This window comes from Streptomyces sp. NPDC087310 (genome assembly GCF_044744405.1).
Lineage (GTDB): Bacteria > Actinomycetota > Actinomycetes > Streptomycetales > Streptomycetaceae > Streptomyces.
This window is the reverse complement of record NZ_JBIUYF010000002.1, coordinates 1,015,599-1,073,269: the sequence shown is the minus strand read 5'-3', so window position 1 is coordinate 1,073,269 and position 57,671 is coordinate 1,015,599. Positions and strand designations below refer to the sequence as shown.

The window sequence follows — 57,671 nt, the reverse complement described above, 5'->3', positions numbered from 1 at the left end:
GACCGGTGGCCGGGCGCTCAAGTTCTACGCGTCGGTCCGGCTCGACATCCGCCGTATCGAGACACTGAAGGACGGCACCGAGGCCGTCGGCAACCGCACCCGGGTCAAGGTCGTCAAGAACAAGGTCGCGCCGCCCTTCAAGCAGGCCGAGTTCGACATCCTCTACGGCCAGGGCATCAGCCGCGAGGGCGGTCTGATCGACATGGGCGTGGAGCACGGCTTCGTCCGCAAGGCCGGCGCCTGGTACACGTACGAGGGCGACCAGCTCGGCCAGGGCAAGGAGAATTCCCGCAACTTCCTCAAGGACAACCCCGATCTCGCCAATGAGATCGAGAAGAAGATCCTGGAGAAGCTGGGGGTCGGGGTCCAGCCGCAGGCGCCGGCGGCCGAGCCGGGCGCGGACGCCGCGGGCGCCCCCGCCTCCGGGGACGAACCGGTGAAGCCGGTGGCCGCTGCCTCCAAGGCCAGGTCGGCCAAGTCGGCAGCGGCCAAGAGTTAGTTCGTCACCGTGCCTTATGCGAAGAGGCGACGGACCGAAAGGCCGGGCGGCAGCTCCGACTCGTCGAGGGCCGAGCAGGAGCTGCCGCCCCAGGACCCGGCCGAGCGGGCGCGGGCGATCTGTCTGCGCCTGCTCACCGGCACCCCGCGCACCCGTAAACAGCTCGCGGACGCACTGGAGAAGCGGGAGATCCCGCAGGACATCGCGGAGGAGGTGCTCTCCCGCTTCGAGGACGTGGGGCTGATCAACGACGCGGCGTTCGCGGATGCCTGGGTGGAGTCACGGCACCACGGCCGCGGCCTGGCCCGTCGGGCGCTCGCGCGGGAGCTGCGGACGAAGGGCGTGGAGCCGGCCCTGATCGACGAGGCGGTCGGGCAGCTCGACTCCGAGCGGGAGGAGGAGACCGCCCGCGAGCTGGTCGCCCGCAAACTCCGGGCCACCCGCGGCCTGGAGCGGGACAGACGGGTGCGCCGGCTCGCGGGGATGCTGGCGCGCAAGGGGTACCCGGAGGGCATGGCGCTCCGGGTGGTCAAGCGGGCGCTGGAGGAGGAGGGCGAGGACACCGAGGGGCTGGACGAGGGCGCGTACTAGGCCCGAGTGCCCTCCCGGCAAGCTCCGCCCCGTCGGGGCAGGCATGGCCGGTCGTGGCACGTCGAGGCACGGGAACGTGGTCCTCGCCCGGGAACCGGCCCTTGCCCGGGCCTGGACCCGGGCTTGCGGTCCGGTCCCGTGTACGGGGGCCGTGTACGGGGCCTGTGCACGGGCGTGGTGGCGCGCGGACGCGCTCATCGTGTGACGGGCAGCCCTTCGGCCTTCCACGCCTGGAACCCTCCGACGAGGTCGGTCGCGCGGTGCACTCCCAACTGCCGCAGGGAGGCCGCCGCGAGGCTCGACGCGTACCCCTCGTTGCAGACGACCACGACCCGCAGCTCATGGCTCGTGGCCTCCGGGGCGCGGTGGCTGCCTTGCGGGTCGAGCCGCCACTCCAGCTCGTTGCGCTCCACGACCAGCGCCCCCGGGATCAGACCGTCGCGCTCGCGCAGCGCCGCGTACCGGATGTCCACCAGCAGCGCGCCGTCCACCGCGGCCTCGAACGCCTCGCGGGGCTCCAGCCGGTCCAGGTCCGCGCGGACCCGTTCCAGCAGCTCGTCTATACCGGCCGGCCCGTTGCTCGTACGCCGCTCGCTCACTGCCACTCCTCGGGGCGCTCGACCTGCTCAAGACGGAGCACCTGGCCCGTGCGGCTGTAGCGCCGCATCAGCGGCAGCGGCGGGTAGTACGCGTGGACGGACACGGCGTGGGCGCCCCCGGACTCGTTGCGCACCTCGTGCACATGGCGCCTGCCGAACGCCCGCCCCTCGCCCGCGGTCAACTGCCGTTCCCGGTCGACGCCCTCGGCCAGTTCCAGGGTCTTCCACCCCTCGGTGGGCAGCCGGGCGGCCAGCGAGTCCTCCTTGAGCGTGCCCGAAGCCGTGGCGAACGCGCCGTGCGAGCCACCGTGGTCGTGCCAGCCGGTGCCCGTGCCGGGCGGCCAGCCGATCAGCCACGCCTCGCTGCCCCCGGGGCCGTCCAGCCGGATCCACGTCCGGCCCTCGGGGTCGAGCGGGAGGGAGGCGATCAGCGCGGTGTCGGCGGCGGTGCCGCGGACGAAGTCCAGCAGTTCGGCCGGGGTGGGACCGCCGACCGGGGAGACCGGGGAGACCCGGGAGACCGGAGCGGCCGGTGAGGCCGCGGCGGCCGGGACCGACGGGCCGGCCCCGGCGGCGGGCGCGGAGGTGCGTACGGGAAGAAGAGACATGGTGACCGTCCTGAGAGGTTCGCGAAGGTGCCCTGCCGCGGCGCGGAGCGGCGGGCGCGGATGGAGAAGCGGCGAATCAACAGGACGGGCGACACACGCAGCCCGCATAGCGGACCAGGTCCATATGGACCCTCCGCCACAGGCGCACATCGGTGTCAGTCACGATTCGGAGTACACCATGTGAGCCCGTGGCGGTCAATTGATGTTCGCGGTGCGGTCAGGGGTTACCGGAGCGTTCGGCTTCGGGACGGAGTGCGCCGTCGGCGTATCGGCGGCGCCCGAAGCCCCGGCGGCACCCGAGGGCGCCCGCGGAGCCCCGCCGCGTGCCGCGTCCGCCGCCGCGTAGAGCTCCCGGGGCCGTACCCCGCCGAAGGCGGCCACGAGGTGCCCGTCCGGCCGCACCAGCAGCACACTGTGCGCGGAAGCCCCCGGGTAAGCCTCCGTCACCAGCAGCTCCGCCCGTACGGGCAGCGCGGACACCGCGTCGGCCAGCCGCGGCATCACCCCCGCCGTCAGCCAGTGCCGCCGGTCCCAGACCCCGGTGCCCGGTGCGACCAGCACCACCAGCAGCCGCCCCCGGCCCAGCCGCTCGCCGAGGCGCGTGGTCGTGCCGTCCGGCGCCGTCACCCGTACGTCGTCGACCTGTCCGCCGGGGGGCGTGCCCACCGCCGTGTGCGCCTCGGCGTGCGGAGGCGCGAGGGGGGAGTGCGGGTAGGAGGGTGGTGCGCCCAGCGGACCGTGCCCGAGGTGCCCGTCGGCGAGCAGCGTGTCGTGTCCGCGGGTCGCGCCCGGCATGTACGTACGCAGCCCGCCGCCGCCCCGCAGTATCGGCAGCGACTGGTCGGCCGCGCGCAGCCGCGCGGCCACGGCGGTACGGCGCTCGGCCTGGTAGCTGTCCAGCAGGGTCTCCGAGGCCCCGTGGTGCCAGTCCTCGGCGAGCTTCCAGGCGAGGTTGCCGATGTCGCGCAGCCCCTCGTCGAGCCCCTGGGTGCCGACGGCGCCCAGCAGATGCGCGGCGTCCCCGGCGAGAAAGGCGCGGCCCGCGCGCCAGCGCCGGGCGAGCCGGTGGTGCAGCGTGTAGACGCCCGTGTCGAGCAGTTCGTACGGCGGCGTCTCGCCGCACCAGCCGGCCAGGGTGTCCCGTAAACGCGCCACCAGCGCGTCGGGCGTCACCAGGTCGCCGCGGGAGGGCAGCAGCCAGTCGAGCCGCCACACGCCGTCCGCGAGCGGCCTCGCGGACACCTCCTCGCCCCCGCCCGGCCAGGGCGGCCGACGGTGCAGCAGCGCCTCGTCCGGCCACGGCAGCTCCGCGCGGAGCGCGGCGACCGCGTGCCGCTCCACCGCCGTACGCCCGGGGAAGCGGATGCCGAGCAGCTTGCGGACCGTGGAGCGGGCGCCGTCGCACCCCACGAGATGGCTGCCGCGCCACCAGGTCGCCCCGGGGCCGCGGGTGTGCGCGGTGATCCCGTGACCGTCCTGCTCCAGGGCGTCGAGCCGGCTGCCGGGGACCACCCGGATCAGGCCCTCTTCGGCGATGGAGGCGCGGAGCCCGCGCGCCAGGGCGTGCTGCGGGATGTGCAGAGGGGGCGGCGAGCCGTCATCGGCCCCGCTGAGCGGCAGCTCCCGCATGAGCTGCTTGCGCCGCATCAGACGCCAGCCGACCCAGTGGGTGCCTTCGTCACCGAGGGTGGTGCAGCCGAGCCGGGCCAGCAGCGCGGCGGTGTCCGGCCGCAGTACGGCGGTCCGCGCGGGGCGTGGGTCGTCCGTGCCGGTGCCCTCGTCCAGAACGACGGACGGGACACCCTGCACGGCGAGGGCCAGCGAGAGCGCGAGCCCGACCGGGCCCGCGCCGACGACGATCACCGGGTCCACGGCGCGACCCTTCGGGCCCGTGCGGTCATACGGTCAAGGGCGGCGGTAGGAGCCCGGTGTGTGATCACAGAACGTATGCAACCTACTGGGGGTGCCCGCGTCAAGCGACGGGCTCAGCGACGCGCACACCCCCCGTCCCGCCCGCCTCAGGAGACGCCGCCGCCCGGTGTCTTGGCCAGATCCATGTCCTCGGCCCCGAGGACCGCTCCGGTGCTCTTCTTGCCGCGCCGCAGCCGCTGCTCCAGCCACCCGGCGAAGCTCGTGAGCGCGAAGTTCAGCGCGATGTAGATCAGCGCGATGACGACGAGCGTGGCGATGGTGTTCGCGCCGTAGTTCGCGGTGATCGTACGGTTCTGCGAGAGCAGCTCGGAGAAGCCGAGGATCGCGCCGCCGATCGCCGTGTCCTTGACGATCACCACGAGCTGGCTGACCAGGGCCGGCAGCATCGCGGTCACGGCCTGCGGCAGCAGGACGTACGACATGGTCTGGCTCTTGCGCATCCCGATCGCCTTCGCGGCGTCGGTCTGGCCGTTCGGCAGCGTGAGGATGCCGGCCCGGACGATCTCGGCGATGACCGAGGAGTTGTAGAGCACCAGACCCGTCACCACGGCGTACAGGGGCCGCAGGTCCGAGGAGACATCGCTGAACTCCACGTACAGCGCGCTGGCGAACACCATCATGATCAGGACCGGCAGGGAGCGGAAGAACTCCACGACCACGCCGACCGGGATACGGACCCACGCGTGGTCGGAGAGCCGGCCGATGCCGAGCAGCGCGCCGACCGGCAGGGCGATCACGATGGCGAGGGCCGCGGCCTTGAGGGTTTCGCCGAGTCCGGGCAGCAGATACGTCGTCCAGACCGCGGAGTCCGTGACGAACGGGCTCCACTTCTCGGACGCGAGCTGTTCCTTCTCGGCCATCGTGGCCAGCACCCACCACGCGGCGAGCGCGAAGAGCACCAGGAACACGATCGTGTAGAGGACGTTGCGCCGCTTGGCGCGTGCGCCCGGGGCGTCGTACAGAACGGACGTGCCACTCATCGCTTCACCGCCACGCGCTTGCTGACCCAGCCCAGGAGCAGGCCGGTCGGGAGGGTGAGAACGACGAAGCCGAAGGCGAACACCGCGAAGACGGCGAAGAGCGCGCTGCTCTCGTTCTCGATCATTGTCTTCATCAGTGCCGCGGCTTCCACGACCCCGATGGCCGCGGCGATCGTCGTGTTCTTCGTCAGCGCGATCAGCACGTTGGCCAGTGGTGCCACCACCGAGCGGAACGCCTGGGGCAGCACGATCAGCGTGAGTACCTGGACGAAGTTCAGTCCCAGCGCGCGGGCGGCCTCGGCCTGCCCGACGGGCACGGTGTTGATACCGGAGCGCAGGGACTCGCAGACGAAGGTCCCTGTGTAGGCGACCAGGCCCAGCACGGCGAGCCGGAAGCCGCTGGACTCGAAGTTGTCGCCGCCGAGATTGATCTGGAGCGTCTGGCCCAGCCCCAGCGAACAGCCGACGAGTACCACGGTCAGCGGGGTGTTACGGACGACATTGACGTAGGTGGTGCCGAAGGTACGCATGAGTGGTACGGGACTGACACGCATCCCGGCCAGCAGCGTTCCCCATATCAGGGAACCCGCCGCGGAATAGAGGGTGAGCTGCACCGTCACCCAGAAGGCGCCGAGCAGGTCGTACTGCCCGGAATCAAGAAATTCGAACACGATGCCCCGCGCTCTCCCCTGGTTTGCTGGTCGGTACGCGCCGCCGGACCGGCCGGCGGCGCGTCACTGCTTCTCTCAGCTCGTCGCGTCGATCTTCGGGGCGGGCTCGTTCTTGTATTTGGCCGGACCGAAGTTGGCGGTCACGGCCTTCTCCCAGGAACCGTCCGACTCCATCATGGTGAGCGCGTCGTTGATCTTCTTCTGGAGATCGGTGTCGCCCTTCTTGAGGCCGATGCCGTAGGGCTCGTCGCTGAGCTTGAGGCCCGCGAGCTTGAACTTGCCCTGGTGCTCCTGCTGCGCGGCGTACCCGGCGAGAATGGAGTCGTCCGTGGTCAGGGCGTCAACAGCCTTGTTCTCCAGACCGGTCAGGCACTCGGAGTAGCCGCCGACCGCCATGAGGTCGGCCTTGGGGGCGAGCTTGTCCTTGACGTTCTGCGCCGAGGTGGAGCCCGTGACGGAACAGAGCTTCTTGGAGTTCAGGTCCTCGGCCTTGGTGATGGAACTGTCGTCCGCGCGGACCAGCAGGTCCTGGTGGGCCAGGAAGTAGGGACCCGCGAAGTCGACCCGCTTCTTGCGCTCGTCGTTGATCGTGTAGGTCGCGGCGACGAACTTCACGTCACCGTTGGCGATCAGGTTCTCGCGCTCGGCGCTGGGCGCCTCTTTCCAGACGATGTTCTTGGCGTCGTAGCCGAGTTCCTTGGCGACATACGTGGCGACGTCGACGTCGAAGCCCGCGTAGGTGCCGTCAGGCTTCTTCAGACCGAGGCCGGGCTGGTCGAACTTGATGCCGATGGTGATCTTGTCGCCACCGGAACCTCCCGCGCCGTTCTCCTCGCTCTTGCCGCCGCAGGCGGTGGCGGTCAGGGAGAGGACCAGTGCGGCGGCCGCGGCCGCGCTTGCCTTGTGGAGCTTCATGCGTGAACTTCCCTCGGGTGAGACGTGAACGAATCAGGTTCTGCCGACATCGGTAGAGCCGTAGAAGAGCCGTAAGCCGCTAAGAAGAGCCGTGAGCCGTAGAAGGAGCCGGTGGCGCCGATCAGTGGCGCGGATCAGTGGTGCAGGATCTTCGAGAGGAAGTCCTTGGCACGGTCGCTGCGCGGATTGCTGAAGAACTCGTCGGGCGTGGCCTGTTCGACGATCCGGCCGTCGGCCATGAAGACGACCCGGTTCGCGGCGGAGCGGGCGAAGCCCATTTCGTGCGTGACGACGACCATCGTCATTCCGTCGCGGGCCAGTTGCTGCATGACTTCGAGCACTTCGTTGATCATCTCGGGGTCGAGCGCCGAGGTCGGCTCGTCGAAGAGCATGACCTTCGGGTTCATCGCCAGGGCCCGCGCGATGGCGACACGCTGCTGCTGTCCGCCCGAGAGCTGGGCGGGGTACTTGTCGGCCTGCGAGCCGACCCCCACGCGGTCGAGCAGGGTGCGCGCGGTCGCCTCGGCCTCCTTCTTGTCCGTCCCGCGGACCTTGATCTGGCCCAGCGTGACGTTCTCCAGCACCGTCTTGTGTGCGAAGAGGTTGAACGACTGGAAGACCATGCCGACATCGGCACGTAGCCTCGCCAGTTCCTTGCCCTCGTCGGGCAGGGGTTTGGCGTCGATCGATATGGAACCCGAATCGATCGTTTCCAGGCGGTTGATGGTGCGACACAGTGTGGACTTGCCGGACCCGGAAGGTCCGATGACGACCACGACCTCGCCACGGGCGATGGTCAGGTCGATGTCCTGGAGCACATGCAGCGCGCCGAAGTGCTTGTTCACGTTGCTCAGTACGACCAGGTCGTCCGTCGCCGGCCCGGCGCCCCCGGTGTCCTTGGTCGCTGACACTCCGCTCATCGGCTTTTTGCTCCGTCCTCACTCGGTTGGGGAGGACCCTAGTCACGCACTGCGATCAGCGTCATTACATCTGAGCTGAAATTGAGCATAACGATCCGGCCGCAACCGGACACTCCGTGTCAAGAGGGCGGTGCGGGGAGTACCGGGTAGGTAACGGAAACCTCGGTGTAACGGGAAGGCTCTTGACTGGCGCGGCGCCATGGGCGTGGATGCGAGATACGTAGACACCTACATCGGACATGACTCAAGATCCCGACATTCGGGATCACGACCGAAAAGGGGGCCCGTGAGGCTGCTGCTCGTGGAGGACGACGACCATGTCGCCGCCGCCTTGTCCGCCGTGCTCGCGAAGCACGGATTCCAGGTCGTCCATGCGCGCAACGGCGAGGAGGCGCTCCAGGCCGTGCTGCCCGCCGCCGGCAGACCGCCGTTCGCGGTGGTGCTGCTCGACCTCGGACTGCCCGACCAGGACGGCTACCAGGTCTGCGGCAAGATCCGGAAGATCACCTCGACTCCGGTGATCATGGTGACGGCACGGGCCGACGTACGCTCGCGGATCCACGGCCTCAACCTCGGGGCCGACGACTACGTGGTCAAGCCGTACGACACCGGTGAACTCCTCGCCCGTATCCACGCCGTCAGCCGGCGCACCGTGAGCGGGGACGAGCCCGGACACCCGGAGGAGACGGCCCAGCGGCTCGGGCGCCTCACGCTCGAACTGCCCACCCGCCGGGTCACCGTCGACGGAATGCCCGTACAGCTCACCCGCAAGGAGTTCGACCTGCTGGCCCTGCTCGCGCAGCGCCCCGGAGTCGTCTTCGGCCGGGAGCAGATCATCAGCGAGGTGTGGCGCACGAGCTGGGAGGGTACGGGGCGCACGCTGGAGGTCCATGTGGCGTCGCTGCGCTCCAAACTCGGCATGCCCGCGCTGATCGAGACCGTGCGAGGAGTCGGCTACCGGCTGGTCGTCCCGGCCCCGCACCCGGGGTCGTAGCGGCCCGGTGAGTACCCGACTTCTGCCGCTGCTGATCATTCTGATGGCGGCCGTGCTCCTCGCCCTGGGGTTCCCGCTCGCCGTCAGCCGCGCCGCCGCGGAACAGCAGGACGTCGTCATCGACCGGATCGACGACACGACGCGCGTCGCGGCCCTCGCGCAGTTCGTCTCCGAGGGCCGCACCGGTACGGAGGGACGCGCGGGCAGCCAGGAGCGGCGCGACCTCCTGGAGGAGGAACTGACCCGCTACCACGAGGTGTACGGGATCAGGGTCGGCGTCTTCTACCGCGACGGCGCGGCCATGGCCAGCGCCCCGAAGGGCTGGCGGGTGCCCGCGGCGGGCACGGGGCGCCAGTCCTTCCAGGAGGCCCTGCTGGGCCGCCGCAGCGGCGACCCCGAGCAGGTCTGGCCCTGGCAGAACGGCCGGCTCATCGTGGACTCGCCGGTCGTACGGGACGGGGACGTCGTCGCCGTCGTGGTGACCGACTCGCCGACCGGCCAGATGCGTTCGCGCACCCTGCGGAGCTGGCTGGTCATCGCGGTGGGCGAGGCGGTGGCCATGCTCGTCGCCGTCGGGGCCGCCATCCGGCTGACCGGGTGGGTGCTGCGCCCCGTACGGGTCCTGGACGCCGTCACCCACGACATCGCCACCGGCCGGATGAAGTCGCGCGTCGCCGCGGCGGGCGGACCGCCGGAACTGCGGCGGCTGGCCGGCTCGTTCAACGAGATGGCCGACAACGTCGAGGACGTACTGGAGCAGCAGCGCGCCTTTGTCGCCGACGCCTCCCACCAGTTGCGCAACCCGCTCTCCGCGCTGCTGCTGCGGATCGAGCTGCTCGCCCTCGAACTGCCCGAGGGGAACGAGGAGATCGCCTCCGTACGCACCGAGGGCAAGCGGCTGGCCCAGGTCCTCGACGATCTGCTGGACCTGGCGCTCGCCGAGCACACCGCCGCCGATCTGCGGGTCACCGACATCGGCGAGGTGGCCGCCGAGCGGGTCGCTGCCTGGCGGGCGCTGGCCGAGGAGAAGGGCGTACGGCTCACCGAGCACCGCGCGGCGGTGACCGGCTGGGCCGACCCCATCGCGCTGTCCAGCGCTCTGGACGCGGTGATCGACAACGCCCTCAAGTTCACCCCGGCGGGCGAGGAGGTCACGGTCACGGTCGCCCGCAACGGCACGACCTCCACGGTCGTCGTCAACGACGGCGGCCCCGGGCTCACCGACGAGGAACTGTCACGGATCGGTGACCGCTTCTGGCGCAGCAACCGTCATCAGAACATCAAGGGTTCGGGGCTCGGCCTCTCCATCACCCGGGCACTGCTCGCGGCGGGCGACGGCACCATCACCTACGCGCACGGCGAGCCGCGCGGTCTGCGGGTCACCGTCAGCGTCCCGAGAACTGCGCCCTGACCGTCGGCGCGACCTGCGACAGAGCGGGCGACGGCGACGGCTACGACTACGGCTTGACCGACTGGTAGTAGCGCCTCGCGCCCTCGTGCAGCTTGAGCGGGTCCGTATAGATGGCGGTCCGCAGATCCACCAACTGGGCGGGGTGCACCTTGTGGCCGATGCGGTCCCGGCTCTTGATCACCGTACGGGTGAAGCCCTCCACCAGATCCGAGTCGATCCGGTCGCTGGTGACGAGCAGATTCGCCACCGCGACCGTGGGGACGGGGGTCGTGTTCCGTATGTCGCCGTACGCGTCGGCGGGTATCTCGGCCGAGCGGTAGTAGCGCGAGGAGGCCCCGCCCGAGGTGTGCAACTTCTCGACCAGCGCGGCGTCCAGCGGGACCAGCCGTATGTCGTAGCGCGCGGACAGCTCCTGCACGGCGGTGGTGGGCAGCCCGCCCGACCAGAAGAAGGCGTCCAGCTTCCCCGCTTCGAGCAGACCCGGCATGGTGTCTATCCCGGCCAGGACCGGATCGACGTCCTTCTCGGGATCGAGCCCGCCGGCTGCCAGGATCCGCTCCGCGAGCAGCCGGACCCCTGATCCCTCCTGGCCCACGCCCACCTTCTTCCCCCGCAGGTCAGCGACGGAGCCGATGCCGGCGCTCTTGGCGGCGATGAGCTGCACGTAGTCGTCGTAGAGCCGGGCGCAGCCGCGCAGCGCGTCCGCGCCGGGGCTGCCGTCCTTCCGGTACTTGGCGACGGCGTCGGCGGTGGCGATCGTGAAGTCGGCCTCGCCCGTCGCCACCCGGGCCAGATTCTGCTGGGAACCCTCGCTGTCCCGCAGATCGACCGACACACGGGGCAGGTCGCGCGCCAGATCCTCCTTGAGCAGCGTCCCGTACCGCTGGTACACCCCTGTGGTCACCCCCGTGCTGAAGGTGACCGAACCGCTCGGCGACGCCGTACCGATCGGCGCCAGCCACCACACGAGGAGGCCGAGCACCACCAGCCCGGCGGCGGAGCCCAGCAGGGCACGGCCACGGCTGACACGGAACGGAAGGGTGAGCATGGGCCGATCCTGTCAGGTCACTCCCCGTGATGGCCAGACCTTGTCCAGGACTCGCCACCCCCTCCGCGCGGGCCCGCCCGGGCGGCCGGAGCACGGCGGCAGGAGGCCGCACGGGAGCACCTACCCTTGAGGGATGACCAGCAGCGGCGACCGGAGTCAGGCAGTGGGCGGTACGAGAAGTTACGAGGTACGCACCTACGGGTGCCAGATGAATGTCCACGACTCCGAACGGCTGTCCGGCCTCCTGGAGGGCGCGGGGTACGTCCGGGCGCCCGAGGGCTCCGACGGTGACGCCGACGTCGTCGTCTTCAACACCTGCGCCGTCCGCGAGAACGCCGACAACAAGCTGTACGGCAACCTCGGCCGGCTCGCGCCGATGAAGACCAGGCGCCCGGGCATGCAGATCGCCGTCGGCGGCTGTCTGGCACAGAAGGACCGCGACACCATCGTGCGGCGCGCCCCCTGGGTCGACGTGGTCTTCGGCACCCACAACATCGGCAAGCTGCCGGTCCTCCTGGAGCGCGCCCGCGTCCAGGAGGAGGCACAGGTCGAGATCGCCGAGTCGCTGGAGGCGTTCCCCTCCACGCTGCCGACGCGGCGCGAGTCCGCGTACGCGGCGTGGGTCTCCATCTCGGTCGGCTGCAACAACACCTGCACCTTCTGCATCGTCCCCGCGCTGCGCGGCAAGGAGAAGGACCGCCGCCCCGGCGACATCCTCGCCGAGATCGAGGCACTGGTCGCCGAGGGCGTCTCCGAGATCACGCTGCTGGGCCAGAACGTCAACGCGTACGGCTCCGACATCGGTGACCGGGAGGCGTTCTCCAAGCTGCTGCGCGCCTGCGGCGCGATCGAGGGCCTGGAGCGCGTCCGCTTCACCTCGCCCCACCCGCGCGACTTCACGGACGACGTGATCGCGGCGATGGCCGAGACGCCGAACGTGATGCCGCAGCTCCACATGCCGCTCCAGTCCGGCTCGGACACGATCCTGAAGGCGATGCGCCGCTCGTACCGGCAGGACCGCTACCTCGGCATCATCGACAAGGTGCGCGCCGCCATCCCGCACGCCGCGATCTCCACCGACATCATCGTGGGCTTCCCCGGGGAGACCGAGGAGGACTTCGAGCAGACCATGCGCGTGGTGCGCGAGGCGCGCTTCGCGCAGGCGTTCACCTTCCAGTACTCCAAGCGCCCCGGCACCCCGGCCGCCGAGATGGACGGTCAGATCCCCAAGGAGGTCGTCCAGGAGCGCTACATGCGGCTGTCCGCCCTCCAGGAGGAGATCTCCTGGGCGGAGAACAAGAAGCAGGTCGGCCGGACGCTGGAGATCATGGTCGCGGAGGGCGAGGGGCGCAAGGACGGCGCCACGCACCGGCTCTCGGGGCGGGCTGCCGACAACCGGCTCGTCCACTTCACCAAGCCGGACGAAGCGGTACGCCCCGGTGACGTGGTGACCGTCGCGATCACCTACGCCGCCCCGCACCACCTGCTCGCCGAAGGGCCGACGACGCGGGTACGGCGCACCCGTGCCGGCGACGCGTGGGAGAAGCGGAACACCGCGGAGGCGGCGAAGCCCGCCGGAGTCCTGCTGGGCCTGCCCACGGTCGGTGTCCCGGCCCCGCTCCCCGCCGTCACGGGTGGCTGCGCACCCGCCTGAGCGGAGCGCGACGTACGACCTGGTCGTTACTGGTTAGGCTGCTGATCATGCTCGTCTCCGCTGCCGTATGCCCGAGTCCGCCGCTGCTGGTGCCCGCTGTGGCGGCCGGCGCGGCGCCCGAACTCGACGGGGCGCGCGCCGCCTGCGCCGATGCCCTGGGCGTGCTCGCCGCCGCCCGGCCCGACCGGCTGGTGGTCGTCGGACCGGCGGAAGCGGGGGCCGGGGGAGCGGGGGCCGGGGGAGCGGGAGTCCACGCGCAGGGCTCCGTGGGGTCGTTCCGCGGCTTCGGCGTGGAGGTGGACGTCGTCCTCGGCGCGGCCGGGCCGCACGGCCGGGGGACGGCCGACTCCGCGCCGGCCGACTCCGCGCCGGAAGGCGTCGGCCACCGCTCCGGGCCCGCGCTGCCCGCCTCCCTCGCCGTCGCGGCGTGGCTGCTGGATCATGTGCGCTGGTCCGCCGCCCCCGTGTCGGGGCTGGCCGTGGACAGCACACTCGCCACCGACCGGTGCGTCCTGGCCGGACGGGAGATCGCGGCGGGGGCCGACCGGGTGGCGCTCCTGGTGATGGGCGACGCCAGCGCGTGCCGCACGCTCAAGGCGCCCGGCTATCTGGACGACCGGGCGGACGGCTTCGACGCCGGGGTGGCCGCCGCGCTGGCCGCGGCGGACGGGGCGGCGCTGACGGCGCTCGACGCGGGGCTGGCGTCCGAACTCAAGGCGGCGGGGCGGGCGCCCTGGCAGGTGCTCGCGGGCGCGGCCGAGGGCGCGGGCCTGGGGGGCGCGCTGCTGTACGAGGCCGCGCCGTACGGCGTCGGGTACCTCGTGGCGGCCTGGTCGTAGGGTCAGCGGCGCCGTAGTCGCAGGGTTCCGCGGCGCAGTAGATGGAGACGCGCCGAGAAGAACGCGAGAACGCGGTACGGGGCGGTACGGGGCGCCAAGGCCCCGTACCGCCCCGTACTCGTGCGGCTGTCGATCAGGAAGCGGGCGGCGGCGGGGGAGTGCCGTCGTCCTTGTGGGCGAGCTTGCCAAGGGCGTCCTTGGCCTTGCCCGTACCCGTGTCGATCTTGTCGCTGTACTTGCCCTTGGTCTTCTCGTCGACCGTGCGGGCGGCCTTGTCCAGCCCGTGCTCGATCTTGTCCCCGTGCTGCTGCGCGAGGTCGGCGACCTTTTCCTTGGCCGGACCGATCTTGGCCTTCAATGAATCCAGGAAGCCCATGGGCCACCTTCCCTCGGAGGAGACAACAGCCTACTGGCGGGTGCTCTTTCCTGCCTCGTTGTCCGCCGCCGCCTCCGCCGACTGCTGCTTCGGGATCTCCACTCCCTCGGCGGCGACGGCCTCCGTCCGGCCGCTCCCGGTCGGCCCGGCCTCGGCAGTGCCGGTCTCCTTCGCCCCGGACAAGGTCCGGGACCTCTTGCTGAACCATGAAAAAACACCCATATCTGCTCCATATCGTACGCGCGGGAACGAAGATCCGCGCCGTCCTGATCCACCCGTCACACGGCTCAGGGGCGCCGGTCCCGGAAACCCGTGGCCGGAACCTCGCAACAGGCCCGGAACCTCGCAACAGGCAACGACCCCGGCGGTGCCCCGTCACGTAACTCGTTCGGGCAGGGGCCCCTTGTTTGCGAGACTGGGGCAGTGAGAAGCGCACCTACCGCACCGCGGGTCATCGCCGTCGTCGGTCCTACCGCGGCCGGCAAGTCCGATCTGGGCGTTCACCTCGCCCGGCAACTGGGCGGTGAGGTCGTCAACGCCGACTCCATGCAGCTCTACCGGGGGATGGACATCGGCACCGCCAAGCTGACGACCGAGGAGCGCGCCGGAGTGCCGCACCACCTCCTGGACATCTGGGAGGTCACCCAGGCGGCGAGCGTCGCCGAGTACCAGCGGTTCGCGAGAGCGGCGATCGACCGGCTGCTCGCCGAGGGCCGTACGCCCGTCCTGGTGGGCGGCTCCGGGCTGTACGTACGCGCGGCCATCGACGCCCTCGACTTCCCCGGCACCGACCCCGAGGTGCGCGCCCGGCTGGAGGCGGAGCTGACGCTCCGTGGTTCCGGCGCGCTGCACGCCCGGCTGTCCGCCGCCGACCCCCCGGCGGGCCGCGCGATCCTGCCCAGCAACGGCCGCCGCATCGTCCGCGCGCTGGAAGTGATCGAGATCACCGGCAAGCCCTTCACGGCCAATCTGCCGGGCCACGACTCCGTGTACGACACCCTCCAGATCGGCGTCGACGTCGCCCGCCCCGAGCTGGACGCGCGGATCGCGCGCCGGGTCGACCGGATGTGGGACGAGGGTCTGGTGGACGAGGTGCGCGCCCTGGAGGCGCGCGGACTGCGCGAGGGGCGTACGGCCTCCCGCGCCCTCGGCTACCAGCAGGTGCTCGCCGCGCTCGCCGCCGAGTGCACCGAGACGGAGGCGCGCGCGGAGACCGTACGCGCCACCAAACGCTTCGCGCGCCGCCAGGACTCGTGGTTCCGCCGCGACTCACGGGTGCACTGGCTGGGCGGCGGAACGGAGCACCGGGAAGAACTCCCGCACCGGGCGCTCGCGTTGGTCGAACGGGCGGTCACAGCCTGATCACGTGATGGCATCGGGACGCTCCGCGCGTCCGTGCGGTCCTTCCGGGCGTGCCATCATCGAGCATCGGTCGACCATCGGGCATCGATCGACCAGTGGAGTCCGACTTGGGAGGGCGCGTGGCGATGGAGGCCGGCCCTCGCGACAGAGAACCCACGTCCTCGGAGACGTCGGAGGACGGCCCGAGGCTGAGTCCTGACGGTCCGGAAGAAGAGACCGTGACCGACGAGGTCCAGGTCGAACTCCGGCCCCAGCGCAGGCTGCGGATCTGGCAGCTCGCCCCCATCGTGATGCTCGCCGCCGTCGGATCGCTCATGTTCGCCTTCCCCCTCGCCTTCGGCACCGGGGACGGCGGGGCGGTCGTCGCCATGCTCGGACTGCTGATCAGTTGCTGCGCCGCGGGCGCCGGCATGATGGCCGCGCGCCGCGTCGGCCACACCTGGCCGGGGCTGCCGAGCCGGTCGTCGGGCGAGCGCCCCGACTGGCGCGTCCTCGCCCTGTACGTGACCGTGGGTGCCGCCCTGGTCGCCCTCGCCGTCTGGCGGGTCGCCCGGCTGCGCTGACCCGGGCCCCGGACCCCGCGCCGGGCTTCCGGCCCCCCGCGTCGGCCGACCCGGACGGCGATGTCCGACCCGGCTCGTACGATGGTTTCCGTGAGCACTTCGCAGACCGCCGCCTCGCAGGCCGCCCCCATCGCCTTCCTCAAGGGACACGGGACGGAGAACGACTTCGTGATCGTTCCCGACCCGGAGAACGCCCTGGAGCTGCCGCCCCGCGCGGTGGCCGCCCTCTGCGACCGCCGGGCCGGCATCGGCGGGGACGGACTGCTCCATGTCGTACGGTCCGCGGCGCACCCCGAGGCGCGCGCCATGGCCGCCGAGGCCGAGTGGTTCATGGACTACCGCAACGCGGACGGCTCGATCGCCGAGATGTGCGGCAACGGCGTGCGCGTCTTCGCCCGCTATCTCCAGCGCGCCGGACACGTCGAGGCGGGCGATCTGGCCGTCGCCACCCGCGGCGGCGTCAAGAAGGTGCACCTCGCCAAGGGCCTCGCCGAGGCCGGCGCGGAGGACGGCTCGGACGGCGGGGCCGGTGACATCACGGTCCACATGGGGCGCGCCGTGCTCCCCGCCGCGCAGGCGGCGGTCACGGTCGGCGGCCGGGAATGGCCCGCCCTCAACGTCAACATGGGCAACCCCCACGCGGTCGCGTTCGTCGAGGACCTGGCCCACGCTGGGGACCTGTTCACCGCGCCGCCGGTCAGCCCCGCGTCCGTCTACCCGGACGGGGTGAACGTCGAATTCGTCGTCGACCGCGGCCCCCGCCATGTCGCGTTCCGTGTCCATGAGCGCGGCTCCGGCGAGACCCGCTCCTGCGGTACGGGCGCCTGCGCCGTGGCCGTCGCCGCCGCTCGCAGGGACGGCGCGGACCCGGCGGTGACCGGCGAGCCCGTCACGTACACCGTGGATCTCCCCGGCGGGCGGCTGCTCGTCACGGAGCGCCCGGACGGCGGGATCGAGATGACGGGGCCTGCCGTCATCGTCGCGGAGGGTCACATCGACCCGGTCTGGCTCGAATCCGCCTTCGGTTAAATCTTCGCTCGGATGGGTGATCCGTTTCACGTCGGGCGGGACCGGGACTGCCGCACGCGACCGGGTCGATAGCATCAAGCACCGGCCCGGAGGGCGTCCCCGCCCTCTCCCCGCCGGTCGAAGCTGCCCGGAGGTGCCCCATGAGCGCAGAGGCAACCAGCCCTGGTGCCCACAGCCGCAGACGCGGTCTTCCCCGGATCGACCTCCGCAGGCTCGGCCGGGCCGCCTTACTCGGCCCCGCCACCAGGGACCGGCTGCCGGCCGCCATCGGCCATGTCGCGGAGGCGCACCGCGCGCACCACCCCGACGCGGACCTCGCCGTACTGCACAAGGCGTACGTCCTGGCCGAGACCTCGCACCGCGGGCAGTACCGCAAGAGCGGCGAGCCGTACATCACGCATCCGCTCGCCGTGACCCTGATCCTGGCCGAACTGGGCGCCGAGACCACGACCTTGACCGCCTCCCTCCTCCACGACACCGTGGAGGACACCGACGTGACGCTCGATCAGGTCCGCAGGGAGTTCGGCGACGAGGTCTGCTACCTGGTCGACGGCGTGACCAAGCTGGAGAAGGTCGACTACGGGGCGGCGGCCGAGCCCGAGACCTTCCGCAAGATGCTCGTCGCCACCGGCAACGACGTCCGGGTGATGTCGATCAAGCTGGCAGACCGGCTGCACAACATGCGCACCCTCGGGGTGATGCGCCCCGAGAAACAGGCCCGGATCGCCAAGGTCACCCGCGACGTGCTCATCCCCCTCGCGGAACGCCTCGGTGTCCAGGCGCTCAAGACCGAGCTGGAGGACCTGGTCTTCGCCATCCTCCACCCCGAGGAGTACGCGCACACCCGCGCCCTGATCGCGGACAACGCCACCGCGGGGGACGCTCTCGCGGCCATCTCCGAGGACGTCAGGCGTGTGCTGCGCGAGGCGGGCATCACCGCGGAAGTCCTGGTGCGGCCCCGGCACTTCGTCTCCGTGCACCGGTCCGGGCTGAAACGCGGCGAGCTGCGCGGCACGGACTTCGGCAGGCTGCTGGTGCTGGTCACCGAGGACGCCGACTGCTACGCGGTCCTCGGCGAGCTGCACACCTGCTTCACCCCGGTGATCTCCGAGTTCAAGGACTTCATCGCGGCGCCCAAGTTCAACCTGTACCAGTCGCTGCACACGGCGGTCGCGGGCCCGGACGGCGCCGTCGCCGAAGTCCTCATCCGTACGCACCGGATGCACAAGGTCGCCGAGGCCGGGGTCGTCGCCCTCGGCAACCCGTACGCGTCCGTCGACGCGGTGGGCGCCCAGGACGGTACGGAGCGCGCCCCGGCCGCGGACCCGCAGGACGGCGAGCGCGCCGACCCGACCAGGCCCGGCTGGCTCTCCCGCCTCCTGAAGTGGCAGGAGGCCACCACCGACTCGGACGCCTTCTGGACGACGCTCCGCGCGGACCTGGCCCAGGACGCCGAGATCACCGTCTTCCGCGCCGAGGGCGGCATGCTCGGCCTGCCGGCCGGGGCGACCTGCGTGGACGCCGCGTACGCGCAGCACGGCGAGGCGGCGCACGGCTGCCTCGGGGCGCGCGTCAACGGCCGTCTGGCGCCGCTCTCCACGGTCCTGCGGGACGGCGACACGGTCCAGTTGCTGCTGGCCCAGGACGCCGCCTCGGGGCCCTCGCCGCAGTGGCTCGACCACGCCCGTACCCCCGCCGCCCGGATCGCGATCACCGGCTGGCTGGCGGCCCACCCCGAGGCGGTGGGGACGCCCGACGCCGCGCCCCGCGCGGCGCTCGCCGTCACCGCCGACCGGCGGGGCGGCACCAACGCGGTGGTGGACCTGCCGGGCGCCACCGTACGGCTGGCCGGCTGCTGTACGCCCGTACCGCCCGACGCGGTGACCGCCTTCTCCGTACGCGGCGGCGTGGTCACCGTCCACCGGCAGGAGTGCCGCGCAGTGGACCGGATGCGGGCGCTGGACCGGCGCCCGATCCCGGTGAGCTGGGGCGACGCGCCGGAGTGCCGGGTGACGCTGTACGCCGAATCGTTCGGGCGGCCCCGGTTGCTCGCCGAGCTCACCGACGCCATCGCCACGGCGGGCGCGGCGATCGTGTCGGCCACCGTGGAGCCGCCCAGCGAGCAGCGCGTACGGCACACGTACACGCTGGAGCTGCCGGATGCGGCGGGCCTGCCCGGTCTGATGCGCGCCATGCGCGACGTACCGGGCGTGTACGACGTCAGCCGCGCCCAGCACCCGGCGACCGCCTGAACGCGTGCGGCACCGGCACCGGAACAGGGCCGTCGGGGCGCCCGTCGCGAACGTACGTCTTAAGGCGAGCGTTCACGACGGGCCCCTCCGACGGCTCTGCGGGCTCCTTCAGGGACTCACCCACCGTCAACTTCGCGCGACGGGGCATCCGGCGGCGGCGTCCGCCCGCGAGCTGCCCCTTTCGAGTGGGAGCGGCGCGCGCCGTCGCCGCGCGCCGGGCGGCCGCTGATAGCCGTGGTCCATGCTGTCCACGCTGTTCACCTCCAGCCGACTGCGCGCCGCTTTGCTGGCCGCCGCCTCGGCCACCCTCGTCGCCGCGACCCTGCCCCCGCCCGAGCCGCTCGGCATCGGGGATCCGCTCTTCCCGTACCTGGGCAACCCCGGGTACGACGTCCTCACCTACGATCTCGCCTTCACCTACAGCGGTGACAACGGCAAGCCCTTGGACGCGATCACCAAGATCGACGCGACGGCGACCCGGCGCCTGGACCGGATCAACCTCGACTTCACCCACGGGGAGGTCCGCTCCGTCGAGGTCGACGGCGCGGCGGCGGAGTTCGCGACGGCCGGGGAGGACCTGGTGATCACGCCGGCCGAGGAGGTCGACGAGGGCGAACGGATGAGGATCACCGTCCACCACACCAGTGACCCGTCCGGAGAGGGCGGCGGCTGGCTGCGGACCACCGACGGGCTGGCGATGGCCAACCAGGCGGACGCCGGCCACCGCGTCTTCCCCGGCAACGACCATCCCGCCGACAAGGCGTACTTCACCTTCCGGATCACGGTGCCCAAGCGGCTGACCGCGGTCGCCAACGGTCTTCGCGTGGCGAAGGCCGTGGCCGGCCGGCACGCCACCTTCGTCTACCGCACCAAGCACCCCATGGCGACGGAGCTGGCACAGGTCTCCATCGGCGACTCCGCCGTTGTGCACCGCGAGGGACCCGGCAGTCTCCCCGTACGCGACGTGGTGCCCGCCGCCGACCGCGACCTGCTGGAACCCTGGCTCAAGAAGACCCCCGACCAGATCCGGTGGATGGAGCGGCAGGTCGGGACGTACCCCTTCGAGACGTACGGTCTGCTGATCGCCGGCGCCGACACCGGCTTCGAACTGGAGACGCAGACCCTCTCGCTCTTCGAACGCTCCCTGTTCACCAGCTCCGCCTTCTCCGAGTGGTACGTCGACTCGGTCATGGTCCACGAACTGGCCCACCAGTGGTTCGGGGACAGCGTCAGCCCGCGCACCTGGTCGGACCTCTGGCTCAACGAGGGACACGCCACCTGGTACGAGGCCCGGTACGCGCAGGAGCACGCCGGCAAGACGCTGGAGACCCGGATGCGGGACGCCTACCGGCGGTCCGACGGCTGGCGGGTGGACGGCGGCCCCCCGGCGGCCCCGAAGCCGCCGAAGCCGGGCGACCAGATCAGCCTCTTCCGGCCGATCGTCTACGACGGCAGCGCCCTCGTCCTGTACGCGCTGCGCCAGGAGATCGGGGCGGACGCCTTCGGGCGGCTGGAGCGCGACTGGGTACGGAACCACCGGGACGGGACGGCGACCACGGCGGACTTCACCGCGCTGGCGTCCGAGGTCGCGGGGCGTGACCTGTCCGCGTTCTTCACGGCGTGGCTGTACGGGCGGACGACCCCGCCGATGCCCGGCCACCCCGACTGGCGCAGCGACCCGCCCAAGGCCGCGAAGAGCCGGGAAACCGGAGTGACGGCCGGGCCGAACCGTGCCACCATCGACGAGTCGGCGACGCGGCCGGGAATCAATCCGGGTCGTCACGCGTTGTGACTGACGTAACGGACATCTCTTTCGACGTAAGGATCCAATGACCTCCTCTTCCTCCCCTTCCCAGGACACGCAGAACTTCGCGGACTCCCGCACGGAAAGCCTTCGGGCCGATGCCCTGATGGAAGAGGACGTCGCCTGGAGCCACGAGATCGACGGAGAGCGGGACGGCGATCAGTTCGACCGCTCGGAGCGGGCCGCGCTGCGACGCGTGGCGGGCCTCTCCACGGAGCTCGAAGACGTCACCGAGGTCGAGTACCGGCAGTTGCGCCTGGAGCGCGTCGTACTGGTCGGTGTCTGGACCTCGGGGACGATGCAGGACGCGGAGAACTCCCTCGCGGAGCTGGCCGCCCTCGCCGAGACGGCGGGCGCGCTCGTGCTCGACGGGGTGTTCCAGCGCCGCGACAAGCCCGACTCCGCGACGTACATCGGCTCCGGCAAGGCCCAGGAGCTGCGGGAGATCGTGGAGGAGAGCGGCGCCGACACCGTCGTCTGCGACGGTGAGCTGAGCCCCGGCCAGCTCATCCACCTCGAAGACGTCGTCAAGGTCAAGGTCGTCGACCGTACGGCGCTGATCCTGGACATCTTCGCCCAGCACGCCAAGTCCCGTGAGGGCAAGGCACAGGTCGCGCTCGCGCAGATGCAGTACATGCTGCCGAGACTGCGCGGCTGGGGCCAGTCGCTGTCCCGGCAGATGGGTGGCGGCGGCGGTGGCGGCATGGCCACCCGTGGTCCCGGTGAGACCAAGATCGAGACGGACCGGCGGCGGATCCGCGAGAAGATGGCGAAGATGCGCCGGGAGATCGCGGAGATGAAGACCGGCCGCGAGATCAAGCGGCAGGAGCGCCGCCGCAACAAGGTGCCCTCGGTGGCCATCGCCGGATACACCAACGCGGGCAAGTCCTCCCTGCTCAACCGGCTCACCGGCGCGGGTGTCCTGGTGGAGAACGCGCTGTTCGCCACCCTCGACCCGACCGTCCGGCGGGCCGAGACCCCGGGCGGTCGGCTCTACACGCTGGCCGACACGGTCGGCTTCGTCCGCCATCTGCCGCACCACCTGGTCGAGGCGTTCCGTTCCACGATGGAGGAGGTCGGTGACTCCGATCTGATCCTGCACGTGGTGGACGGCTCGCACCCGGTGCCGGAGGAGCAGCTCGCCGCCGTGCGCGAGGTGATCCGCGAGGTCGGCGCGGTGGACGTACGCGAGATCGTCGTGATCAACAAGGCCGACGCGGCCGATCCGCTGGTCCTCCAGCGGCTGCTGCGCACCGAGCGTGACGCGATCGCCGTCTCCGCGCGTACGGGCGAGGGCATCGCGGAGCTGCTCGCGCTGATCGACGCGGAGCTGCCCCGGCCCCAGGTCGAGGCCGAGGTGCTGCTGCCGTACACGCAGGGCGCCCTGGTCTCGCGGGTGCACGCCGAGGGCGAGGTGCTCTCCGAGGAGCACACGCCGGAGGGCACGCTGCTCAAGGCGCGGGTCCACGAGGAGCTGGCCGCCGCGCTCGCTCCGTACGTCCCGGTGGCCCACTGACGCGTACGGCGTACGTGCGCGGACGGCGTCCGCGCACGGCCCTGCCGGCCGGCCCATGGCGGAGGCCCGCCCCCTCATCGTGCGAGGGGGCGGGCCTCCGTCGTGCGCGGGTGCGGCGTCCGGTCCGTCAGCGTCCGCCGAACCTGTCGCTCATCGCGGTGTAGATCTGCTCGGCGCCCGCGGCCAGCCGGGGCCCCGCCAGCCACCCCGAGGTGACCGGGCCGATCGAGGTGTTGGAGACCAGGACGAGCTTCCCGCCGGGCTGTGTGGCGAACCAGCCGCCGCCCGAGGAGCCTCCGGTCATGGTGCAGCCGATCCGCCACATCGTCGGCGTACCGGGGCTGACGGAGAGCCGGCCCGGCTTGTCGACGCACTTGTGCATCAGCAGCCCGTCGTACGGTGCCGCGGCCGGGTAGCCCCACGCGCCCATGCCGGCGATGTTCGCCGCCTCGGGGAGGTCGAAGTCCACGTCCAGGGCGGTGCCCACGGTCTCCTCCAGGGACTTGCCGCCCTTCTCCGGCTCGACGTGCATCACGGCGTAGTCGTACGCGGCGCCCGCGCCGCCGGTCGGACCGCCGCCCTCGATCCACTCGCCCGAGGTGGAGACCCAGTCCGCCCAGTAGACGCCGTACGGGGCGATCTCCTGGGACGAGGCCCGGTCGAGCGCCGCCGCGGACTTGCCGAGGTCGTTGTAGGCGGGCACGAAGGCGATGTTGCGGTACCAGCCGCCGGTCCCGCCCGCGTGCACGCAGTGGCCCGCGGTCCACACCAGGTTGGACCTGCCGGGGTTCGCGGGGTCCTTGACCACGGTCGCGGAGCAGACCATCGAGCCCTCGGGAGCGTCGAAGAAGACCTTCCCGACCGGCGCCGCGTTCTTGTGGTACGGCGTCTTCTCCGCCACCGCGCGCACCGGGCTCGGCTCCGGATCGGTGACGTCCCGGTCGCCGGAGATGTCCTGGGTGGCGAGGGTCTTCGTCGGTGACGTGGCCTTCTGCATCCGCTCGGGCTTCCACAGCCCGTCGATCACCGGGTTGACGAAGTCCTTGGCCTCACTGAGCCACTTCTTCCTGTCCCAGTCCTTCCACCCGCCGTCCTTCCACTTCTCCGGATCGACGCCGTGCTTCTTGAGCGCGTCGGCCAGATCCGCGGGGATCGCCGGGTCGTCCCCGGCCCCGCTTCCATCGCCGCCGGAGGCGGGATCGGACGCGGCGGAGGCGGACGAGGCGCCGGCCCCGGCGCTCTTGTCGTCGCCTGTGCTGTCGCCGCCACCGCAGCCGGTGGCGGTCAGGGCGAGCGCCGCGGCCGCACAGGTGGCCGTCAGCAGTGGTCGTACGGATCGCATGGAGCAGTTCCCCCTGGGTACGGATGGTCTGACATGGGCTTGTCATGTCTGGAGTCGGTGTTCACCGCGGGACCCGGACCGGCCCACGGCCCTGTCCGGGTACGGCTGCGGGCGCGCCCCACCAGGAGGCGCGCCCGCGCCGGTTCACCGACCCGCGAACTTCTTGCTGACGCCGTCGAAGACGCCCTTGGCCACGTCGCCGAGGCGCGGCCCCGCCAGCCACCCCGCGGTGACCGGGCCGATGGAGGTGTTGGAGACCAGGGCGGGCTTGCCGTCCTGGCCGGCCGCGACCCAGCCGCCGCCCGACGAACCACCGGTCATGGTGCAGCCCACGCGGTACATCGTCGGATCGTCCGCCGCCAGCGACAGCCGGCCCGGCGCGTCCTCGCACTGGAAGAGCTTCTGGCCGTCGTACGGCGGCGCCGCCGGATAGCCGGTCGCCGTCATGGCGGCGATGTCCGGGGTCGCCGGGGCGTTGAACTCCACCGGCAGCGCCGAACCGACCGTCTCCTGCAAGGACGTGCCGGAACCGCCCTTCTCCGGCGTGACATGGATCACCGCGAAGTCGTACGGCGCGCCCTGCCCGCCGGTCGGCCCGCCCTCGGCGATCCACTGCGCGGAGGTCTGCGCCCAGTCGGCCCACCACACCCCGTGCGGAGCGATCCGCTCCTTGGACGCGGTCTCCAACTCGGCCGTCGACAGCGCGCTGTTGTTGTACGAGGGCACGAACGCGATGTTCCGGTACCAGCCGCCGCTCTTGCCGGAGTGCACGCAGTGACCGGCCGTCCAGACCATGTTGGACTTGCCGGGGTTCGCCGGGTCCTCGACCACGGTCGCCGAGCAGACCATCGAGCCCTCGGGCCCGTCGAAGAACAACTTGCCCGCCTGCGCCGCGTTCTCGCCGTACGGCGCGCTCACCGCCCGCGCGGTCACCGGCGCCGGCTCCGGGTCGGTGACGCCCGTGTCCCCGGAGATGTCCTGGTCGTCCACGGACTTCTCCGGCGGCTTGTCCGCGTCGCGCATCCGGTCCGGGTCCCAGAGACCCTCGATGATCGGGTTGACGAAGTCCTTGGCCTCACGCAGCCATGTCTCGCGGTCCCAGTTCTTCCACTCACCGTCCCGCCACTTGTCCATGTCGATCCCGTGCTCCTTGAGCCGGTCCTTGAGATCGTCAGGAATCGTGATCTTGCCGTCGGAGGCGGCCGTGGCCGACTCGCTCGCCTGTGCCGCGGCCTGGTCCTCCTCGGGGCCGCAGGCCGTGGCCGTCAGCGCGAGGGCCACGGCGATCGACGCGGCGGCGAGAACGGGGGAGGTTCTGCGCCGCGAGCTCCTTCCGCGGCGAGCGGTGAGCGTCGGACGTATGGATCGCATGGAGATATCCCCCCGGGACTTCTGGACAGTTCTGAACAAAGGAGCACATGTGGCGCACCCGGCGACGGTGACCGGAGCCGGGACGCGCCCCCACTATGCCGGTGCCGTTGGGGACGGCGTCGGGCAGGGCCGTGGTTCCCCGGCCCACGGATCTTCCCGCTGCCCGTGATCCCGGGCGCGGCGCGTCGTTGGTACGTACGACGGGCCCGGCCGGCGGTGCGCCGTCGAACATTCGGTGAGCGGGCGCCGTACTGACGGAGGACCGAACGATGCCTACGGGAGGACCGATCGCTGTGGCCGTGACCGAACCAGCTCCGGCGGCGCCGACCGTCGCCCACGCGGGCCTCCTGCGGCGCCAGACCCCGCGCGAGACGTCGGCCCGTACCTACGCGCGCTCCCTGCCCGTCGTCCCCGTGCGCGCCCGGGGGCTGACGATCGAGGGAGCTGACGGCAGACGGTATCTGGACTGCCTGTCCGGGGCGGGCACCCTCGCCCTCGGACACAACCACCCGGTCGTCCTGGAGGCCATCAGGAAGGTCCTGGACTCCGGCGCCCCGCTGCACGTCCCCGATCTGGCCACCCCCGTCAAGGACGCCTTCACCGCCGAGCTCCTCGCCACGCTCCCGGCCGGGTTCGCCGCCGGCGCCCGGGTCCGGTTCTGCGGTCCCACGGCCGCCGACGCCGTCGGGAGCGCGCTCGCCCTGGCCCGTACCGCCACCGGCCGCGACGGAGCGCTCACCTTCACCGGGACCGACCACGACGCGTGGACGGCGGAGCTGTCCGACGCCCGGGGCGGACCGGCCGCCCCCGCCGCGATGATCCTCGAACCGGTCCAGGACGAGGGCGGGGTCGTCCCGGCGCCCGACGCGTGGCTGCGCGGGATGCGCCGGATCACGGCGGACCGCTCCATTCCGCTCATCGTCGACGAGACGCGGACGGGGGTGGGGCGGACCGGCGCGTTCTGGGCCGTGGAACACAGCGGGATCACCCCCGACGCCATGGTGATGTCCCAGGCGATCGGCGGCTCCCTCCCGCTGGCCGTGATCGTCCACCACGCGGACCTGGACGCCCCGTTGCCCGACGGCCGGACGGACGCCTTCCGCGGCAACCAGCTCGCGATGGCGGCGGGCGCGGCCACACTCGCGTACGTACGGCAGCACCGGCTCGCCGAGCGCGCCGCGCACCTCGGGGCGCACCTGCTGGGACAGCTCGCGGAGTTGACCGCCCACCACCCCCGCGTCGGCGCCGTACGCGGACGTGGTCTCATGATCGGTGTGGAACTCGTCGCCCCGGCAGCCGGCGATCCTGCCCCGCCGGCCCCCGCACTCGCGGCCGCCGTCCAGCAGGAGTGTCTCCGTCGCGGCCTCATCGTCGGACTCGGCGGGCGCGAGGCGTCCGTGGTAAGGCTGCTCCCACCGCTCACCCTCACCGACGAACAGGCCGACGCGGTCCTCGACCGCTTCGCCGACGCACTCGACGCCGCGCTCGCCACGGCCGAACGCCCCGCGCCCCGCAAAGCAGCCGTGCGCCGCGAAGAAGCAGCCGCACCCCGCCAAGAAGCAGCCGCGCGCCGCGGCGCGGTCGCCGGGCCCCGCCGAAAAGAGACCGGTCCGCCCCGCTGACCCCGACCCCTCCTCACAAGGAAGCCCTCCGTGAACACCACTCCCTCACCCGACGCGCCCGAGGCCGACGGCCCTCCCACCACCGCGGAGTCGGGCACGGTGCCACGGCAGGCCGCGGGGGGACCCGACGGGCGACCCACCGGCCCCGCCGCCCCGTCGGGCCCTGCCGAGGCCGTCGCGTACACCGACCACCTCGACCACTCCGACCCGCAGAAGGCCGCCGACGCGGCGGCCACCGAGAACCTGCTGCGCTGCTGGGTCCGGGAGACCGGACTGACCCGCCCCGACGGTACGGTGCTGCGCGTCCCGCTCGACGCCAGCGGCACCGCCCTCCTCGTTCCCGTACACCACTGGTCCGCGACGGGCTGGCACCGCTTCGGGATGCCCTTCCTGGAAGGCGGCCCGCAGGACGCCCCCGCCGCCGAGGCCGTCACCGTGGCCGCGCTCCTCGGCCGCGAGTCGGGCCGCTACCAGGGCGCCGACCTGGTGGGCCGGGTCGCCAACTCGCTCGGCCACACCGCCGAGTTCCTCGCCGACCGGCGCGCACGCCCCGAGGCCGCCGAGGGCGCCGACCCGTTCCTCACCGCCGAGCAGTCCCTGCTCCTCGGACACCCCCTGCACCCCACGCCCAAGAGCAGGGAGGGGCTCTCCGAGGCCGAAGCCCGCCGCTACTCCCCGGAGATGCGCGGCTCCTTCCCCCTCCACTGGATGGCCGTCGACCGCTCCGTCCTCGCCACCGACTCGGCCTGGACCGAACAGGGCCGGGTCCTGCCCGCCGACGTGCTCACGGCCCGCCTCCTCGGGGACCACCCCCTCCCCGAGAACACCGTCGCCCTGCCCCTGCACCCCTGGCAGGCGCGGGACCTGATCCACCGTCCGGCCGTACGGAAGCTCCTCGACGCCGGCCTCCTGCACGACCTCGGACCCCAGGGCGACCCCTGGCACCCCACCTCCTCCATCCGTACGGTGCACCGCCCGGGCGCCCCCGCCATGCTCAAGCTCTCCCTCGGCGTACGCATCACCAACTCCCGCCGGGAGAACCTCCGCAAGGAACTCCACCGCGGCGTCGAGGTCCACCGGCTGCTGCGCAGCGGCCTCGGCAAGGAGTGGGGGGCCGCGCACCCCGGCTTCGACATCGTCCGTGACCCCGCCTGGCTCGCCGTGGACACCACGGAGGGCGAACCCGTCACCGGACTCGACGTCATGCTGCGCCACAACCCGTTCGGACCGGCGGACGACGCCGTGTGCATCGCGGGACTGACCGCGCCGCGCCCGTACCCCGGGCGCACCGGGGTGTACTCGCGGCTGGCCGAGATCGTCTCCGGGCTCGCGGCCCGCACCGGCCGCCCGGAGGGCGCCGTCGCCGCCGAGTGGTTCCTGCGCTACCTGGACCAGGTCGTACGCCCCGTGCTCTGGCTGGACGGTACGGCCGGGATCGCCCTGGAGGCGCACCAGCAGAACACGCTGGTCATCCTCGACCCGGCGGGCTGGCCCGTCGGCGGACGCTACCGCGACAACCAGGGCTACTACTTCCGCGAGTCCCACCGCGCCGCGCTGGAGCGCAGGCTCCCCGGCATCGGAACGGTCAGCGACACCTTCGTCTCCGACGCCGTCACCGACGAACGCTTCGCCTACTACCTCGGCATCAACAACGTCCTCGGGCTGATCGGCGCGTTCGGCGCCCAGGGCCTCGCCGACGAGCGCGTGCTCATCGCGGCCTTCCGGCGCTTCCTGGCCGGCGCGGCGGACCTCGGCTCGTCCCTGCCCGCCCTGCTCCTGGAGAGCGACACGCTGCGCTGCAAGGCCAATCTGCTCACCAGGCTGCACGGTCTGGACGAACTCGTCGGCCCGGTGGACACCCAGTCCGTCTACGTCACCCTCACCAACCCTCTGCGTGAGTGAAGGAACATGAAGAACCGTCAGAACTGCTGAGAGGAGAGCGCCACTGTGCCTTCCACCGAAGCGAGCACCGACACCGGAACCGGCCCCGTGTCACCCCCGCGCGGGGCCGTGCCCCCGCCGTCCGGGGACACCCCCACCGGTGATCTGCTCGACGCCCCGGCGGAGTGGGGCCCCACCGCCACCGCCGCCGGGGTCTTCCAGCTCGTCCCGGTCTCCGTGGAGCGCGACCTCGCCCTGGTCAGCGAGTGGATGAACGATCCGGCAGTCGCCGCGTTCTGGCACCTCGCGGGCCCGGACGCCGTCACCGAAGCCCATGTGCGGCCCCAGGTCGACGGCGACGGACGCACGATCCCCTTCCTCGGCGTGCTCGACGGGGTTCCCATGAGCTACTGGGAGCTGTACCGCGCCGACCTCGACCCCCTCGCGCGCCACTACCCCGCGCGCCCCCACGACACCGGGATCCATCTGCTGCTCGGCGGGGGCACGAACCGTGGCCGCGGGGTCGGCACCACTCTGCTGCGGGCCGTCGCGGACCTGGTCCTCGACCACCGGCCCCGGTGCGCGCGGGTCGTCGCCGAACCCGATCTGCGCAACACCCCTTCCGTCTCCGCGTTTCTCAGCGCCGGCTTCCGCTTCGCCGCGGAGATCGACCTGCCCGACAAACGGGCCGCGCTCATGGTCCGTGACCGGGCACTGCGCGACCTCCTGTGATCGATCCGCCGCCCCCTCGGCTCCGCTCTTCCCGTGCATCCCGTAGGCCCCGTACGGCCCGCTCACGCGGGCCACCCCGCTCGCCCTGTACGTCCCCGCTCCACACCCATCGGTTCCCTCCCGAGGAGTTCTCGTGCCGACCTCCCCTGCTTCGCCCGCATCGCCCGCCTCCTCCACCACTCCTGCCGCTCCCGCCACTCCCGCCACTCCCGACTCCACCGACCCGACCGGCTCCATAGCCACCCCTGGTAAGGCGGCCGGCGCGGGTTCGCCCGACCCCGCCCCGCTCTTCGCCCCGCCCGAGCTGAACCCGGCCGCGTGGGAGCGCGCGGCCTGCCGTCTGCTCGCCAAGACGCTCGGGGAGTTCGCGTACGAGGAGATCATCGACCCCCGGTCGGTACCCGAGTCCATACCGGCCTCGGAACCCGCCGCGGAACCGGCTTCCGTACCGGCCTCCGCACCGGCGTCCGCATCCGCGGCCGGCCCCGGGCACTACGCGATCACGCTCGACGCCGGCGAGACGCTCACCTTCCGCGCCGAGCGCGGCGCGTACGGCCACTGGCGCGTCGACCCCGGCTCCGTACGCTGCGACGACCTGCCCTTCACCGACCCCCTGCGCTTCCTGCTGATGGCGCGGCGGCTGCTCGGCCTGGACGGCACCACCCTCGGCCATCTCGTCCGCGAACTCACCACCACGCTCGCCGCCGACGCCAAGCTCGACCACACCGCCCTGAGCGCCGCCGAACTCGCCGACCTCGGTTACGCGGAGCTGGAAGGCCATCAGACCGGCCACCCCTGGATCGTCCTCAACAAGGGCCGCGTCGGCTTCTCCGGCTCCGACGCCGACCGCTGGGCTCCCGAGGGCCGCACCCCGGCCACCCTCCCCTGGATCGCGGTCTCCACCACCCTCGCCACCTACCGGGGCGTCGCCGCGCTCGCCACCCCGGAACAGCTCTACGCGCTCGAACTCGACGACGCCGTACGCGAACGCTTCGACACCGTGCTCCGGGAGCGCGGCCTCGACCCCGCCGCCTACCTCTACCTGCCCGTACACCCCTGGCAGTGGGACGAAGTGCTGCTCCAGCTCTACGCGCCCGCCATAGCCGGGGGAGCGATCGTCCCGCTCCCCACCGACGGTGACCTCCGGCTGCCGCAGCAGTCGATCCGTACCTTCCTCAACGTCCGGCGGCCCGACCGGCACACCGTCAAGCTGCCGCTGTCCATCCTCAACACCCTCGTCTGGCGCGGACTGCCCACCGAACGCACCCTCGCAGCCCCCGCCGTCACCGCGTGGATGCACGGCGTGCGCGACGCGGACCCGTTCCTCCGCGACGAGTGCCGCGTGATCCTCCTCGGCGAGGTCGCCTCCGTGACCGTCGAGCACCCGCTCTACGACCACCTCCCCGAAGTCCCGTACCAGTACAAGGAACTGCTCGGTACGATCTGGCGCGAGCCCCTCCAGACCCGGCTGGCCCCCGGCGAACGCGCCCGTACGCTCGCCTCGCTCATCCATACGGATCCGGCGGGCCGCGCGTTCACCGCAGAACTGGTCGCGCGCTCCGGGCTCCCTCCCGAGGAGTGGCTGCGCCGCCTCTTCGGGGCGCTGCTCCCCGCCCTGCTGCACTTCCTGTACCGCTACGGGACGGTCTTCTCCCCGCACGGCGAGAACGCCATCGTCGTCTTCGACGACCAGGACGTGCCCGTACGGCTCGCGATGAAGGACTTCGTCGACGACGTGAACCTCAGCGCCCGGCCGCTGCCCGAGCACGACGCGATGCCCGACGACGTGAAGGACACGCTTCTCACGGAGGAGCCCGCCTTTCTCCCGCAGTTCATCCATTCAGGGCTCTTCATCGGCGTCTTCCGCTATCTGGCACCGCTGTGCGCCGACCAACTGGACGTGCCGGAGGACGTGTTCTGGTCCCTCGTACGGGCGGAGATTCTGCGCCACCAGGCCAGGTTCCCTGAGTTGAAGGAGCGCTTCGAGACGTTCGACCTGCTCACGCCGCGTATCGAGCGCCTCTGCCTCAACCGTAACCGGCTGCATCTCGACGGTTACCGGGACCGCTCCGACCGGCCGCACGCCGCCGTGCACGGTACGGTGCCCAACCCGCTCGCCGTCGTACAGCCGAGCGATTGAGCATCGTTGTCAGTGGTGCCCCGTAGGGTGGTCGGGCTATGACGAAGCCATCACTCCCCGAGCTCCTCCACGCCGCCGTCAGCTCCGTCGGCGGCGTGGAACGGCCAGGCCAGGTCACCATGGCCGAGGCCGTCGCCCAAGCCATCGACGACCCCTCCCACCTGCTGGTCCAGGCCGGTACCGGCACCGGAAAGTCCCTGGGCTATCTGGTGCCGGCCCTGGCCCACGGAGAGCGGGTCGTGGTGGCCACGGCGACGCTGGCCCTCCAGCGTCAGCTCGTGGAGCGTGATCTGCCGCGGACGGTCGACGCACTGCATCCGCTGCTGCGCCGCCGCCCCCAGTACGCCATGCTCAAGGGACGGTCCAACTACCTCTGTCTGCACCGGCTGCACGAGGGCGTGCCGCAGGACGAGGAGGACGGCCTCTTCGACCAGTTCGAGGCCGCGGCGCCGACCAGCAAGCTGGGCCAGGACCTGCTGCGGATGCGGGACTGGTCGGACGAGACGGAGACGGGCGACCGGGACGACCTGACGCCGGGCGTCTCCGACCGCGCCTGGTCGCAGGTCTCCGTCTCGTCCCGGGAGTGCCTCGGCGCGTCGAAGTGCGCGTACGGCGCGGAGTGCTTCGCCGAGCTGGCGCGGGAGCGCGCCAAGCTCGCCGATGTCGTGGTGACCAACCACGCGCTGCTGGCGATCGACGCGATCGAGGGTGCCCCGGTGCTTCCGCAGCACGAGGTGCTGATCGTGGACGAGGCCCATGAGCTGGTCTCACGGGTCACCGGGGTGGCCACCGGGGAGCTGACCCCGGGGCAGGTGCACCGCGCCGTACGCCGCTCGGCGAAGCTGGTGAACGAGAAGGCGGCGGACGCGCTCCAGACCGCGGCCGAGACCTTCGAGCGGCTGATGGAGCTGGCCCTCCCCGGCCGGCTGGAGGAGATCCCCGAGGACCTCGGCTTCGCCCTGATGGCGCTGCGCGACGCGGCGCGTACGGTCATCTCGGCGATCGGTTCGACACGCGACAAGTCCGTGCAGGACGAGGACGTCGTACGGAAGCAGGCGCTGGCGTCCGTGGAGTCCGTCCACGGTGTGGCGGAGCGGATCGCCAACGGCTCGGAGTGGGACGTCGTCTGGTACGAGCGGCACGACCGGTTCGGCGCGTCCCTGCGGGTCGCTCCGCTCTCCGTGTCGGGGCTGCTGCGGGAGAAGCTGTTCACCGACCGCTCGGTGGTGCTCACCTCGGCCACCCTCAAGCTCGGCGGCGACTTCAACGGGGTGGGCGCTTCCCTCGGCCTGGCGCCGGAGGGCACGGAGGGCGACGACGTCCCGCAGTGGAAGGGCATCGACGTCGGCTCGCCCTTCGACTACCGCAAGCAGGGCATTCTCTACGTCGCGCGCCATCTCTCCCCACCGGGGAGGGAGGGCACCCGCGGCGACATGATGGATGAGCTGGCGGAGCTGGTGGAGGCCGCCGGCGGGCGGACGCTGGGGCTCTTCTCGTCCATGCGGGGAGCTCAGGCGGCGGCCGAGGAGCTGCGGAGCCGGCTGGACTCGCCGATCCTGCTCCAGGGCGAGGAGACACTGGGCGAGCTGATCAAGGCGTTCGCCGCCGATCCGAAGACGTGCCTGTTCGGCACGCTGTCGCTCTGGCAGGGCGTCGATGTGCCGGGGCCCAGCTCCCAGCTCGTGGTGATGGACCGGATCCCGTTCCCGCGTCCGGACGACCCGCTGATGAGCGCGCGGCAGAAGGCCGTGGAGGAAGGTGGCGGCAATGGCTTCATGGCCGTGGCCGCCACGCATGCCGCGCTGCTGATGGCCCAGGGCGCCGGCCGTCTCGTCCGGGCGACCGGGGACCGCGGTGTGGTCGCCGTCCTTGACCCGAGGCTGGCCAATGCCCGGTACGGCAGCTTCCTGCGGGCCTCGCTGCCCGATTTCTGGTACACCACGGACCGTCATCAGGTACGGCGGTCGCTGGCGACGATCGACGAGGCGGCCCGGGCGGACGGGCGGTAGCCCGCTCCAGGAGGTTGCGCTCCATGACGTTGCGGTACACGAGAGGTCGGCGTGTACCGCAACAGGATCCTTCGGCGCATTCCCCGTACGTGCCGTGCCCCCTGCGGGGCGCGGCGCACTCGATCGCCCTTTCAGACCCGGCGCAGGACCGCGACCACCTTGCCGAGGATGGTCGCCTCGTCACCGGGGATCGGCTGGTACGCCGCGTTGTGCGGGAGCAGCCAGACATGGCCGTCCTCGCGGCGGAAGCGCTTGACCGTCGCCTCGCCGTCCAGCATCGCCGCCACGATGTCACCGTTCTCCGCGACCGGCTGGCGGCGGACCGTCACCCAGTCGCCGTCGCAGATCGCTGCCTCGATCATCGAGTCACCGACGACCTTCAGCACGAACAGCTCGCCGTCGCCCACCAGTTGGCGGGGGAGCGGGAAGACGTCCTCGACGGACTCCTCCGCCAGGATCGGTCCACCGGCGGCGATCCGGCCGACCAGCGGGACGTACGAGGCAGCGGGCTTGCCCGTCGTGTCCGTCTGCTGCGTGCTCGGCTGGTCCGACCCGCGGACCTCGTACGCCCTCGGCCGGTGCGGGTCGCGGCGCAGGAAGCCCTTGCGCTCCAGGGCCATCAGTTGGTGCGCCACCGACGAGGTGCTGGAGAGCCCCACGGCCTGGCCGATCTCCCGCATCGAGGGCGGGTATCCGCGGCGCTGCACGGAGTCCCGGATGACTTCGATCACCCTGCGCTGCCGGTCCGTGAGACCCGAGCTGTCCGCCCTGATCCCTGGAGGTCGGCCGGGCATCGAACGGGTGGGCTTGGCGCCCTCCGGGTTCGAGGCTGTGTCATTCACATTCATGGCATGCACCGGATCGAGTCGGCCCTGGGAGCGGTCCTGGGCAGTGATGGTGGCACTGTCTGCGGTGGTGGTCACGGTGGCCCCTCTCGAAATGTTCTCCCTAGCTGGACAACGGTAGTAGCTTTCGAAAGGTTGCGCCAAACACACGTTCGAGTGAAAAATTGCGGAGTGTCTGTCGTGGGCGGCCGACTGGGTGTATGAGCAGGTTCTTCCGGGTGAGATGCCACCGTGACGCCCCCGTCCGGCAGGCGATCCGGGGCTGTCCTCAGGGGCGCCCGGAGGGCGCTCCGGTACGCCGTCCGGGGCTCCTCCAGTCTCGCATCCGGTGGCCCGCGATCCCGGGCGCCGCGCCCTTCCCGTACTCTCGTGGCCGGTCGCAGCGGCCCCGCCGCACCCGCCCCGACGCGCGACACGCGCTGGGGCCTAGGATGCAACCAAACCCCAGATCTAGTGGTTGGATTGTCGCAGCCACCCAGAAGTTGTGGTCCCGGGTCTTCGGTCCCGAGCGCATCGCCTATGCTGGGACATGCTTCGAGGGGCCCTTTCCGGGCCCTGGCGGGGCTATTCAGTCGTGCTGTGAAGGAGGGGTTGGGAGCCATGCACTGTCCCTTCTGCAGGCACCCCGACAGCCGGGTCGTCGACAGTCGCACCACCGACGACGGGACGTCCATCCGGCGCCGCCGTCAGTGCCCCGACTGCTCCCGCCGTTTCACGACGGTGGAGACCGCCTCGCTGATGGTGATCAAGCGCAGCGGCGTGACCGAACCCTTCAGCCGTACCAAGGTCATCTCCGGCGTGCGCAAGGCGTGCCAGGGGCGGCCGGTCACCGAGGACGCCCTCGCCAAGCTCGGCCAGCGGGTCGAGGAGGCGGTGCGCGCCACCGGGAGCGCCGAGCTGACCACCCACGACGTGGGGCTGGCCATACTCGGCCCGTTGCAGGAACTCGACCTCGTCGCGTATCTGCGCTTCGCGTCCGTGTACCGGGCGTTCGACTCACTCGAAGACTTCGAGGCCGCCATCGCGGAACTGCGCGAGCGGCCTCCCTCGGAGGAACGCGGCACCGGCGAGGCCCTTGAGGTCCCCGTGCCCGCCACCGCCGCGGACTGACCGGCCGGCTCGATCCCGGCCGCTCCGCGGCGACCAAGACCTGTCACGGGTGCGCTGTGCGCGTGCCCGAGGCATCAGACACACACCCCGTGCCACGGGAAGAACATGGCACGACAGGGCGTTTTTGTACGTATATGGGAGGCGGCATGACAGAGACGGCGAGCGGCTCGGCACGGGGTACCCGCACCAAGGGGACCAAGGCCGGCAAGGGGCTGCGTATCGAGCGGATCCACACCACCCCCGGCGTGCATCCGTACGACGAGGTGGCCTGGGAGCGCCGTGACGTCGTCATGACCAATTGGCGCGACGGCTCGGTCAACTTCGAGCAGCGTGGCGTCGAGTTCCCCGACTTCTGGTCGTTGAACGCGGTCAACATCGTCACCAGCAAGTACTTCCGCGGGGCCGTCGGCACCCCGCAGCGCGAGACCGGGCTCAAGCAGCTCATCGACCGGATCGTGAAGACGTACCGCAAGGCCGGTGAGGAGCACCAGTACTTCTCGTCGCCCGCCGACGCCGAGATCTTCGAGCACGAGCTGGCGTACGCCCTCCTGCACCAGGTCTTCAGCTTCAACTCGCCCGTGTGGTTCAACGTCGGCACGCCCCAGCCGCAGCAGGTCTCCGCCTGCTTCATCCTGGCCGTCGACGACTCCATGGACTCGATCCTGGACTGGTACAAGGAAGAGGGGATGATCTTCAAGGGCGGATCGGGCGCCGGCCTGAACCTCTCCCGGATCCGCTCCTCCAAGGAGCTCCTCTCCTCCGGCGGCAACGCCTCGGGACCCGTCTCCTTCATGCGCGGCGCCGACGCCTCCGCCGGAACGATCAAGTCCGGCGGCGCCACCCGGCGCGCGGCCAAGATGGTCATCCTCGACGTCGACCACCCCGACATCGAGGACTTCATCGAGACCAAGGTGAAGGAGGAGGAGAAGATCCGCGCCCTGCGCGACGCGGGCTTCGACATGGACCTGGGCGGCGACGACATCACGTCCGTCCAGTACCAGAACGCCAACAACTCCGTCCGGGTCAACGACGAGTTCATGAAGGCCGTCGAGGCCGGCGGCAAGTTCGGGCTGCGCGCCCGGATGACCGGTGACGTCATCGAAGAGGTCGAGGCGAAGTCCCTCTTCCGCAAGATGGCCGAGGCGGCCTGGGCCTGCGCCGACCCGGGCATCCAGTACGACGACACGATCAACCACTGGCACACCTGCCCCGAGTCCGGCCGGATCAACGGCTCGAACCCGTGCAGCGAGTACATGCACCTGGACAACACCTCGTGCAACCTGGCCTCGCTGAACCTGATGAAGTTCCTCAAGGACGACGGCAAGGGCAACCAGTCCTTCGAGTCCGAGCGCTTCGCCAAGGTCGTCGAGCTGGTCATCACCGCGATGGACATCTCCATCTGCTTCGCGGACTTCCCGACGCAGAAGATCGGCGAGAACACCCGCGCCTTCCGCCAGCTCGGCATCGGCTACGCCAACCTCGGCGCCCTGCTGATGGCCACCGGACACGCGTACGACTCCGACGGCGGCCGCAGCCTGGCCGGTGCCATCACCTCGCTGATGACGGGCACGTCGTACCGCCGCTCCGCGGAGCTGGCCGCGGTCGTCGGTCCGTACGAGGGCTACGCCCGCAACGCCGAGCCGCACAAGCGCGTCATGAAGCAGCACTCCGACGCCAACGGCGTGGCCGTCCGCGTCGACGACCTGGACAGCCCGGTCTGGGCCGCGGCCACGGAGGCTTGGCAGGACGTGCTGCGCCTCGGTGAGAAGAACGGATTCCGCAACGCCCAGGCGTCGGTCATCGCGCCCACCGGCACCATCGGTCTCGCGATGTCCTGCGACACCACGGGCCTGGAGCCCGACCTCGCGCTGGTCAAGTTCAAGAAGCTGGTCGGCGGCGGCTCGATGCAGATCGTCAACGGCACCGTGCCGCAGGCGCTGCGCCGGCTCGGCTACCAGTCGGAGCAGATCGAGGCGATCGTCGAGCACATCGCCGAGAACGGTGTGGTGGTCGACGCGCCCGGTCTGAAGACCGAGCACTACGAGGTCTTCGACTGCGCGATGGGCGAGCGCTCCATCTCCGCGATGGGCCACGTCCGCATGATGGCGGCCATCCAGCCGTGGATCAGCGGCGCGCTGTCCAAGACGGTGAACCTGCCGGAGACCGCCACCGTCGAGGACGTCGAGGAGGTCTACTTCGAGGCGTGGAAGATGGGCGTCAAGGCGCTCGCGATCTACCGCGACAACTGCAAGGTCGGCCAGCCGCTCTCCGCGAAGAAGAAGGACGAGAAGGTCGCGGAGAAGGCCGAGGAGACCATCCGCGAGGCCGTCGAGAAGGTCATCGAGTACCGCCCGGTCCGCAAGCGCCTCCCCAAGGGCCGTCCCGGCCTCACCACCTCCTTCACGGTCGGTGGCGCCGAGGGCTACATGACCGCCAATTCCTATCCGGACGACGGTCTCGGCGAGGTCTTCCTCAAGATGTCGAAGCAGGGCTCGACGCTCGCGGGCATGATGGACGCCTTCTCGATCGCCGTCTCGGTCGGTCTGCAGTACGGCGTGCCGCTGGAGACGTACGTCTCCAAGTTCACCAACATGCGCTTCGAGCCGGCCGGTATGACGGACGACCCGGACGTGCGGATGGCGCAGTCGATCGTCGACTACATCTTCCGCCGCCTCGCGCTGGACTTCCTGCCCTTCGAGACCCGCTCCGCGCTCGGCATCCACTCGGCCGAGGAGCGCCAGCGTCACCTGGACACCGGTTCGTACGAGCCCGCCCTCGACGCGGACGGTGCCCTCGACACCGAGTCCCTGGCCACCACGGCCTCGCCCCGCCCGGTCACCCAGCAGTCCGCCCCCGCGGCGCCCAAGGCGACGGTGATCCCGGCACCGAAGGAGGCGCACACCTCGGCCGAACTGGTCGAGATGCAGCTCGGCATCAGCGCCGACGCCCCGCTCTGCTTCTCCTGCGGTACGAAGATGCAGCGGGCCGGGTCCTGCTACATCTGCGAGGGCTGCGGCTCCACCAGCGGCTGTAGCTGAGCCGGTAGTCCCGTAGCACCCTGAGGGGCGGTGGGCCGAAGTGGCCCGCCGTCCCTCAGGCGGTTCCCATCAGGGCGCCGAAGGACTGCGGGTCCGTGTCGAAGCCGTGCAGGACCGGGCGGAACTGCCAGGTGCCCGACCCGTCCCGGGTGAACTCGGCGAACGTCGCCGCCGTCGCGTCGTCCACAGCCGTGAAGTCGTGCGCCGACAGCTCCGTGTACCCCTCCGCCAGCCGGACCGAGGCGTTGGCCACGTCCCCGAACGTTCTGCGGCCGCCCTGCTGCTGGATGGCCACCCCCACCACCACGCGGCGGTAGTCCGACCCGAGGCGGTCCAGCTCCAGCGTCATCTCCTCGTCGGAGCCGAAGCCCTGGCCCGTACGGCTCTCGCGGTCCAGCGTGATCGTCCCGTCCGGGGAGCGGCTGCCGAAGTGGACCAGATAGGCGGGTGTGTCCGGGGCGTCCGACGTGTAGGTGGCGGCGACGAGGTCCAGGTCGTGCGGGGTCTCGCCCCTCGGGCTGGGATCCCATTTGAGGGTGACCTCGATCTTGGACACGCCTCTGTTGAAACTGCTCACCAGTCTTCCCCCTCTGCGGAACCGGTGCGGATCTCCGGGCCTTTGCACAAGGCTAGACCGCGCCACCGACAACCCGCTGCCCCATCTGGCCAGTTGACGCCACCTTGGCCGATACTCGACAGGCCGGGCGCCGCCGCGGAGCCCCTGGTGCGTCCCGTCCGGGCGTGACCGATGCCACGTCCCGCCCCGTACGATGGCGCGGTGCTGGTCAAGTGGATTCGCTGCACCGTGATCGACCGTCGAGGTTTCGAACGCGGGCAGCGGAAATGGGCGGGGTTGCTCGGTGAGCCGGGGTTCCGGGGGCAGGGCGGGGGATGGAGCAGGTCGCGGCCGGGCGTCGTCCATGTCTTCACGTTCTGGGAGAGCCGCGCGTTCTACGACTCGTTCATGGCGCGCTCGCACGACCGGCTGTCCGCCTCGCAGTTCGGGACGTACAAGGAGATCCAGGTCAAGCTCTTCGACCACCGCTTCGACGTGAAGACGGGCTTCGAGCCGCGCTTCACCGACGCGGACGTGGTCCGGGTCGCGCACTCCCGGGTGCATGAGGAACGGGTGGAGCACTTCGCCCTCATGCAGGAGAAGGTGTGGAACCCCGCGATGGCCGGCTCGCCGGGGATGGTGCGCGGGCTCTTCGGGGAGGCGCCCGGCCATGAATTCATCGTCCTCTCCATGTGGAAGTCGGCGGCCGAGCACGGCAAGTACCGCGTCGAGCGGGTCGAACGGCTGACGCTCCGTGCCCAGACGGCCACGGACGTCGCGGCGCTGGCCGGGGACGTCATCGATCTGGAGCCGTCCTGGACCGTGTGAACGCGGTTCAGGACCCATGTGGCCGGGCCGTGCGGCACCCCGGAGTACCGGGTGGCCGCACGGCCGCGACCCGGGCGATCTAGGGTCGTGTCATGGCACGACCGCGGCGCATTGTCCTTGTCCGGCACGGCGAGTCGGAAGGGAACGCAGATGACACGGTGTACGAGCGTGAGCCCGACCATGCCCTGAGGCTCACCGAGAAGGGCCGCAGACAGGCCGAGGAGACGGGGGAACGGCTGCGCGAACTGTTCGGCCAGGAGCCGGTCAGCGTCTTCGTCTCGCCCTACCGCCGTACCCACGAGACCTTCGAGGCGTTCGGTCTCGACCCCGGCCAGGTGCGGATACGCGAGGAGCCCCGGCTGCGCGAGCAGGACTGGGGGAACTGGCAGGACCGTGAGGACGTACGCCTCCAGAAGGCATACCGTGACGCGTACGGGCACTTCTTCTACCGCTTCGCCCAGGGGGAGTCGGGGGCGGACGTCTACGACCGTGTCGGGGCCTTCCTGGAGTCCCTGCACCGCAGCTTCGAGACGCCCGACTCGCCGGAGAACGTCCTGCTGGTGACCCACGGGCTGACCATGCGGCTGTTCTGCATGCGGTGGTTCCACTGGTCGGTCGCGGAGTTCGAGTCGCTGTCCAACCCGGGCAACGCGGAGTACCGGATCCTGATGATCGGCTCCGACGGCCGCTACACCCTGGACCGGCCGTTCGAACAGTGGCGCGTCCCGGAACCGTACGGGCGCACCGTATAAACCCGCGCAAGTGAGGCCCGTACCGGCTAAAGTGCCCGTTCGATGACCTCTGATTCCGTATCCGACCGGCGCTTCGAACGCGCCCTGGCCAGCCTCCGGGGACTGGCCGTGGGAGACGCCCTGGGCTCCCAGTTCTTCGTGCCCGCCAACTATCCGCTCCTCAAGCGCCGCGAGCTGCCGTCCGGCGGCTGGCAGTGGACCGACGACACCGAGATGGCCGCGTCGGTGCTGGCCGTGCTGGCCGCCCACCACCGGGTCGACCAGGACGCCCTCGCGCGCTCCTTCGCCGAGCACCACGACTTCGACCGCGGTTACGGCCCCGCCGTGAACCGGATGCTCCGGCTGATCAGGGAGGGCGGCGACTGGCGCGAGCTGGCCGCCGGGCTCTTCGACGGCCAGGGCTCCTGGGGCAACGGGGCCGCGATGCGGATCGCGCCGCTCGGCGCCTGGTACGCGGAGGACCCCGAGCAGGCCACGCACCAGGCGGAGATCTCCGCGTACACCACCCATCAGCACCGCGAGGCCGTCGTGGGCGCCATGGCGGTGGCAGCGGCGGCCTCCCTCGCCGCCGCCCCGGACGGACCGCCCACGGCGGAGGCGCTGCTCGACGGGGTGGTGGCGCTGGTGCCGCGCAGCGCGGTCGGGGCGGGGCTGCGCCGGGCCAGGGACATGCTGGACTACGACGACCCGGGCACCGTCGCCGCCGTGCTCGGCCGCGGGCGGCGCACCTCCGCGCACGACACCGTGCCGTTCGCCCTCTGGTCCGCGGCGCGCGGGCTCGGCGACTACGAGCGGGCCTTCTGGACGACCGCCCAGGTCGGCGGCGACGTCGACACCAACTGCGCCATCGTCGGGGGAGTGATCTCGGCCGCGGGCGCGAGCGGGGCGGCGCCGGAGCACTGGCGGGAGCGTACGGAGGCACTGCCGGGGTGGCTGACGGTGACGGCCACCCGCTGACGGGGCGGGGCCGGTCGGTGTGCGCGGGGCCGGTCGGCGCTTCCGGGGCGGGGCTCACGGGCAGGCGTGCGCGCCGGGGCGTGCGGCTTACGGGGTATATGCGCCGTTCATTGTCACGGCCCTGCCACAGCCGTCCTTCCGGAGGCATGGACCCGAGAAACCTGTGCCTACCCTTCGGCCATGCCGCCGTGTTGATCTTCCACCGGCGCGCGCCGACGAGACACCGGGTTCCGCGCGCCGTTCCTCCGCCGCGAACGGGCCCGGTCGGGAGGGGGTCCCGTGACAGATTCACCGGCCACACCAGAATCACCGTCCACACCGGATGCACCGTCCACACCCGAGCCCACCGTGGAGCCGGCCCCGCGGCCGTACGCCTACGGCAAGCACCAGGGCGCCCCGCCCCGGCCGGGCCAGGCGGAGCAGGACCCGGAGCTGTACCGGGAACAGTGGAAGCAGTACCGGGAGCAGTGGCAGCAGTGGCAGCCCCAGCGCGGCGAACCGCCCGCGTGGCTGACCGAGGTCAGACCCGAGCCGCCCGCGCGGATCAGGACCGCCACCCTCTGGGCGGTCCTGGCGACCGCGCTGCTCAGCTCCCTGCTGCTGCGCGACGGGCTCGGCCTCAACCTGCTGTTCGTGGCCGTCCCCGCCGCTCTCGCGGCGTTCTTCGCCGCCCAGGCCGCGGGCCGGCGGCCCCGCCCCTGGACGCTGGTCTGGGCCGTCGGCGGCCTGGCCCTGCTGACCGTGCCCGCGCTGCGGGACGCCGGTCTGCCCACCTTCCTCGCCGTCGTCTCCGCCGTGGCGCTCGGCGCGCTGGCGCTGGGCGGCAGCCGCACCTGGACAGGGGTGCTGTTCGGACCGCCCGCCATGTTCGGCGCGATCGGCCCCGGCACCGTATGGGCCCTGAGCGGTCTGCGTGAGCGCGCGGGCGGGACCCGGGGCCGGGTGGCCCCCGTACTGCGCGCGGTCGCGGTCGCCGCCGTTCTGCTGATCGTGTTCGGCGCGCTCTTCGCCAGCGCCGACGCCGCGTTCGCCGGACTCCTCGACTCCCTCACCCCCGAGGTCTCCGTCTCCGGAGGCCCCTGGCAGGTGCTCCTCTTCGCGCTCGGCCTCTTCGGCGCCCTGGCCGCCGCGCACACCGCCGCGTCGCCACTGCGCTGGGACCGGGTGACCGTACGACCGGGGCGGGCCCGCGGCCGTACGGAGTGGGCGCTTCCGCTGATCGTCCTCAATCTGCTCTTCGCGGTGTTCATCGCCGTCCAGCTCGTGGTGCTCCTCGGCGGGTACGACAAGGTGCTGGAGGAGACCGGCCTGACGCCCGCTCAGTACGCGCGCCAGGGCTTCTGGCAGCTCCTGTGGGTCACGGTGCTGGTCCTGGTGGTCATCGTGGTGGCCGGGCGCTGGGCCCCGCGTGACGGAGCGCGTGACTCCGCCCTGGTCCGCGCCGTACTGGGCGCCCTGTGCGTACTGACCCTCGTCGTGGTCGCCGCCGCGCTGCGCCGAATGGACCTGTACGTCGACGCGTTCGGCCTGACCCGGCTACGGGTCACCGTGGCGGCGACGGAGCTGTGGCTCGGGCTCGTGATCGTCCTGATGCTGGTGGCCGGCGCGACCAGGGGCCGCTGGCTGCCGCGCGCCGTCGCCGCGAGTGTCGGGGCCGGGGTCCTCGGCTTCGGCCTGGTCTCGCCGGACGCGCTGGTCGCGGAGCGGAACGTACAGCGGTACGAGGACACCGAGAAGATCGACACCGAGTACTTCCGCGAGCTGTCGGCCGACGCGGTACCGGCGCTGGACCGGCTTCCCGAGCCGCTGCGTTCGTGCGCCCTGCGCGGGATCGCCCTCGACCTGGAGGGCGAGGACAAGCCCTGGTACGTGACCAGCCTCGCCGAGAGCAGGGCCCGCGACCTGCTGGCGAAGCGCGGGGTACGGAGCGACGTCTCCTGCCCGGGGGTGTACCGCTGACGGGATCCCGGCCCCGCCGCCACGCGCGGGCGGAGGTCCCGCCGCCCGCGCGCGCGGGCGGACTGGGACGGTACGTGACGGTGTGCCCGACTCGGCCGCGCGGCACGGCCGGTACCCGGTCTGTCGCGCGGGGTGCGGGCGGCGTAACCTGGCAGGTGCCATGCCGTACGAACCACCCACGCACACCGTCGAGCGCTCGCTGCGCGCCACCACAGACGCCAGGATCATCGCCGGCGTCGACGAGGTCGGACGCGGAGCGTGGGCAGGTCCGGTCACGGTGTGTGCGGCCGTCACCGGACTGCGCAGACCCCCGGCGGGACTCACCGACTCCAAACTCATCACGCCCAAGCGCCGTACGGAGCTGGCCGGTGAACTGGAGGCGTGGGTCACGTCGTACGCCCTCGGGCACTCCTCCCCGGAGGAGATCGACGCCCTCGGGATGACCGCGGCACTCAGGCTCGCCGCCGTACGCGCCCTGGAGGCGCTGCCGGTACGGCCCGACGCGGTCATCCTGGACGGCAAGCACGACTATCTCGGAGGACCCTGGCAGGTGCGTACGGTCATCAAGGGCGACCAGTCCTGTGTCTCCGTGGCGGCCGCCTCGGTGCTCGCCAAGGTGCGCAGGGACGCGATGATGGCCGAACTGGGCGCGGGGTCCGAGGAGTACGTACCGTTCGCCTTCGGCGCCAACGCCGGGTACCCCTCACCGGTGCACCGGGCGGCGCTGGAGGAACGGGGACCGACACCGCACCACCGGCTGTCGTGGTCCTATCTCGACGCGCTGCCCCGGTGGCGGCACCTCAAGAAGGTCCGGGTCCCCGCGCAGGCCGACGTCACGGAAAGCGGGGGCCAACTCGGCTTCGATTTCTGACCGTCGACCATCCGACACCGGACCGTCCGGCGTCCGGAGCAGCCGGCTCCGGAATGTCCGGCCTCGGAACGTGAGACTTCCGGCACGGGCCTCTCCGGGACACCCGGTGACCCGTCCGGCGAACCCCCGCCCGGGTGCCTCGCGGCCTCGGGCACGGGCACGAATGCGCCCACCCACCGATGCTTTTCGCACCGGTGTTTGATAGACATCCAGTCATGCCTCTCATCCCTCAGGAGCCTCAGATTCACGAGAGAGCCCAGGGTCCCAGCGCCACGCCGGCCACCGGTCGCACCGCTTCGACCCCCCGTCCCGTACCCGGTCCGCGTCCCGTCCCCGGGCCGCGCTCCGCGACGACACCGAGGCCCGGACGTCCGGGTCCCGGTCCCGCGAGGCCCGCGCCGCCGGCGCAGCGCTCGCACAGCTCCGCCGGTCAGCCGAAGGCGCCCGGCACCGCCGACCCCGCCCCTTCCCCTTCTTCCGCCGTCCCCCAGGTCCAGGTGATCCCGGCTTCTGCGGACGGTGCGCTGGACGCCGCCGAGGAGGCGATCGACCTGCTGCTGGACGCGGGCCGGGCGCCGGGCGACATCCTGGTGCTCACCACCGGCGAACAGCACCCGTGGGCCACCCACGAGCTGTCGTTCGGTGAGAGCGCGTACTGGGCCCAGCACGACGCCCGCGAGGACGTGTTCTTCGCGGATGCCGCCGCCGTCGCCCGTGCGCAGTCCCGGCCCGTCGTGGTCGTCGCCGTCAACGGTGGTGACGACGACGCCGTCGCCAAGGCGCTGCCCCTGGCCCGTGGCCGGGCCACCGCGCTGCTCGTGGTGTCCGGTGACGCCGAGCGGATCAACGCCGTGCTCGGCGCGGGCGTCTGAGCCGTACGACAACCGGCGCGCCCGGTGGGCGCGTCCGCGTCGATACGTTCCGGTGGTGACCCGGCCGCCTCTTTCAGGAGGGTGGCCGGGCCGCTTCGGGGAGCCGCCCGGAGGGACGTACGCGTCGGCCGCCCCGCTCTCCGCGGGCGGCCGTTCAGCGCGCGGCGGTACGGCGCTGTGCCTCCACCGCGCCGCCTCCACCGCTCAGCGGTGACAGGGCCGGATCGGCCGCTGTCTCCGCCAGGTTCGCCGGTGGCGACTCCGAGTTGGGGCGGCGGCCTCCGCGCCCCTCGCCCAACACCTGCCAGCCGCCACGCGTCAGCGTGATGTACGCGCCGCAGCGCAGCCCGTGCAGGGTGCACGCGTCGCGCAGTCCCCACATCCAGGCGCCGTCCTCCTCCGTCCAGCGCTCGTCGCCCTCGCGGCAGTAGAGCAGCACGGCCGTGCGCACCGGCGTGCGCCGACGCAGATCGTGCGGGATGACCCGACGCAGGTGCGCCAGCAGCGCGTTGCGGAACTCCCAGCCGTCCACCGGCGCGGCGCGCGGCACGAACGACGCGCTGGCGGCCAGCCGTTCCTCGGGGTCGAGCACGGCCACCACGGCGGTCGCCGGGGTCGGCGCGTGCCGGCTGTGCAGACCGCTGACGACCTCACGGGGATTGCGCAGGAGCGGAATCCCGGCGGCGGCCCACTCGGCGGGTTCGAGCATTCTGGCGAGGCGGCTGACGGAAGCGGCCTGAGCACTGATCGAAGTGGCTGCGGACGGAGCGAATCCGAAGGTCACGTTCCTCCCTTCGCATACGCGCCCACGGTGCGGGCAGGGTCGGGCGGGGACGCGCCGCGGCACAGCCCTTGCGGAACGCGAGGGGACAGTGCGGGGGCAGTTCCAATTCTCACCGGCGCGGGGGCGCGCGGCAACGAGCAATTGGCGCTGCTGGTGGAAATGCGTAGATATGAGGGCTATATACCTGCGCACTCCCGTCACCTCGCGCGCCGGGCGCCACGATCCCGGCACCGCATCAGCTCTGAACGGCGAGGACCAGCGGAAACACTCCCTCGGCTCCGGCCCTGCGGAGCAGCCGGGTGGCCACCGCGAGCGTCCAGCCGCTCTCCGAGAGGTCGTCGACGAGCAGCACGGGCCCGCCGGCCGCCGCCAGCGCCGCCGCCAGCTCCGGCGGCACGGTCAGGGTCTCGTGCAAGCCCCGCACCCGCTGCGCGCCGTTGGTGCGGGAGATCCGGGCCTCGTCGGCCCCCGGCGCGTACGCGACCGTACCGAGCAGCGGCATCCTGCCGATCTCCGAGATCCGGGCGCCGAGCGACTCCACCAGCCGGGGCCTGGAGCGGGAGGCCACCGTGACCACACCCACCGGCCGGGGCGGCGCGTCCTCGGCACCCGCGGCCCAACCGCCGGGTCCCTTCGCCCAGTCGGCGAGCACACTCACCACGGCGCTCACCACGTCGTCGGGCACCGGACCGTCCGTGGCGCGCGCCGCCAGCATCGGACGGAGCCGGTTTCCCCAGCCGATGTCGGAGAGCCGCCCCAGGGCCCGGCCGGGGAAGGACTGCTCGCCCTGCGCGATCCGCCCCTTGAGGGAGACCCCGACCGCGGCGAGACCGGTCGGCCACATCTTGCGGGGGTCCACCTCCACCCCGGGCCTGCCCAGCTCGCCGCGGGCGGCGTCGAGTGCGGCGTCGGTCACCTTGGCCTCGAAACGCGTCCCCGCGCAGTTGTCGCACCGCCCGCAGGGCACCGCCTCCTCGTCGTCGAGCTGACGCCGCAGGAACTCCATCCGGCACCCCGACGCCGACGCGTAGTCGCGCATCGCCTGCTGCTCGCTCTGCCTCTGCCGCGCCACCCACGCGTACCGCTCCGTGTCGTACACCCACGGCCGTCCCGTCGACGTCCAGCCGCCCTTGACCCGGTGCACCGCCCCGTCCACGTCCAGCACCTTGAGCATCGTCTCCAGGCGTGTCCGCCGCAGCTCGACCAGCGGCTCCAGGGCCGGCAGCGACAGCGGCCGGTCGGCGCGCCCCAGGACGTCGAGGGTGCGGCGGACCAGCTCCTCCGGCGGGAAGGCCACCGACGCGAAGTACTGCCAGATCGCCTCGTCCTCCTTGCCCGGCAGCAGCAGCACCTCGGCATGGGCCACCCCGCGCCCCGCGCGCCCCACCTGCTGGTAGTAGGCGATGGGGGAGGAGGGCGAACCCAGATGGACCACGAACCCGAGATCGGGCTTGTCGAACCCCATGCCCAGCGCGGACGTCGCCACCAGCGCCTTCACCCGGTTCCCCAGCAGATCGTCCTCGGCCTGCTGCCGCTCCGCGTTCTCCGTACGGCCGGTGTACGAGGCGACGGTGTGCCCGCACTGCCGCAGATACGCCGTGACCTCCTCGGCCGCCGCGACCGTCAAGGTGTAGATGATCCCCGATCCCGGCAGCTCGGCGAGGTGGTCGGCCAGCCATGCCAGCCGGTGCGCCGCGTCCGGCAGCCGGAGCACATGGAGGCTGAGGCTCTCCCGGTCCAGCGGCCCGCGCAGCACCAGCGCGTCCGTCCCCGCCCCCGTGCCCAACTGCTCGGCGACATCGGCGCTCACCCGGGAATTGGCCGTGGCCGTCGTGGCGAGGACCGGGACACCGGACGGCAGCTCCGCGAGCATCGTGCGCAGCCGCCGGTAGTCGGGGCGGAAGTCATGGCCCCAGTCCGAGATGCAGTGTGCCTCGTCGACCACCAGCAGGCCCGTCGCCGCCGAGAGGCGGGGCAGCACCTGGTCGCGGAAGTCGGGGTTGTTGAGCCGCTCCGGGCTGACCAGCAGGACGTCGACCTCGCCCGCGGACACCTCGTCCTGAATCGCGTCCCACTCCTCCGCGTTGGACGAATTGATCGTCCGGGCGCGGATCCCGGCCCGCGCCGCGGCCTCCACCTGGTTGCGCATCAGCGCCAGCAGCGGCGAGACGATCACGGTCGGACCCGCGCCCCGGGCCCGCAGCAGCGACGTCGCCACGAAATACACCGCGGACTTGCCCCAGCCCGTGCGCTGGACGACCAGCGCGCGGCGCTGGTCGGCGACGAGCGCCTCGATGGCCCGCCACTGGTCCTCGCGCAGCCGCGCGGCGCCGGTGGCGTCACCGACCAGGCGGGCGAGGACGGCGTCGGCGGATGCCCGGAGAGCTGCGCGTTCTGCGTTGGTCATGGCCCCATGCAACCCGATGGGTCCGACAAACCGCGAATGCGGTCGGCGGCCTGTGGAAAAGAGTTATCCACAGGGTCAGCGGGATCCGGCGGAATCCGGCACGGTCGAGTCATGAACCAGCACCGCGAACACCACGAACCGACCGGATCCGCCGACCAGCAGCAGATCACCCTGCGCAGTCCCGCGGAGCTCGCCGACGCCCTGCCCTATCTCCTCGGATTCCATCCCACCGACTCCGTCGTCATGGTCGCCCTGCACGGCGAGCGCGGACGCTTCGGCGGGCGGCTCAGGCTCGGCATCCCCCGCTCGCCCCAGGAGTGGCCGCCCGTCGCCGACCAGCTCGCCGAGTGCCTGATCGACGGCAGCGAGCGCCGGGGCGCCCGTCCGGACGGCATCGTCGCCTTCCTCTGCCAGGACCCGGGCCCCGGCGAGACGGGCCGACAGGTGATGGAACGGCTGCGCCCCCTGGCCCAGCGGCTGCGCACCGCGTGCGGCGGCCTCGACGTCCCCGTGCACGAGGTGCTCTGCATCTCCGACGGCCGCTTCTGGTCCTACTGCTGCCCCGACCAGCGCTGCTGTCCCCTCGAAGGGACCGGTCTCGCCCTGCCGGGCACGTCGGTGATGGCCGCTGCCGCCGCCTACGCCGGGGTCCAGGTGCGGGGGTCGCTGCGCGAGATGGAGGCGCGGCTGGCGCCCTGGACCACCCCCGCCGCCGTCGAGGCGCAGGAACGGGCGCTCGACCGCGCCGGCGCCTCCCTCGTGCCCAGGATCCTGATCAGCGGGAGCCGGGAACAGGTCGGCGCCGAGACGCTGACGCTGGCCCGTTCCCTCGTCGAACGGCTGGTCGGGGCAGGGGCCGACGACCGGACCGGCACGGACACCGAGGACGACCGGCTCATCGGGGACGACGAGGCCGCCGCCGTCATCCTCGGCCTCCAGGACCGCGAGACCCGGGACCGGGCCGCGGAGTGGATGGAAGGGCCCGACGCCGCGCCCGCGTTACGGCTCTGGCGCGCGCTGTCCCGCCGCTGCGTCGGCCCCTACGCGGAACACGCCACCGCCCCGCTGACCCTGGCCGGCTGGGTCGCCTGGTCCACCGGGGACGACGTGGGGGCCAGGGTCGCCCTCGGGCTCGCCCTGCGCCTCGACCCGAAGTACGTCTTCGCCCAACTGCTCCACCAGGCGTGCAACGAGGGCCTGGACCCCGAGACACTGCGCCGCTGTCTGCGCGAGGAGCGCGTCGCCCGCGCGCTGCCGGGCCCGCGCGCCACGGCCCGCCGAGCCAAGCCCCGGCCCGCGCGGCCGCCCAGGGCACGGAAGCCCCCCGAGCCGAAGCAGCCGCGCCCCGGCGCCGGGGCGGGACGCGACCAGGACCGCGCGGTACGGCGCGGCGGACAGCGCGGGACCAGGAGCCGCCGTTGACGGCCGGGAAGAAGTGGGCGTGTACGTCAGCGGGGGCGTGAACGTCAGCGGGGGTGAAGGGCAGTGGGCGTGAACGGCATCGGGCGTGAAGGGAAGCAGGCGTGAATGACGGAAGGAGTGTTTATCGTCAGGCAGACGACTAAGATCGCGGCATGGCGCCCTACGACCCCTCGGCCTACCCGGCATTCGCTGTCACCGTCGACTTGGTGGTGCTCACCGTGCGCCGTCACGCGCTCTGCGCGCTGGTCGTGCGGCGCGGTGAGCCGCCGTTCCAGGGGCGGTGGGCGCTGCCCGGCGGCTTCGTCAAGGCCGACGAGGACCTGGCGGGCGCCGCGGCGCGCGAACTGGTCGAGGAGACGGGGCTCTGCGCCCACGACCCGGTCTCCCCGGCGCCCGGGAACGCCGCCCACCTCGAACAGCTCGCCACGTACGGCGACCCCGGGCGCGATCCCCGGATGCGGGTGGTCAGCGTGGCGCATCTCGCGCTCTCGCCCGACCTGCCCGCGCCGCGGGCCGGGGGAGACGCCAACAGCGCGCGCTGGGCCCCGGTCGACGCGCTGCTCAGCCAGGAAGGCGGGTTCGGCCGGGAGGACGAACAGCCCGCCCCACTCGCCTTCGACCACGCCCGGATCCTCGCGGACGGGGTGGAGCGGGCCCGCTCCAAGATCGAGTACTCCTCGCTCGCCACGGCGTTCTGCCCGTCCGAGTTCACCGTCGGGGAGCTGCGCAGGGTGTACGAGGCGGTGTGGGGCGTGGTGCTCGACCCCCGCAACTTCCACCGCAAGGTCACCGGCACCCCGGGCTTCCTGGTCCCGTCCGGGGGCACCACCACCCGCCAGGGCGGTCGGCCCGCGCAGTTGTTCCGGGCGGGCGGGGCGACCGTACTCAACCCGCCGATGCTGCGCCCCGAGGTCTGACGCGCGAGGCCCGGCCCGGAGATCCGACGGGCGGGGCCCGGATGGCCGCTCTTACCTGGCAAATCAGACATATCGCGTTATCGTGCTGCGGTACCCGCTGCCGTCGAGCGGTCTCACCTCCCCGCGAGAGAAGCGATGCTCCAGGCCATCGGACTGACCAGTTCCCCCCGCCGAGATCTCCCGCCCGCCGTGGACGATCTGACCTTCGAGGCGCGGCCGGGCTCGGTCACGGCGCTCCTCGGCGCCTCCGGCGCGGGCAAGAGCACCGCGCTCCGGCTGATGCTCGAACTCGAACCGGGCCGCGGCGTCACCTACTTCCGCGGGCGTCCGCTCCACCGCGTCGCCCACCCGGCCCGCGAGATCGGCGTGCTCCTCGGCGATGTGCCCGGCCATCCGGCGCGTACCGTCCGCGGGCAGCTCAAGCTGGTCTGCGCCGCCGCCGGGGTGCCCGCCTCGCGCGCCGACGAACTCCTCGACGTCGTCGGGCTCGCCCCCCTGCGCGACGAACGGCTCGGCTCCCTGTCGCTCGGTACGGACCGCAGGCTCGGCCTCGCCGTCGCGCTGCTGGGCGACCCGCACACCCTGCTGCTCGACGAGCCGTCGGCGGAGCTCTCGCCGCGCGAGAAGAGCTGGCTGCACGGGCTGCTGCGCGCCCACGCGGGCCAGGGCGGCACCGTGCTCTACACCACGGAGGACCCCAAGGAGGCCGCCCGCGTCTCGGACCGTGTCGTCACCCTCGACGAGGGCCGTCTCGTGGCCGACCAGGACACCGCGTCCTTCGCCCGCACCCGGCTGCGCCCCCGCGTCGCCGTCAGGACCCCGCACGCCGCCCGGCTCGCCGACGCGCTGAGCCGCGAGGCCCGCGCGGGCCGGCGCTCCGTCGAGGTGGTCGCCGAGGCGGGCAGCCTGCTCACCGTCTACGGCAGCAGTTGCCCGGAGATCGGGGAGACCGCCTTCCGGCACGGCGTCCTCGTCCATCAGCTCGCCGACGAGATCGGCGACATGGGCCCGTGGCCCGGAGCGGCGCCGTCATCCGCGTCCGGCTCCGCACCCGTATCCGCACCTCCGTCCGGCTCCGTACTCCCGTCCGGCTCCGTGCCGGGCCCCGCCGCCGCTCCGGAGGCCCGCGCGGAAGTCCGTACAGAGGTCCGTGCGGAGGTCCGCACCGACGTCCGCACGGGATCCCGCGCCGAAGGTCCCGCCCCGCTCCCGACGCCCCTGCCCGGCCGCCCGGCCCGCTCCCCGCTCCGGCCCGTCCGTTACGAGCTGCGCCGCATGGTCGGCGTCCGTACCGCGCCGTTGATCATGGTCGCCGTGCTGTTCGCCTCCGTGGCCCTCGCCGTCCCCCTCGGCCGTACCGGCGGAACCCCGCTGCCCGGACTGCTCGCCGCCTGGCCCGCGATCCTGCCCCTGCCGCCCGCCGTCCTCGGCGCCGGACTGATCGGCGCGCTCTCTTTCGCCGACGAGTACCGCCACCCCACCCTCGCCGGCGCGCGCGGCACCGTCCCGCGCCGTCTCGCCCTGCTCCTCGCCAAGCTCGCCGTCACGGGCGGCACGGCCCTGCTCCTCGCGCTCCTCGCGGTGCTCGCCGACGGCGCGGCGCTCCGCCTCGTGTACGGTGCCGACGCCGTCCCCGTACCGGACAACTGGGCCTCCCTGGGCGTGGGTTGGGCCGGACTCGCGGTCGGCTGTGCCTGGGCGGGACTGCTCGGCGCCGGGGTCTTCCGGATCGCGATCGCGGGCATGGCCGCCGTCGTCGCCGTACCGACCCTGGTCGTCCCGTTGCTGCAGAAGGTGTTCGCCGGGCCCTCCGCGCGCTCCGTCGCCGGACTCCCCGGCAGACTGCGTGACATGGCCTGGCCGGTCTGGCCGCACCAGGCGGACCAGTGGCTGACGGCGACGTTCAGACTCGCGGCCCAGCCGGTCGCCGCGGCGCTCACCCTGTCGCTGTCGGCCCTGCTCTGCGCGTATCTGCTCACCGGCCTTCGCCGCAGGGCCCGTTGGTGACCACGTACGACCGGAGAGTCATCTCATGGCCGTAACTCCCCTGATAAAGCCCGCTTCTTTCCGATAAGGCGTCAATCGAAGGGCGGGCGCCGATCACCCTTTCGTGTGCTTTTCACCAAAGACCTCAAGGCGCGCGGAAGCAACGCCGACAAAGGATGCGTGAGTACCCTTGCGCACACCATGATGACCGCCGCCCGCTCCGCCGAGTCCGGCCTCGCCGAGCCGGGTGAACTCGACCGCTACCCCTTCGCCGAGGCGCCCAACGCCGACCGTATGGCCGCACCCGTGTGGGACGGCGCCGACACCGATCTGGGCCGGGTGGGACGGCGTACGACGAGCAGCCGGGGCCGCGGACTGCACGGCCAACTCGTCCAGCAGCTCGGACAGATGATCGTCTCCGGTGATCTGGGCGCCGACCGGCCGCTCGTCCCCGAGGAGATCGGCCAGCGCTTCGAGGTCTCCCGCACGGTGGTGCGGGAGTCCCTGCGCGTTCTTGAGGCGAAGGGGCTCGTGAGCGCCCGGCCCAATGTCGGTACCCGGGTCCGGCCGGTCAGTGACTGGAATCTGCTCGACCCCGACATCATCGAATGGCGTGCTTTCGGACCGCAGCGCGACGACCAGCGCCGTGAGCTGAGCGAGCTGCGCTGGACGATCGAGCCCCTCGCCGCGCGGCTGGCGGCCGGCCACGGCCGGGCCGATGTGCAGCAGCGCCTCGCGGACATGGTCGGGATCATGGGCCACGCCCTCGCCCAGGGGGACGCGATCACCTTCGCACGGGCGGACGCCGAATATCACTCCCTGCTGATCCAGCTCGCCGGAAACCGGATGCTGGAGCACCTTTCGGGGATCGTGTCCGCCGCCCTCCAGGTCTCCGGCGGTCCGGTCACCGGTTGTGACCGGCCCACGGAGGTGTCGCTCGACCACCACGCGCGGATCGCCGACGCCCTCGCTTCCGGGGACGCGCACGCCGCGGAATCGGCCATGCGTCAACTGCTCACCGTCCAGCCCGATGTGGAGCGTGTCGTACCGGCGCCGCGCGAACACTGACCACTCCCCGGGGCCAGGGCGTACGGGGATGTACGCGTCGTGTGTCGCCGGACCCGGAGGTCCGGCGACGCGACGGTGGGACGGTGAATCCCGCTTCTGGCCGCTTTGCCGTAAATGGGGTGTGACTCGGGCCACGCGGATTGGGCGTAACACTCCTGGAGGCAGGGCGATGACCTAAGAGGTGACAGCCGAGGAGGGAATGCGACCGCCACATGTGGCGCTGTATTCGTCTCCGAGGTCCAGCCCGCGTCGTCGGCGACATCCCCAGCCGACGGTCGTCGGCTCCGGCCCGATCATGGGCGGGGCCGGAAGCCGTTTCCATCGTTCCGAGAGGTTGTTCGTGTCGGCCAGCACATCCCGTACGCTCCCGCCGGAGATCGCCGAGTCCGAGTCTGTGATGGCGCTCATCGAGCGGGGAAAGGCTGATGGGCAGATCGCCGGCGATGACGTGCGTCGCGCCTTCGAGGCCGACCAGATTCCGCCAACCCAGTGGAAGAATGTTCTGCGCAGCCTCAACCAGATCCTCGAGGAAGAGGGTGTGACGCTGATGGTCAGTGCCGCGGAGTCGCCGAAGCGCACCCGCAAGAGCGTCGCAGCGAAGAGCCCGGTCAAGCGCACCGCCACCAAGACGGTCACGGCCAAGACGACCGTGACCAAGACCGTCGCGGCCACCGCCGCCCCGACGGCGGAGGGCGTCGCCGCCGACGACTCCGTCGCCCCCGCCAAGAAGGCGGCGGCCAAGAAGACCGTCGCCAAGAAGGCGACCGTCAAGAAGACCGCCGCCAAGAAGACGACGGCGAAGAAGACCGCGGGCAAGAAGGACTCCGACGAGGTCGTCGACGGCGACGAGCCGACCGAGGAGATCCAGGCAGGAAAGGGCGAGGAGGAGGAGACCGAGGGCGAGAACAAGGGCTTCGTCCTCTCCGACGACGACGAGGACGACGCTCCCGCGCAGCAGGTCGCCGTCGCCGGTGCCACCGCCGACCCCGTCAAGGACTACCTGAAGCAGATCGGCAAGGTCCCGCTCCTCAACGCGGAGCAGGAGGTCGAGCTGGCCAAGCGCATCGAGGCCGGTCTCTTCGCCGAGGACAAGCTGGCCAACTCCGACAAGCTCGCGCCCAAGCTCAAGCGCGAGCTGGAGATCATCGCCGAGGACGGCCGCCGCGCCAAGAACCACCTGCTGGAGGCCAACCTCCGTCTGGTCGTCTCGCTGGCCAAGCGCTACACCGGCCGCGGCATGCTCTTCCTGGACCTGATCCAGGAGGGCAACCTCGGTCTGATCCGCGCGGTCGAGAAGTTCGACTACACCAAGGGCTACAAGTTCTCCACGTACGCCACCTGGTGGATCCGGCAGGCGATCACCCGCGCCATGGCCGACCAGGCCCGCACCATCCGTATCCCGGTGCACATGGTCGAGGTCATCAACAAGCTCGCGCGCGTGCAGCGCCAGATGCTCCAGGACCTGGGCCGCGAGCCCACCCCGGAGGAGCTGGCCAAGGAACTCGACATGACCCCCGAGAAGGTCATCGAGGTCCAGAAGTACGGCCGTGAGCCGATCTCCCTGCACACCCCGCTCGGCGAGGACGGTGACAGCGAGTTCGGTGACCTCATCGAGGACTCCGAGGCGGTCGTCCCGGCCGACGCGGTGAGCTTCACCCTCCTCCAGGAGCAGCTCCACTCGGTGCTGGACACGCTCTCCGAGCGGGAGGCGGGTGTGGTCTCCATGCGCTTCGGTCTCACCGACGGCCAGCCCAAGACGCTGGACGAGATCGGCAAGGTCTACGGGGTGACGCGTGAGCGCATCCGCCAGATCGAGTCCAAGACGATGTCGAAGCTGCGCCACCCGTCCCGGTCGCAGGTTCTGCGCGACTACCTGGACTAGTCGGCGCCGCACTGGTCGGCGCTGCCCGACGGAGCGGGTTGGACCGGTCCCTTATCCGGACCGGTCCAGGACGCGCCAGAGGGCGCGCGAAGCACGAGTGAAGACCCGGATGCCACCAGGATCCGGGTCTTCGCGCTGTGCGCGGGGGTGCGGGACCCGTCCGGGTGACTGACTCTGGGTAGATCACTGTCCGCCGAGCGTCACTGTCCACCGAGAGTCAGGAGCCCGTATGCGCCGTTCCCTTGCCCGCATGTCGACCGGAGGTCTGGCCCTGATCGCCGCGGTCGCCCTGCTGCCGCTCGGTGCGCCCGCTTCCGCCACCGCCGACAGCGTGATCATCGGAGGGAAGCAGGTCCGGGTCGAGGACAACCCCTGGGTCGTCGCGCTCTCCAGCCGTGACCGTTTCGGGGGTACGAGGGCGGGCCAGTTCTGCGGGGGCGTGGTGGTGGCGCCGACGAAGGTGCTGACGGCCGCCCACTGCATGGGCCGGGACGTCCTCGGCGCGGCCCCGGACGCCGTACGGGACCTGCGGGTCATCGCCGGGCGCGACCGGCTGCGCGGCCCGGGAGGGCATGAGGTGCCCGTACGCTCCGTCCTCGTCGACCCCGCGTACGACCCGGAGACGAACGCGGCGGACCTCGCGGTGCTGACCCTGTCGAGGGCGCTGCCCGCGGCGTACGCGATCCGGCCGGCGGAGGAGCGTGACCCCGCCACCGAGCCCGGCACGGACGCCGCGGTCCTGGGCTGGGGCGACACCACGGGCGGCGGCGACTACGCGGAGGCGCTGCGCTCGGCGCCTGTGACGGTCCTCAGGGACGCGGAGTGCGAGCGGGCCTACCCGGGCGCCTCAGGGGCCCGTGGAGGCCGTTACGAGGCCACCACGATGCTCTGCGCGGGCGACCCGGCGGGCGGGCACGACGCGTGCCAGGGCGACAGCGGCGGGCCGCTGGTGGCCGAAGGGCGGCTCATCGGGCTCGTCTCCTGGGGCAGCGGCTGCGGAAAGGCGGGGAACCCGGGGGTCTACACCCGGGTCAGTACGGCGGTGGAGCCGGTCGCCGACGCCCTCGCGGCCCGGCGGGCGCCCTGACCCGGCGGCCGGGCGGGCCGGGGCGCCGGTCAGGGCGCATGCCGGGCCGCGGGCATGAGAACGGGCGGCCACCCCGCGCTGTCGCGGGATGGCCGCCCGTCGGCCGGTCAGCGGGCCGACCCTTGGCTCGTCGTGTGGATGCGAGGTGTCAGCGTTCCTCTTCACCACCGCCGGCCGGGACGGCCGTCAGTCGGTCGGTCTCATCCTGTATTTCCGCGGCGATCTTCTTGAGTTCCGGCTCGAACTTGCGTCCGTGGTGGGCGCAGAAGAGCAGTTCACCACCGCTGGACAGGAGGACGCGCAGATAGGCCTGGGCGCCGCACCGGTCGCAGCGGTCAGCCGCCGTCAGGGGGCTCGCGGGGGTCAGAACAGTAGTCACGTCGCCTCTTCTCTAGCTCGACGAGCTGTCGTACCAGGGTCAACATCCAACCAGGCCGAAAACGTTCCCGCTCGCGGCTTTTCCTCGAAATTTTCTTCCGTCGTGGCTGGCTGCTGGCGGTTGGCGGCGAATGAGCCGTATTGCATCGCTGGGCTTCGCACTACGGGTTTCGCGTTGCTTGCAGATTGTGGTCAAGGGGTGTGTCCTGCGCCGGCCGGCTTGCCGGTTGTTGATGAGGACGTGCCCGGAGCCTAAATGGTTCATGCCTGGAAGGGAACGTGATGTGTGCTT

The 57,671-nt window shown here is 71.8% G+C and carries 49 protein-coding genes (1 of these 49 only partly in view); 31 read left to right on the top strand and 18 right to left on the bottom strand.

The genetic code is table 11. The features are described 5' to 3' along the window. Both recA and recX read left to right on the top strand, forming a co-directional pair. Positions 1-499 carry the 3' end of a recombinase RecA gene (gene recA, locus ACIO3P_RS10360; protein WP_399300507.1) on the top strand. It extends 626 nt beyond the left edge of the window, so 499 of the gene's 1,125 nt are visible here — the last part of the coding sequence; its start codon lies off the left edge, out of view; its stop codon occupies positions 497-499. A gap of 9 nt (positions 500-508) precedes the next feature. Next, complete coding sequence (recX, locus tag ACIO3P_RS10355; protein ID WP_399300510.1) at positions 509-1,090, top strand: recombination regulator RecX; 582 nt, start codon at positions 509-511, stop codon at positions 1,088-1,090. Positions 1,091-1,284: 194 nt separating this feature from the next. On the opposite strand, the gene ACIO3P_RS10350 is transcribed toward recX, so the two are convergent. The 8 genes from ACIO3P_RS10350 to ACIO3P_RS10315 all read right to left on the bottom strand — a co-directional run bounded on the left by ACIO3P_RS10350 (position 1,285) and on the right by ACIO3P_RS10315 (position 7,715). Next, positions 1,285-1,689: a rhodanese-like domain-containing protein gene (locus ACIO3P_RS10350; protein ID WP_329822560.1), complete on the bottom strand. Its 405-nt coding sequence runs from the start codon at positions 1,687-1,689 to the stop codon at positions 1,285-1,287. After that, entirely contained in the window at positions 1,686-2,297 is a 612-nt protein-coding gene (locus tag ACIO3P_RS10345) for a cysteine dioxygenase (protein WP_401848109.1), read from the bottom strand. The genes ACIO3P_RS10350 and ACIO3P_RS10345 overlap by 4 nt, the downstream gene beginning before the upstream one ends. Positions 2,298-2,373: 76 nt before the next feature. Continuing rightward, positions 2,374-2,445, bottom strand: coding sequence for a putative leader peptide (locus tag ACIO3P_RS10340; protein WP_309544753.1), 72 nt, complete (start codon positions 2,443-2,445; stop codon positions 2,374-2,376). A 47-nt stretch (positions 2,446-2,492) separates the two neighbouring features. After that, on the bottom strand, positions 2,493-4,169 hold the full coding sequence (locus ACIO3P_RS10335) for an FAD-dependent monooxygenase (RefSeq protein WP_401848111.1): 1,677 nt from the start codon (positions 4,167-4,169) through the stop codon (positions 2,493-2,495). 146 nt (positions 4,170-4,315) lie between these two features. Next, positions 4,316-5,209, bottom strand: coding sequence for an amino acid ABC transporter permease (locus ACIO3P_RS10330; RefSeq protein ID WP_401848113.1), 894 nt, complete (start codon positions 5,207-5,209; stop codon positions 4,316-4,318). Next, positions 5,206-5,880 (bottom strand): amino acid ABC transporter permease, encoded by a 675-nt coding sequence (locus tag ACIO3P_RS10325; protein WP_401784923.1) that lies wholly within the window; start codon positions 5,878-5,880, stop codon positions 5,206-5,208. Before ACIO3P_RS10325 ends, ACIO3P_RS10330 begins: the two co-directional genes overlap by 4 nt. A gap of 75 nt (positions 5,881-5,955) precedes the next feature. Next, on the bottom strand, positions 5,956-6,795 hold the full coding sequence (locus ACIO3P_RS10320; protein WP_401848115.1) for a glutamate ABC transporter substrate-binding protein: 840 nt from the start codon (positions 6,793-6,795) through the stop codon (positions 5,956-5,958). Positions 6,796-6,929: 134 nt separating this feature from the next. Next, positions 6,930-7,715: an amino acid ABC transporter ATP-binding protein gene (locus ACIO3P_RS10315; RefSeq protein WP_329822554.1), complete on the bottom strand. Its 786-nt coding sequence runs from the start codon at positions 7,713-7,715 to the stop codon at positions 6,930-6,932. A gap of 286 nt (positions 7,716-8,001) precedes the next feature. Between ACIO3P_RS10315 and ACIO3P_RS10310 the strand changes: the two genes are divergently transcribed. After that, positions 8,002-8,709 (top strand): response regulator transcription factor, encoded by a 708-nt coding sequence (locus ACIO3P_RS10310; RefSeq protein ID WP_329822553.1) that lies wholly within the window; start codon positions 8,002-8,004, stop codon positions 8,707-8,709. Positions 8,710-8,716: 7 nt separating this feature from the next. Continuing rightward, positions 8,717-10,120 (top strand): HAMP domain-containing sensor histidine kinase, encoded by a 1,404-nt coding sequence (locus ACIO3P_RS10305; protein WP_329822552.1) that lies wholly within the window; start codon positions 8,717-8,719, stop codon positions 10,118-10,120. Positions 10,121-10,166: 46 nt separating this feature from the next. On the opposite strand, the gene ACIO3P_RS10300 is transcribed toward ACIO3P_RS10305, so the two are convergent. Then, a complete protein-coding gene (locus tag ACIO3P_RS10300) occupies positions 10,167-11,168 on the bottom strand; it encodes a TAXI family TRAP transporter solute-binding subunit (RefSeq protein WP_401848117.1) in 1,002 nt (333 codons plus the stop codon). A gap of 133 nt (positions 11,169-11,301) precedes the next feature. Here ACIO3P_RS10300 and miaB point away from each other — a divergent pair, with 133 nt between their 5' ends. Then, entirely contained in the window at positions 11,302-12,822 is a 1,521-nt protein-coding gene (gene miaB, locus ACIO3P_RS10295) for a tRNA (N6-isopentenyl adenosine(37)-C2)-methylthiotransferase MiaB (protein ID WP_329822550.1), read from the top strand. Between the two features lie 47 nt (positions 12,823-12,869). Continuing rightward, the gene (locus ACIO3P_RS10290; RefSeq protein WP_401848120.1) at positions 12,870-13,661 is read left to right on the top strand and encodes a hypothetical protein; all 792 of its coding nucleotides are present in this window, start codon (positions 12,870-12,872) and stop codon (positions 13,659-13,661) included. Between the two features lie 133 nt (positions 13,662-13,794). Here the strand turns inward: ACIO3P_RS10290 and ACIO3P_RS10285 are convergent, their stop codons facing one another. Next, positions 13,795-14,037 (bottom strand): antitoxin, encoded by a 243-nt coding sequence (locus ACIO3P_RS10285; protein WP_329822548.1) that lies wholly within the window; start codon positions 14,035-14,037, stop codon positions 13,795-13,797. A gap of 30 nt (positions 14,038-14,067) precedes the next feature. Then, positions 14,068-14,259, bottom strand: coding sequence for a hypothetical protein (locus ACIO3P_RS10280; protein WP_329822547.1), 192 nt, complete (start codon positions 14,257-14,259; stop codon positions 14,068-14,070). Positions 14,260-14,460: 201 nt separating this feature from the next. On the opposite strand from ACIO3P_RS10280, the gene miaA reads away from it, so the two are divergent. The 6 genes from miaA (at position 14,461) to hflX (ending at position 22,563) form a co-directional block, all read left to right on the top strand. After that, positions 14,461-15,399, top strand: coding sequence for a tRNA (adenosine(37)-N6)-dimethylallyltransferase MiaA (gene miaA / locus ACIO3P_RS10275; RefSeq protein ID WP_329822546.1), 939 nt, complete (start codon positions 14,461-14,463; stop codon positions 15,397-15,399). Between the two features lie 125 nt (positions 15,400-15,524). Beyond that, on the top strand, positions 15,525-15,962 hold the full coding sequence (locus tag ACIO3P_RS10270; protein ID WP_329822582.1) for a hypothetical protein: 438 nt from the start codon (positions 15,525-15,527) through the stop codon (positions 15,960-15,962). An 81-nt stretch (positions 15,963-16,043) separates the two neighbouring features. Then, entirely contained in the window at positions 16,044-16,991 is a 948-nt protein-coding gene (dapF, locus tag ACIO3P_RS10265) for a diaminopimelate epimerase (RefSeq protein WP_329822581.1), read from the top strand. Between the two features lie 140 nt (positions 16,992-17,131). Then, a complete protein-coding gene (locus ACIO3P_RS10260; RefSeq protein WP_329822545.1) occupies positions 17,132-19,243 on the top strand; it encodes an HD domain-containing protein in 2,112 nt (703 codons plus the stop codon). A gap of 241 nt (positions 19,244-19,484) precedes the next feature. Continuing rightward, a complete protein-coding gene (locus ACIO3P_RS10255; protein ID WP_401848123.1) occupies positions 19,485-21,035 on the top strand; it encodes a M1 family metallopeptidase in 1,551 nt (516 codons plus the stop codon). Positions 21,036-21,072: 37 nt separating this feature from the next. Beyond that, positions 21,073-22,563, top strand: a complete 1,491-nt coding sequence (gene hflX, locus ACIO3P_RS10250; RefSeq protein WP_329822543.1) for a GTPase HflX — start codon at positions 21,073-21,075, stop codon at positions 22,561-22,563. 127 nt (positions 22,564-22,690) lie between these two features. Here the strand turns inward: hflX and ACIO3P_RS10245 are convergent, their stop codons facing one another. Continuing rightward, positions 22,691-23,905, bottom strand: coding sequence for a trypsin-like serine peptidase (locus ACIO3P_RS10245; protein WP_401848125.1), 1,215 nt, complete (start codon positions 23,903-23,905; stop codon positions 22,691-22,693). Between the two features lie 144 nt (positions 23,906-24,049). Further along, entirely contained in the window at positions 24,050-25,276 is a 1,227-nt protein-coding gene (locus ACIO3P_RS10240; protein ID WP_329822541.1) for a hypothetical protein, read from the bottom strand. A gap of 293 nt (positions 25,277-25,569) precedes the next feature. Here ACIO3P_RS10240 and ACIO3P_RS10235 point away from each other — a divergent pair, with 293 nt between their 5' ends. The 5 genes from ACIO3P_RS10235 (at position 25,570) to ACIO3P_RS10215 (ending at position 33,660) form a co-directional block, all read left to right on the top strand. Next, positions 25,570-26,898: an aminotransferase class III-fold pyridoxal phosphate-dependent enzyme gene (locus tag ACIO3P_RS10235; RefSeq protein ID WP_329822580.1), complete on the top strand. Its 1,329-nt coding sequence runs from the start codon at positions 25,570-25,572 to the stop codon at positions 26,896-26,898. 30 nt (positions 26,899-26,928) lie between these two features. Further along, the gene (locus ACIO3P_RS10230; RefSeq protein WP_401848127.1) at positions 26,929-28,800 is read left to right on the top strand and encodes an IucA/IucC family protein; all 1,872 of its coding nucleotides are present in this window, start codon (positions 26,929-26,931) and stop codon (positions 28,798-28,800) included. An 87-nt stretch (positions 28,801-28,887) separates the two neighbouring features. Further along, positions 28,888-29,511: a GNAT family N-acetyltransferase gene (locus ACIO3P_RS10225; RefSeq protein ID WP_401848814.1), complete on the top strand. Its 624-nt coding sequence runs from the start codon at positions 28,888-28,890 to the stop codon at positions 29,509-29,511. A 235-nt stretch (positions 29,512-29,746) separates the two neighbouring features. Then, on the top strand, positions 29,747-31,651 hold the full coding sequence (locus ACIO3P_RS10220) for an IucA/IucC family protein (RefSeq protein WP_401848816.1): 1,905 nt from the start codon (positions 29,747-29,749) through the stop codon (positions 31,649-31,651). Positions 31,652-31,689: 38 nt separating this feature from the next. After that, on the top strand, positions 31,690-33,660 hold the full coding sequence (locus ACIO3P_RS10215; RefSeq protein ID WP_329822538.1) for an ATP-dependent DNA helicase: 1,971 nt from the start codon (positions 31,690-31,692) through the stop codon (positions 33,658-33,660). A 131-nt stretch (positions 33,661-33,791) separates the two neighbouring features. On the opposite strand, the gene lexA is transcribed toward ACIO3P_RS10215, so the two are convergent. Continuing rightward, positions 33,792-34,583 (bottom strand): transcriptional repressor LexA, encoded by a 792-nt coding sequence (gene lexA, locus ACIO3P_RS10210; protein WP_329822537.1) that lies wholly within the window; start codon positions 34,581-34,583, stop codon positions 33,792-33,794. Positions 34,584-35,105: 522 nt separating this feature from the next. Here lexA and nrdR point away from each other — a divergent pair. Beyond that, entirely contained in the window at positions 35,106-35,615 is a 510-nt protein-coding gene (nrdR, locus tag ACIO3P_RS10205) for a transcriptional regulator NrdR (RefSeq protein ID WP_329822536.1), read from the top strand. A 146-nt stretch (positions 35,616-35,761) separates the two neighbouring features. Next, positions 35,762-38,653 (top strand): vitamin B12-dependent ribonucleotide reductase, encoded by a 2,892-nt coding sequence (locus ACIO3P_RS10200; protein WP_329822535.1) that lies wholly within the window; start codon positions 35,762-35,764, stop codon positions 38,651-38,653. A 55-nt stretch (positions 38,654-38,708) separates the two neighbouring features. On the opposite strand, the gene ACIO3P_RS10195 is transcribed toward ACIO3P_RS10200, so the two are convergent. Beyond that, positions 38,709-39,230, bottom strand: a complete 522-nt coding sequence (locus ACIO3P_RS10195) for a TerD family protein (protein WP_329822534.1) — start codon at positions 39,228-39,230, stop codon at positions 38,709-38,711. Between the two features lie 201 nt (positions 39,231-39,431). Between ACIO3P_RS10195 and ACIO3P_RS10190 the strand changes: the two genes are divergently transcribed. The 6 genes from ACIO3P_RS10190 to ACIO3P_RS10165 all read left to right on the top strand — a co-directional run bounded on the left by ACIO3P_RS10190 (position 39,432) and on the right by ACIO3P_RS10165 (position 45,448). Continuing rightward, positions 39,432-40,037 (top strand): YdbC family protein, encoded by a 606-nt coding sequence (locus ACIO3P_RS10190; protein WP_329822533.1) that lies wholly within the window; start codon positions 39,432-39,434, stop codon positions 40,035-40,037. Between the two features lie 92 nt (positions 40,038-40,129). Beyond that, positions 40,130-40,789, top strand: a complete 660-nt coding sequence (locus ACIO3P_RS10185; protein WP_329822532.1) for a histidine phosphatase family protein — start codon at positions 40,130-40,132, stop codon at positions 40,787-40,789. Positions 40,790-40,831: 42 nt separating this feature from the next. Further along, positions 40,832-41,746 (top strand): ADP-ribosylglycohydrolase family protein, encoded by a 915-nt coding sequence (locus tag ACIO3P_RS10180; RefSeq protein WP_329822531.1) that lies wholly within the window; start codon positions 40,832-40,834, stop codon positions 41,744-41,746. Positions 41,747-42,025: 279 nt separating this feature from the next. Continuing rightward, positions 42,026-43,705 (top strand): DUF4153 domain-containing protein, encoded by a 1,680-nt coding sequence (locus ACIO3P_RS10175; protein ID WP_401848130.1) that lies wholly within the window; start codon positions 42,026-42,028, stop codon positions 43,703-43,705. A gap of 160 nt (positions 43,706-43,865) precedes the next feature. Next, entirely contained in the window at positions 43,866-44,576 is a 711-nt protein-coding gene (locus ACIO3P_RS10170; RefSeq protein ID WP_329822529.1) for a ribonuclease HII, read from the top strand. A 215-nt stretch (positions 44,577-44,791) separates the two neighbouring features. Further along, positions 44,792-45,448: a hypothetical protein gene (locus ACIO3P_RS10165; protein WP_329822528.1), complete on the top strand. Its 657-nt coding sequence runs from the start codon at positions 44,792-44,794 to the stop codon at positions 45,446-45,448. Positions 45,449-45,602: 154 nt separating this feature from the next. Here the strand turns inward: ACIO3P_RS10165 and ACIO3P_RS10160 are convergent, their stop codons facing one another. Both ACIO3P_RS10160 and ACIO3P_RS10155 read right to left on the bottom strand, forming a co-directional pair. Beyond that, a complete protein-coding gene (locus ACIO3P_RS10160) occupies positions 45,603-46,232 on the bottom strand; it encodes a hypothetical protein (RefSeq protein WP_329822527.1) in 630 nt (209 codons plus the stop codon). Between the two features lie 235 nt (positions 46,233-46,467). Then, on the bottom strand, positions 46,468-48,639 hold the full coding sequence (locus tag ACIO3P_RS10155) for a RecQ family ATP-dependent DNA helicase (protein ID WP_401848133.1): 2,172 nt from the start codon (positions 48,637-48,639) through the stop codon (positions 46,468-46,470). 111 nt (positions 48,640-48,750) lie between these two features. Here ACIO3P_RS10155 and ACIO3P_RS10150 point away from each other — a divergent pair, with 111 nt between their 5' ends. The 6 genes from ACIO3P_RS10150 to ACIO3P_RS10125 all read left to right on the top strand — a co-directional run bounded on the left by ACIO3P_RS10150 (position 48,751) and on the right by ACIO3P_RS10125 (position 57,001). Then, positions 48,751-50,061 (top strand): DUF4192 domain-containing protein, encoded by a 1,311-nt coding sequence (locus tag ACIO3P_RS10150; protein ID WP_401848135.1) that lies wholly within the window; start codon positions 48,751-48,753, stop codon positions 50,059-50,061. Positions 50,062-50,213: 152 nt separating this feature from the next. Further along, on the top strand, positions 50,214-50,978 hold the full coding sequence (locus ACIO3P_RS10145; protein ID WP_329822524.1) for an NUDIX domain-containing protein: 765 nt from the start codon (positions 50,214-50,216) through the stop codon (positions 50,976-50,978). Positions 50,979-51,113: 135 nt separating this feature from the next. After that, complete coding sequence (locus ACIO3P_RS10140; protein WP_401848137.1) at positions 51,114-52,985, top strand: ATP-binding cassette domain-containing protein; 1,872 nt, start codon at positions 51,114-51,116, stop codon at positions 52,983-52,985. A gap of 159 nt (positions 52,986-53,144) precedes the next feature. Beyond that, positions 53,145-54,032: a FadR/GntR family transcriptional regulator gene (locus ACIO3P_RS10135; protein WP_329822522.1), complete on the top strand. Its 888-nt coding sequence runs from the start codon at positions 53,145-53,147 to the stop codon at positions 54,030-54,032. Between the two features lie 340 nt (positions 54,033-54,372). After that, on the top strand, positions 54,373-55,914 hold the full coding sequence (locus ACIO3P_RS10130) for an RNA polymerase sigma factor (protein ID WP_329822521.1): 1,542 nt from the start codon (positions 54,373-54,375) through the stop codon (positions 55,912-55,914). A gap of 229 nt (positions 55,915-56,143) precedes the next feature. Continuing rightward, a complete protein-coding gene (locus tag ACIO3P_RS10125) occupies positions 56,144-57,001 on the top strand; it encodes a serine protease (RefSeq protein WP_329822520.1) in 858 nt (285 codons plus the stop codon). 148 nt (positions 57,002-57,149) lie between these two features. On the opposite strand, the gene ACIO3P_RS10120 is transcribed toward ACIO3P_RS10125, so the two are convergent. Then, positions 57,150-57,380: a hypothetical protein gene (locus tag ACIO3P_RS10120; RefSeq protein WP_114662714.1), complete on the bottom strand. Its 231-nt coding sequence runs from the start codon at positions 57,378-57,380 to the stop codon at positions 57,150-57,152. Positions 57,381-57,671: the final 291 nt, after the last annotated feature.

Bases quoted from the DNA above. Each gene is read 5' to 3' on its own strand.
- ACIO3P_RS10345 (WP_401848109.1), bottom strand. From the start codon at position 2,297: ATGTCTCTTCTTCCCGTACGCACCTCCGCGCCCGCCGCCGGGGCCGGC.
- ACIO3P_RS10330 (WP_401848113.1), bottom strand. From the start codon at position 5,209: ATGAGTGGCACGTCCGTTCTGTACGACGCCCCGGGCGCACGCGCCAAG.
- ACIO3P_RS10320 (WP_401848115.1), bottom strand. From the start codon at position 6,795: ATGAAGCTCCACAAGGCAAGCGCGGCCGCGGCCGCCGCACTGGTCCTC.
- ACIO3P_RS10315 (WP_329822554.1), bottom strand. From the start codon at position 7,715: ATGAGCGGAGTGTCAGCGACCAAGGACACCGGGGGCGCCGGGCCGGCG.
- ACIO3P_RS10300 (WP_401848117.1), bottom strand. From the start codon at position 11,168: ATGCTCACCCTTCCGTTCCGTGTCAGCCGTGGCCGTGCCCTGCTGGGC.
- miaB (WP_329822550.1), top strand. From the start codon at position 11,302: ATGACCAGCAGCGGCGACCGGAGTCAGGCAGTGGGCGGTACGAGAAGT.
- ACIO3P_RS10290 (WP_401848120.1), top strand. From the start codon at position 12,870: ATGCTCGTCTCCGCTGCCGTATGCCCGAGTCCGCCGCTGCTGGTGCCC.
- ACIO3P_RS10285 (WP_329822548.1), bottom strand. From the start codon at position 14,037: ATGGGCTTCCTGGATTCATTGAAGGCCAAGATCGGTCCGGCCAAGGAA.
- ACIO3P_RS10280 (WP_329822547.1), bottom strand. From the start codon at position 14,259: ATGGGTGTTTTTTCATGGTTCAGCAAGAGGTCCCGGACCTTGTCCGGG.
- ACIO3P_RS10270 (WP_329822582.1), top strand. From the start codon at position 15,525: ATGGAGGCCGGCCCTCGCGACAGAGAACCCACGTCCTCGGAGACGTCG.
- dapF (WP_329822581.1), top strand. From the start codon at position 16,044: ATGGTTTCCGTGAGCACTTCGCAGACCGCCGCCTCGCAGGCCGCCCCC.
- ACIO3P_RS10260 (WP_329822545.1), top strand. From the start codon at position 17,132: ATGAGCGCAGAGGCAACCAGCCCTGGTGCCCACAGCCGCAGACGCGGT.
- ACIO3P_RS10255 (WP_401848123.1), top strand. From the start codon at position 19,485: ATGCTGTCCACGCTGTTCACCTCCAGCCGACTGCGCGCCGCTTTGCTG.
- hflX (WP_329822543.1), top strand. From the start codon at position 21,073: ATGACCTCCTCTTCCTCCCCTTCCCAGGACACGCAGAACTTCGCGGAC.
- ACIO3P_RS10245 (WP_401848125.1), bottom strand. From the start codon at position 23,905: ATGCGATCCGTACGACCACTGCTGACGGCCACCTGTGCGGCCGCGGCG.
- ACIO3P_RS10240 (WP_329822541.1), bottom strand. From the start codon at position 25,276: ATGCGATCCATACGTCCGACGCTCACCGCTCGCCGCGGAAGGAGCTCG.
- ACIO3P_RS10215 (WP_329822538.1), top strand. From the start codon at position 31,690: ATGACGAAGCCATCACTCCCCGAGCTCCTCCACGCCGCCGTCAGCTCC.
- nrdR (WP_329822536.1), top strand. From the start codon at position 35,106: ATGCACTGTCCCTTCTGCAGGCACCCCGACAGCCGGGTCGTCGACAGT.
- ACIO3P_RS10200 (WP_329822535.1), top strand. From the start codon at position 35,762: ATGACAGAGACGGCGAGCGGCTCGGCACGGGGTACCCGCACCAAGGGG.
- ACIO3P_RS10185 (WP_329822532.1), top strand. From the start codon at position 40,130: ATGGCACGACCGCGGCGCATTGTCCTTGTCCGGCACGGCGAGTCGGAA.
- ACIO3P_RS10180 (WP_329822531.1), top strand. From the start codon at position 40,832: ATGACCTCTGATTCCGTATCCGACCGGCGCTTCGAACGCGCCCTGGCC.
- ACIO3P_RS10170 (WP_329822529.1), top strand. From the start codon at position 43,866: ATGCCGTACGAACCACCCACGCACACCGTCGAGCGCTCGCTGCGCGCC.
- ACIO3P_RS10165 (WP_329822528.1), top strand. From the start codon at position 44,792: ATGCCTCTCATCCCTCAGGAGCCTCAGATTCACGAGAGAGCCCAGGGT.
- ACIO3P_RS10155 (WP_401848133.1), bottom strand. From the start codon at position 48,639: ATGACCAACGCAGAACGCGCAGCTCTCCGGGCATCCGCCGACGCCGTC.
- ACIO3P_RS10150 (WP_401848135.1), top strand. From the start codon at position 48,751: ATGAACCAGCACCGCGAACACCACGAACCGACCGGATCCGCCGACCAG.
- ACIO3P_RS10145 (WP_329822524.1), top strand. From the start codon at position 50,214: ATGGCGCCCTACGACCCCTCGGCCTACCCGGCATTCGCTGTCACCGTC.
- ACIO3P_RS10140 (WP_401848137.1), top strand. From the start codon at position 51,114: ATGCTCCAGGCCATCGGACTGACCAGTTCCCCCCGCCGAGATCTCCCG.
- ACIO3P_RS10125 (WP_329822520.1), top strand. From the start codon at position 56,144: ATGCGCCGTTCCCTTGCCCGCATGTCGACCGGAGGTCTGGCCCTGATC.